This is a genomic window from Clostridium sp. CTA-1, assembly GCF_054768215.1.
Genome location: NZ_BAAAAP010000021.1, coordinates 1 through 57671 on the forward strand (window position 1 = coordinate 1; position 57671 = coordinate 57671).

Here is a 57671-nt window from a genome sequence, read left to right on the forward strand (position 1 = left end):
TATGTTTTTTAGTAATATATAAATAATATAGATGAGATTAAAATTATATTTAATAATATTTTTGGAGGAGAGCTTATGAAAAAGAATAATAATAGTAAACCTAATAAACCAATGGAAGGAAATAAAGATGCTAAATTAAGACAACAAAGTGGTCAAAAAAATGCAAATAAACCTAAAAATTAAAATTATGATTTTAACAAAATATAGGTATAGTAATATAAAATGTGTATAAAATAATATATAGACTCCTAAGTTTTAAATTTTATATTTTCCTAAGTTTTAAATTTAACTTCACCTAAATAAAGTATATTTAGGTGAAGAACATTTTTATTATAAATATAAGATAAAAAATTATATTAAAAAGCTAGTCTTAATAGACTAGCTTTAATAATTATTTTTCATTAGGAGCTTTCATAAAGAAAGCTATTTTATCTTTTTTTGCTGTAGAAACACTTAAATTTCTCTTGTGTAATGTATCATCGTAATCAGAAGTTTGTCCATCGCAGACATAAGCATAATCTGTTTTTCCTTCTTTTACCCAACCCATAAAAATATATGCATGGGATGGAGAACCAGCACTGTCTACAGTAGTAAAACAAATATCACCTTTTTGTAATTTGGTATAATCTGTTTCTTTTGTCCAATTCTTTTTCTTTAAATCTTCTAATAATCCTTTAGTACTTATAGTATTTTTCGGTATATCATAGTCATTATTTCTGTATAATTGGGATATAAATATTACAGAAACACCTTTTTCACTACCTTTATTTATAGAGACTGCTTCTTTAAAGGATTTTTGTCTATTATTTTTATCTTGTATATATTTAGCTATTTTTTCATTTAAAGCAATTTCTTTGTTTTCCTCTTTCTTGTCTGTTCCTTTATTATTATTTTTTACATCTTTAGTTATTTCGGTATTATTATTTTTAGCTCCGTTATCATCTTTAGCCAAGTTAAAGGAGAAAGAAACCATCTGTTTAACAACTAATATACAAACAATCACAATAGGTATAACTACTGCTCCAAAGATTAAATTATTTTTCTTAGCAGCTTTATCTGCCATTTCATGCATTTCTTCTATATACTTTTCTTGATTTTCTTCGTTTAAATTATTAAAGTGTTTATCAAATTTATGATTTTTACTCATATTTATCCTTCCTTATATGAAAATATTTATTTCAGTTAAAATATAACAATATAACAAAATATATTACTTTATAATTGTAGCAGATAAATTATATTAAGTAAAGAAACATAAAATAACATTTTTAAATTTTATTAGATAATTCAATATATTTTAAATGTGTAAGTATAATTGATTTAGATTATATATGTAAAAATTTTTAGAGTATCTTGAAGATTCAGTGTAGGGATAAAGTAATATATATGTAAAAAAATAAATATATATACTATATAAAGAAAAAAAATAGTTACTATAATAAAAATTAATAATTACTTTGATAATTTAAGTTGAATTTTATGGTAATAAAATGTATAATAAGATACGTATTTTATAAAAAATGTATAGGGATGGTAAAAATGATGGGTAAAGTTTTAGAACAAACAAGAGAAAGATTGAATAATCTGATAGAAATGGATTCAATTTTATATGAAGGGGAGATATTGAGATTGAGTCAAGAATTGGACAAGTTAATATATAAATATTACAAGCACGAATTAATTAACTAATTAATTCGTGCTTTTTTAGTAAAAGTTATATTAAAATTTCTCAAAGGAATTAACTTTTTGTATTTAAAAGTTAATTTATAATAAACAGATTATATGTATCATGTTATTCTTTTACAGAAAACCAATAGGTTACATTAATTTCTTCGCAAGGATTTTTATATCTATGAGGAGTAAATTTATTTAAATAAATACTATCTCCTTCATGAAGAGTATAAGTTTGAGAGTTCATTTGGATTTCTAAAGTACCTTTTACTACAATACCTAATTCATCATAATTGTGCCCCCAGGAAGTATCATTATAATCTGTATTTCCTTCTATAGTTATAGCTATGGCATTCAAGTCCTTATTTCCATTAGTTAACATTTCAAATTTTATTTTTTTATCATCTGTAGAAAAAATTTCGTTACGACTATCCTTACATACAATATATTCTTTATCCTCTGTAGATTTTAATATTTCCATCAAATTTATTCCCAGTACTTCGCAAATTTGCTGTAAATTACTTACAGAAGGGCTATTTAAATCTCTTTCCAAATTGCTTATAAAACCTATAGATAGGTTTGTTAATTCTGATAATTCTTTTATAGTAAGATCTTTTTTCTTTCTGTAATATTTAATCTTTTCACCTAACTGCATTTTAGCCTCCTAATGTAGTTTTATAATTTACATTAATTATAGCATAAAAAACATAACTTCTTAAATGTTTTGGAAAGTATTATTTAAATTTGTTATTTAAAAAAATCATTTTTTACGAAAAGATGACTTAAAAAATTCATTTATATGAAAATAATAGAAATAAACAAAATTATGAAATTGTTTTTTATGAAAAACATAGAATATATACCAATACACTAGATTATAGATGTATATTTTATTATTATATATTCGTAATTGTGAAAAAAATAATAAAAAATTGAAAAAATATATAGACAATTATAAAAGTTTTGATATAATAAATAATTGTTAGCTAAATTATATTGAGAATTCCTTAGGGAAAACGTTAGCATTTTTTAAAATTTTAAATTTAATTTCAATATTTTATAAGGGGAGGAAGAAAAATTGGTAATTTTTAAAGGGACTTTATTATTATTACTTTGTTTAAGCGCATTTTCTTTATTTAGTTTAAAAGCGCCAAAAGGAATGAAAGCTATGGGAGCTTTAGCAGATGCAGCAGTAGCTACTTTTCTTGTAGAGGCATTTCAAAGCTATGTAGGCGGAGATATGTTACATATTAAATTATTAAAAGATACCGGACTAGCAGCAGGTGGAATGGGCGGAGCAGCAGCAGCTACTTTAGTTCCATTAGCTTTAGGGGTTTCACCAGTATATGCTGTATTAATAGGAGCTTCATGTTATGGATTAGGTATATTACCAGGTTTTGTAGCTGGTTATGCACTTTCTTTTATAGTTCCTATAATAGAAAAGAAAGTACCTAAAGGATTAGATTTAATTGTCTGTGTGGCCTTGGTAGCACCTTTAGCTAGATTAATAGGAAACGGAGCTACTCCAGTTGTAAATGCTACACTATTAAATATAGGCGGTATAATAACAGTAGCAGCTAATGAAAGCCCAATTATAATGGGATTTATACTAGGTGGAGTTATAACAGTAGTTGCAACAGCACCATTAAGTTCTATGGCGTTAACAGCTATGTTAGGACTTAAGGGATTGCCAATGGCTATAGGAGCTCTTTCTGTAATGGGATCTTCTTTTATGAATTTTGTGTTATTTCACAGATTAAAATTTGGAGATAGAAGCACAACTATAGCAGTTGCAATAGAGCCTCTGACTCAGGCAGATGTAATTTCAGCAAATCCTATACCTGTGTATGTTACAAACTTTATAGGTGGGGGACTTGCAGGTATCATAGTAACTCACTTTGGATTAATAAATAATGCTACAGGAACAGCAACTCCAATAGCAGGACTTATGGTTATGTATGGATTTAATGATCCTAAAAGAGTTACAATAGCAGCTATATTCTGTGCTTTGGCAGGAGCTTTTGCTGGATTCTTAGGATCAATAGTATTTAAAAATTATAAAATAAGAACCGTTGCAGAACTAAAAGTTGCTTCTGAAGAACAGGAAATTGAGCAAGCTACAGCTTAAAAATACATAGATTTAATAAAAGGTAACAGTGATTACATGAAAGATTATATCAATAGCAAGTTACCAGAAGAAAACATAAAAAAATCAAATAAAATCAATGTTTCTAGGGTAGTACCAAAGGATATAAATTGAAAATTGAATATGAAAAAGGTTAAGGGATACTGTTTTTGCAAATAGTGTCCTTTTTTTAGCACTTAAAATATATTCAGATACTTTAGACGTTCATAAATGAGCGTCTATTTTGTATGGCAGGCAGTCGCACCAGTATCAGTTTATCTGAGAGTATTTTGTGTATTAGGAACAACAGTTACGATGTGTGGCAAAAATAAAATAAATGGATATATTTCGTCTTGACAAAACAGTAAGATATCATTATATTTATATTATGAATTAAAAAATAAATATATTCATGATATAAGGAGGGGGTAATAATGGCTAAAGGGCCAAAAGGTTTTTCAGATGCAGAAAAAGACGAATTGAGAGCTAAGCTATGCGTAGAATGTGAACGTAGCTGGGCAGTACATGGATACAAAAAAACAAGTGTGGGAGAATTGACAAGAAAGATTGGAATATCAACAGGAGCGTTCTACTTATTATATTCTTCTAAGGAAGATTTATTTTGTGAAACTTTGGAACGAGTACAAGATAGACTAAAAAGTGGGTTGCAGGACATTGTTGGTAATGATAGGAGCAAGGCAGGATTTATCAAATCTATAAAATGGCTTTTTCGGGAGTATAATAATTCTCCATTTTTATATGATTTTAACAATCCTGATTTCTTATCTTTTTTGAACAAGCTGCCAAAAGACAGTGTGGAAAAATTGAAATTTGATAATTTATCGTTTTTTGATAATGCAATTGAACATGCCAATCTTAATTTGAAAATTGACAAAGAAAAAGCATATGCTGTAATAGGTGCATTGCTGTATACAGTGAGCATGAAGGACGATTTATCATACAATCATCTTGAAATATTTGATTTTTTATTAGATAGCGTCATGAATAGACTTTTTGAGTAAAGAGGGGAATATTAATGGACATATTTGAATACAAGACCATAATCTTTGAAATAGGGCAACCTATATCTATTTTTTCATCTTCTATGAAAAACGAATTTAATAATCTAGGAAATGATGGGTGGGAACTGGTTTCTTTGATTTCTAGTCCACATTTAGGAAGTACAAAATATGCTTTAGTAGGAACTTTCAACAATATTTTAGCTGTATTAAAACGTGAACAGCGTGAAAGCGTGAACAGATGAAAAAGGAATATGCAATTGAGATACATGATTTAACGAAAGAGATTGATGGAAAAGCTATCCTGTCTGGCATTACAATGAATGTAAAAAAAGGTGAGATATATGGTTTTTTAGGTGCAAATGGTGCAGGAAAAACCACCTTGATGAAAACTATATACGGAATCTTAAAACCTACTTCGGGGTCAATTTGTATTTTGGGAAATGAACTGACAGAAAATAATTGTGCTGTTTTTAGTAAAATGGGTAGTTTAATTGAGATTCCAGTTTTTTATCATAACTTTTCAGCCTATAAAAATCTTGAATTACATTGTGGCTACATGGGAGCACAATACATTCAAAATATTGAAAAAACGTTGGATATAGCGGGTATAGGGGATCAAGGTGATAAGCCTGTCAAAGAATTTTCGCTGGGGATGAAGCAAAGGCTCGCATTAGCTAGAGCTATTCTGACAAATCCAGAGTTATTGATTTTAGATGAACCAATCAACGGATTAGATCCACAAGGTATAACAGAAATTAGAGAACTGCTTTTGCAAATTAATCGTGAGAATGGAACGACCATTCTTATTTCCAGTCATATTTTGAGTGAGATGGCTAAGATAGCAGATAGGATTGGTGTGATTGATAAAGGCATAATATTAAAAGAAATTTCTATGACAGAAATAGTGGATAAAGGAATAGAGTTGGAATCTTACTATTTAGAATTGCTAAAAGGAGGAAATGCTTTATGAAGCATTTAATAAAATTAGAGTTGGAACGATTTCCCCTAAAACCACATTTGTTGGGAGTCATATTAGCAAACATTATCATTTTAGCTTTGAGTGTTTCTGTATCCTCCACATTTGCCACTACATCGATGCAATCTATACCAAGTGGATTACCCCCTTTGCAGTTAAGCACAATAGCAATAGCTAAGCTGCTTATAAAGACTACTTTGATTGTTTGGCAATCTGTATTGATTGCAACAATTATTGTTGAGGAATATCAAAGCAAGACAATTATGCTGTTATATACTTATCCAATCAATCGTAAAAAAATGATAGCAGCAAAGATTACTTTGGTTTGTGGCATTATGTTGATATTCTATTTGAGTTCAGAAGTATTCCAGCATATGGCTATCTATATATTTAGCAGATACATAAGTTTTATAACTTATCAATTGGATAATATTTTAATTCAGTTAGTAATCATTATTTCTGCCATTTTATTAGGTCTTGTTCCTTTATATATTGGGATGATAAGAAAATCAACAATTGCTACAATTGTTTCTTCTCTGATAATTGTATGTATAACATCTAATTCACAGGGAAGCACTGCGGGGTTAATTTCTGTTCCAGCAGTGGCAATAACGTTTGGCGTCATTGGACTAATTTTTACTGTACTTGTCATAAAGAAAATAATAACATCTGATTTATATTGATAGCAGGAGGATATTTTTATGGATTTATTTGAAATTCCGCCATTTGTACCAGTTCCAAGTAGAGAAGTAATGTTCAATCTTTCCATAATTTCAGTAATAATCGGGATATGCTTGATTATAGTTGGATTGGTATTGAATAATAAAAACAAGAAAAAAAATACAGCCGCATGGATATGTATCACTATTGGGATAGTGATAATTGCTAATCACGGAATACAATTATTATTTACAATTTTTTAGGAGGAAAGATTATGATAGAAGAAATGAATGCAACTTGTAAAAAATTAAATGATTTAGTTGGAGTGAACGTTAAATTGCCTAACCCAAGTAAACGCACTTTACAAGCCAGTGCAGTTGTTAACTGCACAATGGGTGTAGGATTGATTTTATTTGGAGCTTTATCTTCACAAAAATGGACAGCTATTTTAGGAGGATTAAGCATTGTGGGTAGTGTTATATCTAGTGGAGAAGCTAAAAAGAAATAAAGGAGAAACGGTATATCACCTTTAAAACTGTCTTGCGATTATAAAAAGTTTTAATGATGGCAGATAGTTTTCCTGGATTAGAATTTCAAAGACAATAGCCAAATGACGGTTTTGAAACACAATTAAAGCCGTCATTTTCCTTTTTAAAAATGGAGTTGCGGTAGTGTGACTCTATATTCTCATAATATTATTCAATAGTATCTAACGAATGTGATAATATAAAAAAATTCTAAATCTAACTATATTAAAAATTTTCCACCACGGAAAGGCACCATACTTAATCTCCTTATGAAGACTAAAGATGGTGCCTTTAAGAAATTAGGTCAAATTTTAATTTCACCAGATTTAGAACTATTAAAGCTTATTCATATGTTTATTACATGTATTTTCTTATCTTTTCTGTCTCAAAATTAAATCTATTTTAAGACATCCTATTATTATGATCAATTTGATAAATAGTACTAATATTATGCTAATTTTTCTGACTCTTCACGAGTTGGCCAGCATTCTATATTATTTAAACCTTCAATACTATCTGCATAAAAAACAGGTTCTATACCTTGTTTCTTTTGTCTATCATAATCTTTTAGAGCTGCAAAAGCTATTTTAGATAACATAGTTATAGCGATTAAGTTTATTATAGCCATAAAGCCCATGAATAGATCAGCCATATCCCAAACTATTTGAATTTTAGCAATAGATCCAAAAATAACCATACCTATTACACATATTCTGTATAAAAAAAGACTAGTTTTACTTCCTTTTAAAAATTCGATGTTTGTTTCTCCATAGTAGTAGTTACCTATTACAGAACTAAAAGCAAAAAGGAATATACATATGGCTATAAAGGTATTTCCCCAAGAACCTACTTGCGAACTTAATGCAGTTTGTGTAAGTTGAATTCCTGTTAAGTCACTTTTTAAATAGCTACCAGAAATTAAAACTATGAAAGAAGTTGCACTACATATTAATATAGTATCTGTAAATACACCTAAAGTTTGAATAAGTCCTTGTTTAGCAGGATGAGTAACATTAGCTGTTGCAGCAGCATTTGGTGCACTTCCCATTCCAGCTTCGTTAGAAAATAATCCTCTTTTAATGCCCATAAGTACAGCAGCTCCTAATCCACCACCAACAACCTGTTTTATACCAAAAGCATTTTCTATAATAAGAGAAAATATACTAGGAATACTACCTATATTTTTTAAAATAACAAATAAAGCTACTATTACATAGGTTATTGCCATTATAGGAACAATAATTTCACTAGCTCTAGCAATTCTTTTAACACCACCAAATATAATAAGAGAGGTAAGGACTGCTAGGATTAATCCTATAATTAAAGTGTTTACACCAAAGGCTTGTTCAAAAGCTAAAGAAATAGTATTAGCTTGAACAGAGTTAAATACAAGACCATAACTTATAGTTATTAATATAGAGAATATTATGCCCATCCATTTCTTATTTAAAGCTTTTTCCATATAATAAGCAGGACCGCCTCTAAAACCATGTTCGTCTTCTACTTTATATATTTGTGCTAAAGTGCTTTCAACAAAACTTGAAGCACCACCGATTAAAGCTATAAGCCACATCCAAAACACAGCACCAGGACCTCCGGAAGCAATAGCAATAGCCACCCCAGCTAAGTTACCAGTACCAACTCTTGAAGCTGTACTTATACAGAAGGCTTGAAAAGAAGAAACACCTTTTTTACCTTTATGTTTCTCTCTACCAGATTTACTTGCACCTTCTCCTAATAATCGAAACATTTCTTTAAAATATCTAATTTGAACAAATTTAGATTTAAAAGAGAAGAATAAACCTAAAGTTATTAACAATGCTATCAGTATATAAGACCATAGATAATTATTTAATACCGATATAAAATTTTCTAAAAAATTCATATAATTTCCACCTTTCCAAATATACTTTATATTTATTAAATTATTTACTTTATATAAATACATTTAAAATTGTATCAGAAAATAAACTTAATATCAATTTAAAGTGTATTCTGAAAAATGAACTTAAAAAATCAAAAGTTGCTTTACTTAAAGGAAAGCTTTATTACAACTAAAATAGTGGAAAATTTTTTATAAAATTATAAAATATATATATAAATAGAATATATATTTATATAATTTATTTGCATTAAAAATTGCAGTGATATTCAAAATGTTACTTTAAGAATAACTTAATTTTTATAATATGGTTGCGTTTAATGGAAATAATTATAAATAAGTATGAAAAAATCCATATTTTTATAAAAGCATGGAAAATAAATACAGATGCCCGTGAAAGAAAAACTTCATAAATTTAAATTTATTATGAAAAAAATTATATAATATATAGATTGATTTTTTATAATAAAAATTTTGAAAGTTTTTATTTATAAAATTCATATTCAATATATTATGACAATTTTAAAATTTTAAAAATGATATTATTAATAAAACTTTTCAAATGAGGGTTTCTTTATAAGTTTTTTTTATTTGATTTATAAAAAAATATAATATATACTAGTTTTGTTGGTAAATAAAGATTTACCTAGAGGAACTTTATAATATTACCCCAAAAAACCCAAAAACTACAGTTATAAGCGACCCTCTTGTTTAAAGGCTTTAATATTACCTTTAAAACCAAAAGAGAACTTCATAACGTATTTAAAGTAAAAAGAAACACAATTATAATTGTGTTTCTTTTTACTTTTTTTATTTTTAAAAACTCCTACATTGAATTAAAGGAGTAAAGGAGAGTTAGGATAATAAGGTTAGTATAAATTAAATACAAGGGATTTTTGCAAGAGAAGGAAATCCTTCTAATTTATATATTATGAATATAAACATATTATTGATATATGTAATTTGAAAAACCTTGAAAAAGCATGGAAAAGCGTATAATTTTTAAAAATAAAGACTAGTATACCTTACAAATTTAATAATATAAAAATACAGTGGAAAAATAGAGTATATTAGACTTTACTATAATTCAATATTATTGTAAAATGATGCAAATAATAAAAATTCAACACATAAATTATATGGAAATTTGAAGGGAGCTAGATTATGTGTAAAATGATAACCCAAGGCAGCGAAAAAGTCTGTATTGGGGAAAATGCTATAGCTATAAATGGAGCTATAAATATACCACAGGGTGAAGATAGAGAAAAATTTTTTAAGGAATTTACAAAATGGTTAAAAAATAATAATTGTTCATTTTTTGGTATGACAAATTATGTTGAAACAGAAAAGGAAGCAAAGGAAAAAACAAAAGAAATATTATTTGATTATGCTAGTGAAGAATTAGAAAAAAATTTAGAAAACTTTGAGGATGAAGAAAAGGTAATACAATTATCTAAATTTAAGGTTTTATAACATTGGGTATTTTGGGTATCTATTAAAGTATTTAAATAATCCTTAGATTATAATTTTAGAATAGATTTAATTAATATAAAAAAATAGAATTGAGATATATTTTAATTATAAATATAATTTTTATTTACATAAATATAGTTAAACATTTCATAAAAATATTTTTATGAAATGTTTTTTATTTATATATAAATTATATAACAAAGTAATGTGGTTCAAAAAAAATCTATTTAGGATACTTAATTATTAATAGAATATATAATTAATTCTTAATAGTTCCTTAAATACAGTAAAAATCTATTAATATATTATGACTATAATGATAAAATTTGTTATATAGGAAATAAAAATAATGAATTTTAATGGGGGAGTAAAATGAATATTAAAAAGCTTTTTTCAATATTTACATTAGTAATTCTAGTTTTTGCTACAGCATGTACAAATAAAAGTGAAAAAGCCACTGTAAGTGATACAAATGAAAAACCAAAGGAAGAAATAAAAATTGTAGAACCTAATGGAGCAGAAAAAACAAAACTTAATTTAAATTTTGGAGTAGGAAAATTAAATATAAGTGGTAATGAAGAAAAGCTTATGAAGGGTAAATTTATATACAGTGAAAATGAGTGGAAACCGGAAATAAAGTATGAAGTTAAAGATAAAGACGGAGAACTTGAAATTTCTCAGCCTGGATTAAAAAGTGGAAATGTATCTTTAAATAATAAACGTAATGAATGGAATATAAACTTAAATGAGAAAATACCTACAGAGATAAAATTAAGTCTAGGGACAGGAGAATTTAAGGCAGATTTGAGTAAGATAAATTTAAAAGAATTAAATGTGGGGATGGGAGTAGGAAAAGTAGATTTGGATATATCAGGAAATTATAAAAACAATGTTAAAGTAAATATAGAAGGAGGCGTTGGAGAAGCCACTGTATATTTACCTAAATCCATAGGAGTTAAGATAAAAGCCGAAAAAGGAGTAGGAGCAGTTAACGCTAATGGATTTATAGTAGAAGGCGAAAATATCTATAAAAATTCTCAATATGGAAAAAGTAAAAATAGCATAGAGGTTAATATTGAAGCTGGAGTGGGAGCTATTAATATAAAACAAAAGTAAATAACTATATAAATTAATAATTAATCAAATATTGAAAGTCATAATAATAAGGTCACTTTATTCTATTAATAGGAGTAAGTGATCTTATTATTATAATTTATATAAAAGAATTAATTCATAATATAAGTTGAGTTGAATTTAATATATAAATAAATGTGAATAAAATTATATATATAACTAAACCTATGTACAGAAGAAAAATATTATGATAAAATATAGATATAAAGAAGAATAATTAAAATTATATAATAATTATTATTGAATAGGATGTGATTATATGATTAAAGTATATACAACAGAAAGTTGTCCATGGTGCACAAAAGCAAAGACATATTTAAAAACAAAAGGAATAGTATTTCAGGAACTAAATATTGAAAAAGATGAGAAAGCAAGAGATGAAATGGTTCAAAAATCAAACCAAAAGGGTGTACCTGTATTAGATATAGATGGATCAATTATAATAGGATTCAATAAACCAGCTATAGATGAAGCTATAAATTTATAAAATAAGGAAGTTGCGATGCAACTTCCTTATTTTATGAATTTATATTCAAAACTATAGCTTTAGGTCTAGACATAGCTTCTATGGAATATTTTATACCTTGAGTACCAAGACCGGAGGCTTTAATACCTGAGAATGGGAAATGATCTGGTCCTCTTTCTGGTTTATTATTAATTTGAACTGTACCTACTTCTAATTTTTCTGCTACATAAAAAGCTTTATTTATTTCTTTTGTGAATATAGATGCTTGAAGACCATATTCAGATTCATTAGCTATTTTTATAGCTTCATCTATATTCTTAACTCTTATTATTGGGAGTATTGGGGCAAAGGGTTCCTCCCAAGCCAATCTCATGTCCAATGTAACATTGTCAAACAAAGTAGGATAAATTAAATTACCTTCTCTTTTTCCACCTGCTAATAATGTAGCTCCTTTATCTCTAGCTTCTTTCATCAAAGCTTCAACATAATCTGCAGCTTTATCATCTATTAATGGAACAATATCCACCTGCTCTCTTAAAGGATTTCCTACTTTTAAAGATTCTACTTTTTCTTTCACTTTTTTTACTAGTGTATCTGCTATTTTGTCTAGAACTAATATTCTCTTAACAGCAGTACATCTTTGGCCAGAATAAGAGTAGGCGCCAGATACTATATTTTTAGCTGCTAAATCTAGATCCGCATCTTCTAAAACTATAGCAGCGTCTTTTCCTCCTAATTCCATTAGCATAGGTTTCATAACAGAAATATTAGATATTCTTTTTCCTACCTCTGTGCTTCCAGTAAAATTTATAAAATCAATCATAGGATGAGAAACTATATAATCACCTATTTCACTACCTTTACCTGTAATTGTATTTAAAACTCCAGAAGGCAGACCAGCCTCTTCAAAAACTTTTATCAAATGAAGAGCACTTATGCTACCCTGGGTAGCAGGTTTTAAAACTACACTATTTCCAGCCATTAAAGCTGGAGCTATTTTAGAGCCAGATAAGTTAACTGGATAGTTAAAGGGAGAAATAGCTAAAACTACACCTAAGGGTACTCTATTGACTATAGATATTTTCCCTTTGGAATTTCCAGGGAAGGAATCTCCAGGTAAGGTTTCTCCTACCATATTTTTTGCGGTATCTGCAGAAAATCTTATATAATCAGCAGTTCTGCGGACTTCTGAAATAGAACTTTTTTTATCCTTAGCAATTTCTTTAGTCATTATATTAGCGATTTCTTCAGCTTTTTCATCCAATATATTAGCAGCTTTTAATAGGATAGTTGCTTTTTCGTTTATAGGTATTTCGTTCCAATAGGATTGAGCTTCTTTAGCATTTTTTATAGCTAAGTCCACTTCCTCTTTACTCATGGAAGGAACTTTACCTACCAAAGAACCATCTATAGGAGAGTTTATTTCTATAAAGTTATTTGTTTTACTATTTACCCATTGTCCTCCTATAAAATTTTTATATAAATTGTTTTCTACGTATAGATTTTTAAACATATAGACACCTCTAATCTTTTCTTTTGTAATATATAAATATTATTTTTCTCTTGTTTTTTCCATAATATATTTTTCAGCAGCTAATGCAGCAATAGTTCCATCAGCTACAGCAGTAGTTATTTGGCGAAATTGTTTTTCTCTAACATCTCCAGCGGCATAAACACCTTTTATATTGGTTTCCATGTTTTCATTAGTTTTAATATATCCTTTAGGAGTTAAAGATATATATTCTTTAAATAATTCTGTTTTAGGTTCTGAACCTATAAATCCAAAAATCCCATCTAATTTTAATTCTTTTTCTTCCTTTGTTTTAACATTTTTAATTAAAGCTTTATCTACAAAATTTGAACCATAAACATCTACTAAATCCCAGTTGTATAATATTTCTATTTTAGAATTGTTTTCAACTTCTTCTAGTGTGGCTTTTTCACCTTTAAAATAATCATATCTTCTGATCATATATACTTTTGAAGCGAATTTAGTTAAAAACAAAGCTTCTTCTAAGGCGGCATTTCCACCACCAATTACTCCAACAGTTTTGCCTTCGTACATAGCACCATCGCAAATAGCACAGTAGTGTATACCTTTCCCAGAAAACTTACTCTCACTAGGGATAGGGAGTTTTCTAGCTGTAGCACCAGTAGATATAATTAAGACCGTTGGTTTGTATATATATTCTGAAGTTTCAACTATTTTTTCGTTATTATTTAATTGAATTTTTTCTACCATATCAAATTCATCTATAGTAGCACCAAGATCTGTAGCTTGTTCTTGCATTAAGTCTGCAAGACGGCCACCTTCAATTTTTTTAAATCCAGGATAGTTTTCAATAGTATAGCTACTTCTAACTTGACCACCAATTATTCCATTTTCAATTAAAATCATGTTAAGTTTAGCTCTAGCAGCGTATATAGCAGCAGATAATCCTGCAGGACCTGCACCTATAATCATTAAATCTAAATTTTTATTTTTTTTATTCATATAAAATCACCCCTTATTACCCTAATAGGGTATACCTCAATTATACTACTTTTTTCTTATTTAACAATATAATTAATAAAAATTATTAATAAAAAATTATTATTATAAAAATAAATATAGTGTTATTAATAGATTAACCATTTAAAACAAATAAAATTATTATAAAAGATAACTAATTATTAGAGTTTTTAATAAGAATAAAAAACAAAATAATAAAGATAGTAATAAAAAGCATAAATATCTATAAGATCTCATAGCTTTTATTATAGAAAAATTTATTATCAATAAATTTAATAAAATTTCATAAAAATGATGCAATAATAGAAAATTTTTATGTATTTATGAAAAACCTATAAGGAATATTTATAGGTACTATTTGGAAACAAAATTCATTATTTTCTGAAAACTATGTAAAATAATATTGAAATAAGGTATAATATAGTTAAATATTTAATAAAGTTTGGATGATATTTTCGGGAGATTAAGTTTTAGACTTAGCTATGTAGTTTTTAAAATAAATATTTATTCTGCATAGTATCCTTATAGGATAGCCGAAGGAACTAAGTGTTATTACCATAAATAACATGAATATCTCAGGCAAATGGACCGAAAATTGACAAAACTCTGGAAAGCATTACGCACCGAAGGAGCAAAACTCTCAGGTTAAAATACAGAGATAAAAGTTATGGACTTTTATCTCTGTTTTTTTGTGTAAATAAAAATTCTATAATTTATTATAGAATTTATAAAAAATAATGGACAGGGTGGTGGGTTGAATGAATAATAAGGTTATTATGGTAACTAATAACAAGTTGGTTGGTGAAAAATTTAACGAAAAATGTCAGGTACAATTTATACTAGGTGATGTAAATGAAGTTTTTAAAACAGTAAGAGATTATATACACAAAGGGCATGAACTTTTAACTCATCCATTAATGAGTAGTGTAAAGCCTAATGAAACACCCTATAGAACTGTAGCTATTTCAAAATATTATAAAAATCAGGTGAATATGGAATCTTTAAATTATATAGAAGAGTCCATACATTCTTTAGAAAAATTTCAAAAATCCTGTGGTATTCCTGCATGGAATGATAATATTTTAAAGGATTTTAGATTGATTGATTATGATCTTATATATAATGCACTACATTAATTTTATATAAGATTTATATAAAAATTGCTAGAATCATTTAGCAGTACAATAAAGATAAAGCATTAAAAATTTAATTTGGGGGTTGATATTATGCGTTTAGAGATTGGGAAAATATTTATAACTGATATGCAGTTTTCCAATGAAACAAAAGTTAAAGATGGAGTCTTGTATATTTCTAAAGAAGAAGTTCTAGAAGTAATTGGTACTGATGAGAGAATTAAAAATATTGATTTAGAAATAGCCAAGCCAGGGGATAAAACTAGAATTATTCCAGTAAAAGATGTAATAGAGCCAAGAGTTAAAGTAGAAGGAAATGGTGGTATTTTCCCAGGCTTTATAAGTAAAGTTGATACTGTTGGTTCAGGCAAAACTAATGTATTAAAAGGAGCAGCAGTAGTAACCACAGGTAAAATAGTGGGATTCCAAGAAGGTATCATTGACATGAGTGGAGAGGGAGCTAAATATACACCTTTTTCAAAAACTAATAATTTAGTAGTAGTATGTGAACCTAAAGAAGGTGTAAATCAATATGAGCATGAGGAAATTGTAAGAACTTTAGGATTTAAGGCTGCTACTTATTTAGGAAGTTTTGCAAAAGATATTACACCGGATGAAACTAAAGTTTATGAAACATTACCTTTATTAGAACAAGTGAATAAATACCCAGATCTTCCAAAGGTAGTATATGTATATATGCTTCAAAGTCAAGGGCTTTTACATGATACCTATGTATATGGAGTAGATGCTAAAAAAATAATACCGACATTTATATATCCAACAGAAGTATTTGATGGTGCCATAGTTAGTGGAAACTGTGTTTCAGCTTGTGATAAAAATCCAAGTTATGTACACATGAATCACCCAATTATTGAAGATTTATATGAAAAACATGGTGTGGAGTATAATTTTTTAGGTTGTGTTATAACTAATGAAAACGTTTATTTAGCAGACAAGGTTAGATCTTCAAGTTATACTGCAAAATTAGTAGAATTTTTGGGCGCAGATGCAGTAATAATTTCAGAAGAAGGTTTTGGAAATCCAGATGCAGACCTCGTTATGAATTGTAATAAGATAAGTGAAAAAGGTATAAAAACAGTATTAATAACAGATGAGTATGCAGGACAAAATGGAGCTTCACAATCCTTAGCAGATTCTACACCAAAGGGAGATGCAGTAGTTACAGGAGGAAATGCTAATGAGGTTGTAACACTACCACCAATGGAAAAGATTATTGGCCATGATGAGGTAGCAAATGTAATTGCAGGCGGACATGTCGGTTCTTTAAAAGAAGATGGTTCTATAGAGGCAGAGATTCAAGTTATTACAGGAGCTACCAGTGAAGTTGGTTTTAACTATTTAAGTGCTAAAGGCTATTAGAATGTAGTTATATAATCAAGGGGGGAAAATAAATGATTAAAGTAGTTCATTATATAAATCAGTTTTATGCAGGTATTGGAGGAGAAGACAAAGCAGATTATAAACCAGAAGTAAGAGAGGAACCTGTAGGTCCAGGAACACAACTTAATTCTTTATTTAAAGGTGAAGCTGAGATAGTTGCTACAGTTATTTGTGGAGATTCATATTTTAATGAAAATATAGATGAAGCTAAAAACACTATTTTAGAAATGGTTAAAAAATATGATGCAGATTTGTTTATAGCAGGCCCTGCTTTTAATGCTGGAAGGTATGGAGTGGCTTGTGGAACTATTGCAAAGGAAGTAGAGGAGAAATTAAATATAAAGGTTTTAACAGCTATGTATGAAGAAAATCCAGGAGTAGATTTATATAAAAAATCTTTATATATTCTTAAAACCAAAAAAAGTGCAGTAGGTATGAGAAAAGCATTACCTGTTATGGCAAAACTCGCATTAAAGATGGGAAAAGGGGAAGAGATAGGACTCCCTGAAGAAGAAGGATATATAGAGAGAGGTATAAGAAAAAATTACTTTAGTGATGAAAGAGGATCTAAAAGAGCAGTAAATCTTCTTGTGAAAAAATTGAAAAATGAAGAATTTGTTACAGAATTTAAAATGCCGGTTTTTGATAGGGTAGAACCTAATAAAGCTGTAGAGGATATATCAAAATGTAAAATTGCTATTGTAACTTCTGGTGGAATAGTACCAAAGGGAAATCCAGATCATATAGAATCCTCTAGTGCATCAAAATATGGTAAATATGATATAGAAGGACTTATGGATTTAAATTCAGAAACTCATGAAACTGCACATGGAGGATATGATCCTAACTATGCAAATGAAGATTCAGACAGAGTTATACCTGTAGATGTATTAAGAAAAATGGAGAAGGAAGGGAAAATAGGAGAACTTCATAGATATTTCTATAGTACTGTTGGAAATGGTACAGCAGTAGCATCTTCTATGAAATTTGGAAATGAAATAGTAAATCAATTAAAAGAAGATGGTGTTGATGCAGTTATACTAACTTCCACATGAGGAACTTGTACTCGTTGCGGTGCAACACTAGTAAAAGAAATAGAACGTGGAGGACTTCCAGTTGTTCATATGTGTACAGTAGTTCCAATTTCTCTTACGGTTGGTGCTAATAGAATAGTTCCAACTATAGCAATACCTCATCCACTTGGAAATCCAGCCTTAGATAAAGAAAGAGAATTTGAATTAAGATATGATCTTACAGAAAAAGCATTAAAAGCTTTAGAAACAGACATAGATGAACAAACAGTTTTTGAATAGAAATTTCTAGAAGGTTTACTTTAATTGAAGAAATAATTTAAACAATAAATAAATTTATATAGTTTTAGAAAATTGAAATACTAATTTTAGTTAAATGATTGTATTAATAAAAATAAATATAAGACTTTAGTATTAAATTGCGGGGGGATAAGATATGGACAATGTTTATGATCTTATAATTATAGGTTCAGGTCCAGCAGGATTATCAGCAGGTTTATATGCTGCAAGAGCTAGATTAAAAACTTTAATATTAGAGAGAAACAAAGCAGGTGGACAAATAGTAATAACAGATGAAGTAGCTAACTATCCAGGTTCTATAAGAAATGCTACAGGAAAAACTCTAGTAGAAAGAATGGAAGAACAGGTAGAAGAATTTGGGGCAGAAAGAAAAAAAGATACTGTTAAAGAAGTAGATTTTACTGGAAAAATAAAAATTATAAAGGGAGAAAAGGAAGAGTATAAGGCAAAATCTGTAATTGTAGCCACCGGTGCTGCTCCTAGGCATATAGGTTGCAAAGGTGAAAATGAACTAATAGGAAAGGGAGTATCTTATTGTGCTACTTGTGATGCTGACTTTTTTACCGATTTAGAAGTGTTTGTAATAGGAGGGGGAGATTCAGCTTTAGAAGAAGCCCTATACCTTACAAAGTTTGCAAGAAAAGTAACAGTAGTTCATAGAAGAGATGCCCTAAGAGGTGCTAAATCAATACAAGAAAAAGTGTTTAAAAATCCTAAAATAGAAATTATGTGGGATTCTGTAGTAGAAGAAATAAAAGGTGATGGAATAGTAGAATCTGCAGTATTTAAAAATAAAAAAACAGGAGAAATAACTGAATACTTTGCAGATGAGGATGATGGAACTTTTGGAATATTTGTTTTTGTAGGATATTTACCTATAAACAATTTATTTAAAGATATTATCACTATGAATGAAGTAGGATATATAAAAACTAACGATAAAATGGAAACCAATATAGAAGGAGTATTTGCTGCTGGCGATATAAGAGAAAAATCCTTAAGACAGGTAGTTACCGCAGCAGCAGATGGTGCTATAGCAGCAGTAGAATCTTATAAATATGTTGAAGATACTTTTTAAATATATATAAATTTATCTGAAAGGCGGTTATAAAATGTTAGTATTAGACAAAAAGACTTTTGAAGAAGAAGTGTTAAAAGCAGAAGGTTATGTATTAGTGGATTATTTTGGAGACGGTTGTGTGCCATGTGAGGCTTTAATGCCTGATGTAGAAGAATTATCCCACAAATATGAAGATAAGATTAAATTTTGTAAATTAAATACTAGTAAAGCTAGAAGACTTGCTATATCTCAAAAAGTTTTAGGACTTCCAACTATAATTTTATATAAAGATGGAGAAAAGCTAGAAGAGGTAGTTAAAGAGGATGCTACAAAAGCAAATATAGAAGCTATGATAACAAAACATGTAATATAAAAATTTAAATTTATTTAACCATTTAAAGTGTGTATATAAAGATCAAGGAATTTAAAATACAAATAAATTAAGGGAGGAATTTTAATGAGCTTATTTGAAGGGAAAAAAGTAATAATAATTGGAGATAGGGATGGAATACCAGGCCCAGCTATAGAAAAATGCATAGAAGGTACAGGAGCTGAAGTAGTTTTTTCATCAACAGAATGCTTTGTTTGAACTGCCGCTGGAGCGATGGATTTGGAAAATCAAAAAAGAGTAAAAACATTAACAGAAAAACATGGTGCTGAAAATATATTAGTAATTTTAGGCGCAGCAGAGGGAGAAGCAGCAGGTCTTGCTGCTGAGACAGTTACTAATGGAGATCCAACTTTTGCAGGTCCATTGTCCAATGTCCAGTTAGGACTAAGAGTTTATCATGCGGTAGAACCAGAATTCAAAGAAGAAGTAAAGGAAGAAGTTTATGATGAAGAAATAGGTATGATGGAAATGGTTTTAGAAGTAGATGAAATCATAGAGGAAATGACAGATATAAGAGAAGAATTTTGTAAATTTCTTGATTAAAACATGTAAAGTGGGTAAATAAAGAATTATAAAATTAAGGAGGCTGTATATGTTTATAATTCAGCCTCCTAAATATTAGGGGGGAACAACTATGAATTATCCAGTAATAAAAGGAGCATCATATATTTTGGTTCATACTCCAGATATGGTACTTCATAATGGAACTACTCAAACTACAGAAAAAGTAGTTAATCCAGATTCTGAATATCTTAAGGAACTTCCTAAGCATTTAAGAAATTTTGAAGATGTTTTAAATTACGCACCTAACCAAACTTATATAGGAAATATGACACCAGATCAGTTAGGTGAAATGGAAATGCCTTGGTGGGATAAAAAAATAGAAGAGAGTAGTAGATTTGGCAAACTAGGCGAAATGATGCCTCAAGATGAATTTATAGGACTTATGGAAATATGTGATGTATTCGATTTAGTTTTATTAGAAAAATCCTTTGTAGAGGATGTAAAAAATAAGTTAGAAAAACATCCACTTATAAATGAAGATATGATTTCTAAAATAAAAGAGGGAGTGGCTATAGAAGAAATCAAAAAAGCTGTAGATGAAGAAGGGGCAGAAGGCTTATATAATGAAGGTACATTAGTAGGTTGTGTGAAAAAAGCTCATGATGTAGATGTAAACTTAAGTGCTCATACTATGTTAGAAAATTTGGTAGTAAAAGCTTCTGGTGTTTTATCATTATTAAATCTTATAGCAAAAAATAACATAGATCCAGATTCTATAGATTATGTTATAGAATGTTCTGAAGAGGCTTGTGGAGATATGAATCAAAGAGGTGGAGGAAACTTTGCGAAATCTCTTGCAGAAGTAGCAGGCTTTACTAATTCTACAGGAGCGGATATGAGAGGATTTTGTGCAGGCCCGAGCCATTCTTTAATAGCTGCTTCAGCTTTAGTTCAATCAGGAGTATATGATAATGTAGTTATAGCCGGTGGAGGAGCAAGTGCCAAATTAGGTATGAACGGAAAAGACCATGTAAAAAAAGGAATGCCTATATTAGAAGACTGTTTAGGTGGATTTGCTGTTTTAGTAAGTAAAAATGATGGAATAAACCCAATACTTAGAACAGACTTAGTAGGAAAACATACTGTAGGAACAGGATCTTCTCCACAGGCGGTAATTAGTTCTTTGGTTACAGATGCATTAGATAAGGCAGGATTGAAAATAACTGATGTAGATAAATATTCTGTAGAAATGCAAAATCCAGATATAACAAAACCAGCAGGGGCAGGGGATGTACCACAGGCAAACTATAAAATGATAGGAGCTTTAGGTGTTAAGAAAAAACATATAGAAAAGAAAGAATTAAAAGATTTTATACAAAATCATGGTATGTCAGGTTGGGCACCAACACAAGGACATATTCCATCTGGTGTTCCTTATATAGGTTTTGCTAGAAATGATCTAACAGAGGGTAAATTAAATAGGGTTATGGTAGTAGGAAAAGGTAGTTTATTCCTAGGACGTATGACAAATTTATTTGATGGAGTATCTATAATTATAGAAAGAAATACAGGATATCAAGAAGAGGAAAAAGGAATTTCAGAAGATCAAGTAAGAAAGATAATTGCAGAATCCATAAAAAAATTAGCATCACAGCTAATAGAAGAATAAGAGGTGATGTATAGTATGGAGAATAAAGAAGTTAATAAAATAATAGGCAAAACTCTTTTAGATATTGCAGACTCCATAGAAAAAGGGGATTTTAATAAGAAGGTAGTAGTAGGAATTACTACTTTAGGCAGTGAACATGGAGTTGAAAATTTAGTTAAAGGTGCTGAAGTTGCTGCCCAAAAACATAAGGATATGAAAGTAGTTTTAATAGGACCTAGGGTAGATACAAAATTAGAAATAGTAGAAGTCAATGAAGAAGAAGAAATGTATAATAAAATGGAAGAATTATTAGATACAAAGTATATAGATGCAGCAGTTACTATGCATTATAACTTCCCTATAGGAGTGTCAACTGTAGGTAAGGTTGTCACTCCAGCTGATGGTAAGGAAATGTTTTTGGCTACGACTACAGGGACAGCTTCTATGAATAGAACAGAAGCTATGGTTAAAAATGCAATATATGGAATAATAGTAGCTAAAGCTGTGGGTATAAAAGAACCTACAGTGGGTATGTTAAATTTAGATGGAGCAAGACAAGTAGAGAAAGCATTAAAGGAATTAGATAAAAATGGTTATAAAATAAATTTTGCCAACTCTTTAAGAGCAGACGGTGGATCTGTAATGAGAGGAAATGACCTTTTAACAGGGACACCAGATATTATGGTAACAGATACCCTTACAGGAAATCTTTTAATGAAAGTATTTTCTTCTTATACTACTGGAGGAAGCTATGAGGGATTTGGATATGGTTATGGACCAGGTATAGGAGAGGATTATGAAAGAAATATATTAATTTTATCTAGGGCTTCAGGTGTACCAGTAGTAGCTAATGCTATAGAATATGCAAAAGATTTGATTAAAGGTAATATAAATAAATTAATAAAAGAAGAGTTTGAAAAGGCTAATAAAGCTAAATTAAAGGATATATTAAATTCTATAGAAAATAAAGAAAATAAAAAATCAGAAGATGAAGAAGAAGTTCCAATGCCTACAAAGGAAATAGCTACAGCTTCTATTAGCGGTATAGATGTAATGGATATAGAAGATGCTCAAAAAACCCTTTGGAAAGAAGAGATATATGCAGAAGGCGGCATGGGATGCACAGGTCCTGTTATAAAAGTAAATGATAAAAATTACGATAAATCTGTAGAAATATTAAAAGAAAAAGGTTTTGTATCTTAAAAATAAACTGTAAATTATATTTGTAAAAAATAAAGTAAATAATGTTACTTATAAAATTTTTAACTGTAAATATATACATTAAAACAAAAAGTCCATTTACAATAGTTTAAGTAAAATATACTTTTCAAAAAAATTTTACTTAAACTAGTAATGGGCTTTTTATTATATCATTAAAAATATTAGTATATAGATTAAGTTAATTTTAGTTTGAATAGGTGTAGAACTACTGAAGCTCATTCATATGTTTATTAGCTGCATTTTGTATATTTGTTATATTAAAATTAGATCTATTTTCACACAAAGAATTTTTAAAAAGTTAGTATAAATTTAATAACCATGATAATATAAAAATATATGATTAAAATATAAATATACTGAGAAACATATGATTAAAATGTTGAGTCCTAGGAGGAATAAAATTGAGATTAACAAGGGATTTTTATGCTAAGGATGCTAGAGTATTAGCAAAAGAATTATTAGGAAAAGTATTAGTTAGAGAAATAGACGGTATTAGATTAAGGGGAAAAATAGTAGAGACAGAAGCTTATATTGGGGCTATAGATAAAGCTTCTCATGCCTATGGCGGAAAAAGAACTAAAAGAACAGAACCTCTTTATGGAAAACCAGGGATAGCTTATGTATATTTTATATATGGTAAGTATTTTTGTTTTAATATAATATGTAAAATAGAAGGGGAAGCAGAAGGGGTTCTCATAAGAGCAATAGAGCCATTAGAAAATATGGATCTTATATCAAAATTAAGATTTAACAAAGAATTTCAAGAACTAAATAATTACCAGAAAAAGAATTTAACTTCAGGTCCTTCAAAGCTTTGTATGGCTTTTAATATTGATAAAGAAAATAACTGGGAGGATCTATGTGAAAGTTCTAGATTATACGTAGAGGATAGTTATTATAATGATTTTGAAATTATTGAAGCTAAAAGAGTAGGAATAGATTATGCTGAGGAGGCTAGAGATTTTTTATGGAGATATTATATAAAAGATAATGCTTTTATTTCAGTAAAGTAGCAAGTACTTTTAAAATATAAATATTTAAATAAAATAGCTTTGTATAAGTGATATGGGGGATGAAATATGGGGGTAGGGTATAATTCATATAAAACAAAAGACATATCTTGCATAAACAAATATTGTAATTATTTGCAATTGGTATTTGAGGACTTATACGATTTAGAAAGGTTATATTTAAATAATGAAGATAAAACTTTATTTTGCAATAAAGCTCTATATGTGCTTATTAATAAAATAATAATTTCAAAAATATTTATGGAAAAAAATAATATAAAAGGTGAACTAGCTAAAAAGAATATAAAATATTATGCATTAACTTTAGATACTATAAATCTTGTAAACTTGGTATTTAATAATGTTGATAAAAAATTTTTAGAATTTATATTTAAAGATAATATAAAATATGAGCATATAAATCCTAGTTATTATAGTTTAGATAATGTAGATTTTCTGCATTATGAAGATAATTTATTTTATAGATATAATATATTTTTAAATAAAATTATAGATGAAATAAATAAATTTGATTTTATACATAGTAGTGGTAAAATAGGAGAAATATATGAAAAAATAATAGCCAAGGAATATAAAAAATCTATGGGGATATTTTATACACCAGAACATATTATTGATTATATATTGGAGAATGTTTTTTATGAATTTTCACCACTGGAAAACCCCTTTGTTAAAGTAATAGATATATCTGCAGGAGCAGGATATTTTATTATTAAAGCCTATGACAAGTTGGAAAAGATTTTTCTGGAAAATATAAAAGGTTTACAGGAAAAATATAAGGAAAATATTTATACTATTAAAAAAAGGGATGTAACTATTAATGTAACTGGTGAATATTATTGGCAAAAGGAAAATTTACATTACCATATAATTAATAATTGCATATATGCTGCAGATATAGATATATATGCCACTCAAATAATAAGTATAAATTTACTTTTAAAAGATGTACAGGCTTATGTAGGTAAAGTAAATATTGTTAATTGTGATAGTCTTATAAGGTGGGAAAAAGATTTCAAGCCTACTATTAAGTATTTAAATAATAAATATAAATTTAAAATATATAAAATAAAAAATAAAGATATTGAAGAATCTATTAATTATAAAAAGAGAGAGGTCTATAATTTTAAAGCATATTTTAAACTATATAAATTTTGGAGAAGGAAATTTGATTATATTATAGGTAATCCTCCATGGGTTTCTTTGTCTAGAAAGAATAAAAAAGCTTGCTGGGAAAATTCTTTAGAGTATTATATTAAAAATTATGGACAGTGTGTACATTCTCCTAATTTATTTGAATATTTTATTAAAAGAGCTTTAGAAAAAACAAAGGAAGAGGGATATTTAGCCTTTGTTGTTCCAATAAATTTTAGTAGAAATTCTCAATACATACAATTAAGAAATGAAATATTAAATGAATATGAGATTAAAAATTTATTCTTTAATATATCTTTCTCTGGAGTTATAACAGATGGAATGGTATTTATTTTGAAAAAAAATAAAAAATGTTTTAATAAAATAAAAATTAAAGTACAGGGAAAAGATGAATATAGAATAGATAAATATGAACTTTTTTCTTGTAACGAGTATGGATTCGCATATGATAATAATAGTTGTAATGAAAAAATAAAAAATAAAATTTTAGAAAACTCTAGTTTTTTATCAGAAATAAGCGATACCTTTACAGGATTTATAGGAGATTGTAAATATATTTATAAAGACAATGTAGACAAGTCTTGTATTAAAATATATAAAGGTAAAAATATAAAAAAATTTATATGTCATTCTTATTTTTATTATGATTTTAGAGATGAGAATATTAAAGGGGGAACAAAAGATTTAAAAAAATTAAAATATAGAGGCAAAATATTAGTTAGAAAAACAGGAAATGAAATTATAGCAGCTTATGATGCAGAAGGTATTATAATAGAGCAGTCCTTATATGGAATAATTAATTTAAAAGAATCTTTTAGTTATAAATATATATTAGGTATCTTAAATTCCCAGTTAATAAATTGGTATTATAAAAATTATTTAGTAACAAATAAAGAATCTACTCCACAACTAAAAAAATATAGATTAAATAAAATACCAATAAAAAATTGTAATAGAAATGTTCAAGGGGAAATAGAAATATTAGTAGATAAAGTTGTTCGAACTTTAAAAAATAAAAATGTGAAGGAAACGGAGTATTATTACAAAATGTTAAACCAAAAAGTGTTCAGTATTTATGGTATTAATGATATGAAAATAATAAAATATATAATTAATGATAAGTAAAAAATATAGGTGATATAAAGATAGGTAGAAATAAGGTTTTCATAATTACTATAAAATATATATAAATAAAAAAATGTTAATTTTGAACCAAGTAATATATTATTTTGTTCAAAATTATTTTTTTAAACAATAGCTTTAAGTAGATTTAATTCACATAATGCTGTAATAATAGTGTTTAAAAATGAAATAAAATAACAAAACATAACAAATTACATGAAAAATATTGACAGGTAAATGTTTGCAATGTTATTATTTCCATATACCTTATAAAATAAAGTTACAAAATACAAACAAAAATATCCAAAGGTTACTTAAAATAAGATGTCCTCCTTTATAAAATACAATACAAAGATCAGTAATCTTTGGATGGTTTTTTTATTTCACTAAAATATGAATTATTATGAGTTTAATTTAAATTAATATAAATTATTTATGGAGGTGTGTCTATATGGCAGAATATAAGCCAATGGATTGTGAATCAATAATAAAATATATTAAAGAGTTAAATCTAGAAATCTTTGATGAAAATGCGGATTTAACTGCAAAAGAAATTGGAGATGGGAATTTAAACTTAGTTTTTAGAGTTAAGGATAGTAATACAGGAAAATCTGTAATTATTAAACAAGCTCTTCCTTACTTAAGAGTAGCTGGAGAGGGATGGAAATTAACTGTAGAGAGAAATAGAATTGAAGCTGAAGCTATGATAGAACAGGATGAAGCTTGCCCAAACAGTGTGCCTAAGGTCTACTATCATGATGAGGATTATAACCTTTATGTAGCAGAAGATTTAGGAAATATGGACATGCTTAGAACTGGGTTAATGAATATGAAAAAATATCCTAAGTTCCCAAATCAAATAGGAAAATTCCTATCAAGAAATTTATTTTACACTTCAGACTTAGGATTAGGTGCAGTAGCTAAAAAATCTTTAGTTTCTAAATTTATAAATCCAGAACTATGCGATATTACAGAAAAATTAGTGCTAACTGATCCATATATGGATGCAGAATCAAATGATATAAATCCGGAAATTATGGATGAAGTTAAAAATATGTGGGGAAAAAAAGATTTTATATTAGAGGTTACAAAATTAAAAAATATATTTATGACTAAAGCAGAAGGTCTCCTACATGGTGATTTACATACAGGATCTATATTTATAACAGAAGATGATATGAGAGTTTTTGATACAGAATTTGCTTTTTATGGTCCCTATGGATATGATATAGGACTTTTATTTGCAAACTTTATTTTAAACTATATTTCTTGGGAAGGCAGAGAAGATAGATCAAAGGAAGAGATAAGGGAATTTAGAAAATATTTATTAGATGCTATAGAAGAAATTTGGCATGAATTTGAAAAAGATTTAAAAGAAATTTGGGAAAAAGATAGTAAAGAAATATCTTCAACTGTTGAAGGATATAAAGAATACTATATAAATAACTTGCTTCAAGAAACTGTAGGCTTTAGTGCCTGTGAAGTTATGAGAAGAATAGTTGGAATGGCTCATGTACCAGATTTAGATATCCTAAAAGATTTAAAGCAAAAGGCAAAAGCTCAAAGCTTAGGACTGAAAATAGGACAAGAAATGGTAATGAGAAGAAATAAAATAAGCAACATAGAAGATTTATCAGCACTTATTTTGGAACTAACAAAATAATATTTTAAAATATTTGTTTTTATCAGGTGCATTTATTTCTTTTAAAAAGAATACTAAAAAAACAATAGAATTAAAAAATAGTTGTTTTATATAATAAAATTTAAAAATCAAGAGGGATTAGAAAATGAAAAACACAGCATATAAAAGGGAGGATTAAAAATGGCAGAGTTATTAGCTATAAAATGGGATGACAAGAGAGATAAGTTAATACTTTTAGACCAAACAATATTACCAAATAAAATTGAATATATAGAATATGATACTGTAGAAGGTGTATACGATTCCATAAAGGATATGATAGTTAGAGGAGCTCCAGCTATAGGAGTTACAGCAGCTTATGGTTTATACTTTGCAGCAAAAATAGCACCAGAAGATAATTTTGAAAATTTCTTTAAATATTTAAAAGAGAAATCCGCTTATTTAGATTCAAGTAGACCAACAGCTGTAAATTTATCTTGGGCTTTAAAGGTTATGGAAAGTAAAGCTTTAGAAAATAAAGATAAAGATGTTAAAGAAATAAAGGACATATTAAGAGAAGAAGCAAAAAGAATTCATGAAGAAGATATAGAAATATGCAAATCTATAGGCGAAAATCTTATAACTTTATTAAAGGATGGAGTTGGAATATTAACTCATTGTAATGCTGGACAACTTGCTACATCTAAATATGGAACAGCTACATCTCCCATGTATCTTGCAAAAGAAAAGGGTTGGAATTTCAAGGTCTATTCAGACGAAACTAGACCAAGACTTCAAGGGTCCACTTTAACAGCGCTAGAGTTGTATGAAGCAGGAATAGATGTAACTACTATAACAGATAATATGGCAGCTATGGTTATGTCTCAAGGTAAAATTGATGCGGTAATAGTAGGATGTGATAGGATAGCCGCTAACGGAGATACTGCTAATAAAATAGGAACTATGGGAGTTTCAATTTTGGCTAAATATTTTGGAATACCAATGTATATTGCTGCGCCAACTCCAAGTATAGATATGAATACAAAAACAGGTAAAGATATACCAATAGAAGAAAGAAATTCAGAAGAAGTTATTTGTAGATTTGGTGTTTATACAGCCCCAAAGGGTGTGAAAGTTTACAACCCAGGATTTGATGTTACACCACATGAAAATATAACTGCAATTGTTACAGAAAAGGGTATAGTATATCCTCCTTTTGAAGAAAATTTAAAGAAACTTTTTGAAAAATAAGAAGTTAGAAAGGGGCTAAAATAATGGCAGAACTTCTTAATATGAAAAATATAAAAAAGTCCTTTTCAGGTGTTCAGGTATTACATGGAATAAATTTGGTCATTGAAGAATGATGTAAGTTTTTCTGTAAGACGGGGAGAAGTATTTGGTATAGCTGGTCTTATGGGAGCAGGTATAAGTGAGGTGATATAAGTATTTCTCAAGATACTATAGGTATGGGAGTACAAGCAGTTGAAGTTGGTCTTAAAGCTATAAAGGGAGAACAGGTTGAAAAACATATATATATACTAAATTCTTCCCAATAACTAAAGACAATGCAGCTGATGAAAATAACTGGGGAAATAAAGTAAAATAATAAATTGGGGGATCTTATCACTCAATTTATTAATCACTTAGTAAAGAGGGTGACAATTTGAATAATGAAACATATTTAAGATTACAAATTGTAGAAGCAGGAAAAAGACTTCAACAGAGATTTTTTGTAGCTTCAAATGATGGAAATATAAGTGCTAAACTTGATGATAATACTATATTGATTACGCCTACAGGAGTTAACAAAGGAGAAGTAACTCCAGATCAAATAATAAAAGTAGATAGAGAAGGAAATGTTATAGAAGGTCATATGAAGGTTACATCTGAAATAAAAATGCATTTAGCTGTTTATAATATGAGAGCAGATGTAAAAGCTATAGTTCATGCTCATCCACCAGCATCTACAGCTTTTTCAGTATCAAAAGAAAAACTAGATGATCCTGTTATTCTTCCGGAAGCAGTTTTTTCATTAGGGAAAATAGGATATTGTGAATATGGAACTCCTTCTACTGATGAGGTTCCAAAAGCCGTAGAAAAAGAAATACCATATAGTAATGTGCTTTTATTATCTAACCATGGAGCCCTTACAGTAGGGACAGATGTAATGCAGGCTTATTATAGAATGGAAAATTTAGAAATGGTTTCGAAAGTAACTATTTATTCAAAAATACTAGGAAATATAAAGACTTTAAATGAACTACAAGTGGAGAAATTAAATAAAGTAAAGGAAGAAAAAGGTTGGGGTAAATTATAATTATTACCTATAAAGTCTTTCGGTAATCAGGTGAACATACTTGTAATAAAACCATTATGTTTAAATACTTATTTTGTAAAAAGTGGTGGTCATGGACAAGTTATACTATAAGTTAGTGATATTTTGTTTTATAATTAATTATAAAATAAAAATATTAGGAATAGGTGAGAAATATGAAACTTAAACCTGAAATTAGAAGAGAAAAAATATTAACAGAAATAGAAGAAAATAAAACTGTAGATATAATGGAATTAAGTGGAAAATTACAGGTATCAGAAATGACTATAAGAAGAGACTTAAAAAAGTTAGAAAGCAGTGGAAAATTAGTTAGAACCTATGGAGGAGCTACCCGTATATCTGAAGGAGAATGTAAAAAGGTTGTAGATGATCCTTTAAAGGGTAGAATATTAAAAAATAAGGATGAAAAAGCTATTATAGGTAAATATGCAGGAGAATTAGTAGAAAATGATGATGTTATCATGATAGATGCTAGTACTACAGCTTTAGCAATATGTAAATATATAAGAGATAAAAAGGTAACAGTAGTTACAAATTCTATAAGTGTAGTAACAGCACTAGCTTCTTTTGACAATATAACAGTAGTAGTAGCCTGTGGAATCTTACGACATAGTTCTTTATCCTTAGTAGGTTCCTATGTAGAAGAATCTTTTAAGAAATTTAATATAAAAAAATCTTTTATATCAGCTAAGGCTTTATCTTTTGAAGCAGGACTTACAGATATAAATGCTTTTGAAGTAGAAACTAAAAAGGCCGCTATGTCTGTAAGTAAAGAGGTTATAGTTCTTTTAGATCACTCTAAGCTTAATAATGTGTCTCTTTTAAAGGTTTGTGAAACAAAGGAAATAAGTAAAATAATAATAGATGGTCTTAAGGAATTTACAGCGGAAGAAGAAGAATTATTAAATAAATTCAAAGCTAATGGTATAGAAGTAATAATAGCTAAATAATGTAGGTATACTTTTTAGCATTTATGTTTGAAAAGGATATACGTATTTTCGCTAAATATAAAGCTAAGATAGAAATGTATATTAAGATATATAAATGCCTATAGATGAAATAAATTTCAAAAATAAGTATTAAAAGATTAATTATCTAAAAGTAAGAAAGAATAATATTAAGTTTAAAGTTTTTAGACTTAGTATTATTCTTTCTTATAATTTAAACTATTTTAATTTTATGAATTTGTTTAAGATAAGTAAGTTGATAGTAGTACAAAAATTGTTGTATTATATAGTTATTACATAAAATAAAGGGAGGATGTTTTATGAGAAATGGATTTGTATTTTCTCTTATAATGGCACTTATTGTAGCTATATTTGCCATACAAAATGCAGCAGCTATACCAATAAAAATTTTGTTTTGGGAAATAAATTTTTCTTTAGCAATTATAATCTTATTATCAGCTGTTATAGGAGCAGTTATTACAGGTATTATGGGAATAAAAAAAGAGAGAGGTATAAAAAAACAAAATAAAGATATTTCAAATAAAATAGAAGAACTAGAAAAAACTAATGCAGATTTATTAGATAAATTAGAAAAATTAAGTTCAGATTCTAAAGATGAACATTACATAAAAGGGGTAGATGATAAAGAAATAGTTTTAGACAACGAAAATAAGAAATAATTCTACAATGTTTATTTAGAATAAAAAGAGTGTGTTTTAGAATAAGATAGATTAAATTTTATATTATTAGGATAAAAAAGGGACTTCATAAACCAATTCATTTCCCTAAAAAGTTTTAAGTAAGATTCTATTAAGAATTTTTTGCCAAGTTAAGGTACCTTTTGTGGTTTCATGACCAGTTACGTCTTGTGATATGACTGGTCATGTTTTAAATTTTGTTATTCTCCATAAGGATTTACATGAACCATGCAATGAATAATGTTATTGTTGCCCGCCTCTATTTTGTCATGGACTTTTTCTGCTATTCTGTGGGATTCTTTTAAAGATAAACTATAATCAAGAGCAATTTCCACATCTACATAAAGCTTGCTTCCATGGAGCCTAGTTTTTAATTCATCTATTTTTTCCACTTCTTTAATAGATTCGATTTGTTCTGTTATCATATTAATAGTTTTTTCATCGGCACAGTGATCTACCAGTTGATTTATAGAGTTTTTATAAATATCTATAGAAACTTTAATTATAAATATACATATTACCAAAGATGCTATAGGATCTAATATTGGGTATTTGAGTCTAGCACCTACTATACCTATAAGAGTTCCTATAGATGAAAAAGAATCTGATCTATGATGCCAAGCATCTGCTTCAAGGGCTGTGCTGTTTATTTTTTTAGCTGCCTTTAAGGTATATCTATACATCCATTCCTTTGTTATTATAGATAAAATAGCAACGTAAATAGTTATTTTTGAAGGAACAGAAAAGTTTTTGTTTATTATAACCTTTAGGCCACTATAACCTATGAACAAAGCGGTAAAAAATAACATAGTAGCCAATAATTTAGAAGTTACCGCTTCAAGCTTTTCATGACCATAGGGATGATCTTTATCTGCAGGTTTAGAAGATATTTTAAGACCTATGATTACTGCAATAGTGCTTAAAACATCAGAGAGAGAATGTATACCATCTGCAATAGTAGCAGCACTATGTCCTATGATGCCAAATAGTACTTTTACAAAGGACAAAATTATATTTACTACAATAGTTAAATTAGAAACTTTATTGCCTATTTTTAACCTTTCTTCATTTTTCATTTTTTCACCTCATTATTAATTGAAAATAAACACTTATACTATTATATGCACAATGCAGCATAAATGCAACAAAATAAACATAGAAATTATTTATCAATTGATATTAATAATTGAATATTATATATAATGAGTATCAATATTTCTATTATATGTTTTTAAGATAACAAGATTAATTTAAATGTATAAAAAAATAAAAGAGTAAGATACTAATTGTAGAAAAAATTTCTATAATTAGGGAGTGTTTTAATTGAATGAAGCTTTAGTTGCGTTTGTTAGAGCTATAATAGGATTTTTTACTCTTTTAATATTTGCAAGAATATTGGGAAAGCAGCAAATAAGTCAGCTTACTTTTTTCGATTATGTTCTTGGTATAACTATAGGGTCTACAGCCTCTACATTAAGTACAGATCTAGAAAGTACAGCTTGGTCCCATTGGATTGGGCTTTTAACTTGGTGCGGTATAGGATTTTTACTGCAATGGATAACATTAAAGTGGAGATATGCAGCTAAATATATAGAGGGGGAGCCGACTGTTGTAATAATGGATGGTAAAATAATGGAGGATACCTTAAGAAAAATGAAATATACAGTGGCAGATGTTTTAGAACAACTTAGAGGAAAAGACATTTTTGATTTAGCAGAAGTAGAGTTTGCAATATTAGAATCTGATGGGCAATTATCTGTATTAAAGAAACCAGAGGAAGAGCCATTAACAGCTAAAGATTTAAATATATTTAAGAGTAAAACAGGTATAAGCAGAGAACTTATATATGATGGAAAAATAGTAGAGGATAATTTAAGAGAAATAAATAGGGATAAAGAATGGCTAAAAGCTGAACTAAAAAAAAGAAATATTAAAGATTCATCAGAGGTTTTTTTAGCTACTATAAATCAAAATAATCAAATTTATATAGATACATATAAAGATCATCTAAAAAGAATAATAGATATAGGAGACTATAAAGGACCTTACTAATTGCTTTATCATATCTTATTATTTTTTGTATTTAAATTTATTCCATTTAAGCATTGTATTTATCTAAATATTAATTTTAATTAAGTAATAAAAGTATTAAAAAATAGAAATTAAGATGTTATTAAAGTTATATTTATGAAATAAATTTTAGAAGGTGATTATATGAGAAGATTTTTAGTAAGAATAATTCCAATAGTAACCTTAGGTTTTTTTGTTGCTGTTATGTTAAGTGCAGGTTATATGAAAAAGCCTAGAACCCAAGAAGAAAATGTAGATAAATTTATAAGTACTACAATAGAATATGTAAAAAATGAAGATTGGAGTAATGCAGAAAAGGAAGTAGAAAAATTAAATTTAGCATGGAATAAGGTTTTAAAAAGAGTTCAATTTAGTTCAGAATTAGACCAAATAAATTATTTAGGTGAAAGTATAGATAAAGCTAAAGGTGGAATAATTGCAGAAGACAAAGGTATAAGTTTATCTAATTTAACAAGTTTTTATGAAGAATGGCAAAATATAGGTAAATAAGTATAGAATAAATTTAAAACTATAAATTCTTGTTGAGCAAAATTAAAAAACAAATTATCTATATAATAGTATAGAAGAGAATAAAAAATAATACCAAATCATAAATCTATAAAGATATATAATATTTTTTAGGTGAATTGTATGAAAAGCTTTTTGGCAAATTTAGTATATAGCTTTATGGTATCTTTTGGAGTAATAATAGGAGCAAGCGCTTTTTCAGGTATTGCTGCAATTTTGTTAAACCACCCTCCTTTAAAGATTATGTCCGATATATCTAATTCCGTAAAAATATGGGCAGTAGCTACAGCATTAGGTGGAACATTTTCCTCTTTTTCTATTTTGGAAGAGGGAATATTTAAAGGGGAGCTAAGGGGAATGCTAAAACAAATATTTTATATTCTTGCCTCCTTAATAGGTGCTAACTTAGCGGTAAATAGCATAGAACTTTTACAAAAATGGGGAGAATATTTTAATAGATGAATAAAGAAAATAAATATTTTTTTTCTTTTTGTGTAGGGTTAGTTATAGGAGGGACAATAGGTATAATTTTTTTTAGTTTATTTATAAGTTATAGAATAGAAAACTATCATAGAAAAATAACTTATTTAAATAATATAATAGAAGATCAACAGGTTAGGTTAGAGGGATTAGAAAATAAATTAAGCAAGAAAAAACTTATAGTAAAAAAGATAGAAGTAGACATTAAATTTAAAAATAAGGAAATAGAAGATGAATTAGTAAGTATTGAACTAGAAAAACATATAAAAGAAAAATTTAATAATTTAATTGGAAAAGAATTAGACAAAATAGATGGTGACATATTGGTACAAGTAGTAGATAGCAGAATAATGAAGATAAAGAATAAACAATATAAATTAAAAGTAGAAAAAATGATTATAGCTCAAAATATAAAATTTTATATAAAAGTAGAAGAATTTCAAAGTGATTAGAGGTTTGGCTATTTTATGTTTTAATTTTATATTATAGATATAATGACTACTTTGGAAAATATTATTCATATTAGAGAACTTCATTTAAAGCTTAGAATAAATAAATATATATATATTAAATAAGGACATACAACTATAAATAATTAGGTGCTTTTAGTTGAAATAAAATACATGTAGTAATAATTGACAATAGATGCTGTAGAAAGTAAAATATATTGATATATAATGAATTTAAGTTCATAAATGAGGTGTTTAATATGCCAAAAATAATAAAAGATATAGAAGATAAAATAAGCAGTGCATCAATAAGGCTTTTTGGAGAATATGGATATGAGGCTGTGGATATGAAACTTATTGCTAAAGAATCTGGAGTAGCAGTAGGTACTTTATATAACTATTATTCTAGAAAAAGTGAATTGTTTCTAGAAGTTTTCGTAAAAAGTTGGGAAAAAACTTTATCAAAATTAAAAGAAGAGAGAAATAAAGATATAAGTAAAGAAAAAAAAATAAATAAATATTTAGAAATATTATATGATGATATAGAAATGAGAAAAGGAATTGGTAACCAAATTATAAAGATAGATTTTAATATTAAAAATTCTAGAGAAAGAGAACAATTTGTTTATTTTAAAGAAAAAATTATAGGTGAAATACAGGAAATTTTTAATGAACAAATTTCTGCAGATGTAATAGAAAAGAAATATGATATATCTCTTAGACTTATAGAGACGATATTTTCTGTAATAAGAGTAATGATTGAAAATCATAAAGAGGACAGAAGAGATAATTTAGATTTTTTAAATACTATATTCTTATCTTTTATGAAATAATTTTTATATTTAACATTAAATAAAAAACACCATAAATATTGGGTTTGTATATGCTATGTAATAATTAAAGTATATAGAATTTTATTAATATTAGTATGCATTGTAAAAAACATATTATAATAAACATTTATTAATAAAAGCTTTGTCTATAGCATTTTTTTATAAATATATAAAAATATTTTAGAATACCTTATAATAGATAAAGAAGGAGAAATTATAAAATATTTTAGTATATTTTATAGAACAACACATAAAATATGTTAAGCGGGTTAACTTATTAAATTGTAAAAATATCAAATAAAGCAATATATTATTAGGAAAAATGTTAGCCTGAAATTTAAAATGCCTTCCTTGATTTATTATATACACACACAGGAAAAGGCTGCCTTAAAATATAAACAGGCAGTCTTTTTATATATTCTAAAAAATATAATATTTAAGTAGAATCTGTTCTGTTAATAGTTTTTATATTACTTTATATTGTACTTTTAAAAGGGTATGTATAAACTGAGTATATTCATACAAAAAACAAAATATTAAATTAATGGTATAATAGTAATTATATAACTATAGCAGGAGTTGATTTATATGAAATTTCAAATAGGAGAATATGAAAATGGTGATAGCTTCGACCCCTGTGATAAGAGCAAATGGCATCAATTAAAAGAACCAGGAATCATATTAGCTCAAATATTAGGTATACCTATAGCTATATCAGTAGTAGGGTTAATCTATATTTATATGATAAATTATACTTATGTAAAAGGGATTTATTTAAATTTAAAGGACATAGTTATAGCTTTTATAATTATTATACCAATCCACGAAATACTACACAGCTTGGCTTTCCCCAATTTTAAACAAACTATTTTCGGATTTATACCTAAGGGGTTAGTATCTTACTCCTTTTTTGAGGGGGAAATATCAAGGAATAGGCTAGTAATATCTCTAATTTTTCCTTTTATAATATTAACTATATTGCCAACCATAGGATTAAGTTTTATAAGAATTAAAAATAATTTTCTATATGTAATAATAATAATAAATGCAGTTGCTTCCTATGTGGATATTTTGGCTATATTTGTATTATTGTTACAGGTTCCTAAAAGTACTTATATAAAGAATATAGGCAATAGAACTTATTGGAAGTGGAATAAAAAATATTAATTATTATTGTAAATTTATATTAAAATAGGGAGAGGTATAAGAGTATCATGGAAGTTAAATATATGGAGATATTTGAAGATGAGCTCAATAAGCTAACTTATTGTACAGAGGTGACAACAGCTAGATCATTAAATAAATTTACAGACAAAATAAAAGTATATTATCATAAATATATAACAGGAGAAAGCTATTTTGATTTTTATTTTGGAAGAACATATAAAGGCAAATTAATAGAAAATAAGTTTTATATGTTTAAGGAAGATCTAAGATTGTATATTCATTTTCTCAAAAATTTTTATAATGTTTTAAAGAGAACTGTTAATAAACAATCGGATATTATACATTATTTTTTAATTAAAGATCAGGGAGAAATATGCATATCTTTAATAGGAGAGGATTATGTGAAGCTGGCTTCTGAAGATAATAGTAAAACTAGAGTATTTTTTATATTAAATAAAGAGGAATTATCTTATTATATAAGGGTTATGGAAAACATATATTATGAAAGAAATGTAATTAATAGATTAGATTATTTAACAAATCCTTTAGATAAAGTTACTAGTAAAAGCTATAGTAAAGAAAGTAATAAAAATCTTAAAAAAGAAGTGAATAAAGAATATGCGTTAAGTCAAAGAGAAAAAAACAATGTATATCTACAGGCATTATATGCCTTTCTTGATGAGGCTTTAGATAGAAGAGATAAAAAAGCTTTTTATTCCATATGTAATCAAATAAAAAAATATAATAAAAAATAAAGTATAAAACCCCCTGATAGTAAAATAAGTACAAGGGGGTTTATTTTAAATTTTGCTAAGCATTACATTGATCATATTCATCATCCATAGAGCTTTCCTTATATTCATTCTTTGAATCATTATCATTGCAAGAATTTTCTTTAGAGTTAGAAGCTAAAAAAATGGAACCAATAGCTAATGTAGATAATAGTATTCTAAATAAAGTCTTTTTTTTATGTTTCTTTGCCATAAGATCAATCCTTTCTTATGAATATATTATATTAATTATACATTAAATCCTATAGGATAATATAGGCATTTTTAATATTAACATAAAGTTTAGAATTCATGCAACAGGAGATTATATATTAGTAGTAATGTCTTTTGTTATGAAAAATTATGATAAAATAAAAAATTACTATAATAGTTATAATAACTTTAAAAGTTGTTATAATAATTTCTAAATTTAAAAGAGTAGTGAAATTTTAATATATTAAAAAATAATTATTAATATACTAAAATAAAGCTCTATTAAATTTACTAAGATATAAATTTAATTTTTAAACTAAAAAGCTATGAATTTGGAATATTATATTTCTAAATTCATAGCCTTTACTTATTTAATTGTAAATTTAAATATAATAATTTAAATTTTAATCTGATGCCAACTTTAAAAGTTAGTTCTTTTTAGTGTTTTGACCACTATAAGCTGTTGATGCCTTTGTTGATGTTGACTGAGAAGAAGCTGTTGATGTTGCCTGAGGAGCATTTGTTGATGTTGCTTGAGAGGCAGCTGTATTTTGAGATCCAGCTTGTTGATTATTTTGTCCCATATTTTGTTTTAAATTAGTAACCATTTCAGGTATTTTATTTATAATTTTATCCATATTGTTTTTCTGAGAAACTGGTAACATAGATACAGAATCATTATCCATAACCATTATAGCATCAGTACATACTCTAGCACCTAATCCTAAAGCAGGAGAAGAATCTGTTGTATTTTGATTCATTTTTGGGGAATGATTTCCACTACCATAACCTAAAGTTACAGAAACTATAGGTACTAATGTTTTATTTTCAACAGAAACAGGAGCACCTAAAAGGTTTTCATGTTTTATATAGTCCTCCACCTTAGTAAAAACAGCATTCATATTTTCATCAAAACATTTATTATTGTTCATTATTAAATCCTCCTTATTTTTTACCTATATTTATAGGAAAGTTTTTTATTATAATTTTTAATATAAGATTTTAAAATTTTTATGATAGCGTAAAATATATTTATTTTTACAAATGCCTTTGCAGTAAAGTAAGAATCATCCACCATAAAATTAGGATTGTTATATATTTCATTTTTATCCAAATGATTAGGTATTAAATTTATAAATCCACACAATATTCCAGTAATTAAAGGATCATTAAATCCATAATAAGTATCTAAATAAAGATAATCTAAATCTAAACTTTTAAGAATATTCACTCTATCTTTAATAGTATATTTAGACTTAATATTACTAAATTGTATTTGTTTAATTTTTAAGCTTTTTTTAAAAATATAGATTTTTATAAAAATATCATCGTCATTAACAATTAATTTAATATTTAAAAAAGGATATAACCAAGAAAAATCTATATAAGAATTATCAATTTGCTCAGAATTTATATATAAATTTATGTTTAGAGGAATAAGTAATAATAATAACAAAAGAATTATTATTAAAATTAAAATAAAATATAATAAATACATAAATTTCAGTTCCTTTCACTTTATAAAATAATTATGTTGCATTACTAGTTTACTCTGTATAAGCTAAATTATTTAACAGAATATTTTCATTAAAATATAAAAATATGAAATAGAATAATAAAAAGCTATAAACTCCAAAAAATAATTTTATATATTCCAAAAAAAGATTAAATAATGTGGGGATTGATTCTGAAGAAAAATTAAAAGAACTAGGTAGCAAAGAGACTTTAATGATTTTGAAAGGTTTAGATAATGATATATGTATAAATACGCTTTATGCATTGGAAGGTGCAATAAGGAGAATAAGATGGCATAATTTAGGTGAAATTATAAAAATTGAATTAAAAGAATTTTATAAAATAATAAAAGCATATTAATAAAAACTTAAAATAATTATCTAAAGTAAAATAAAATCTTATAAATGGTTATATTACCTAAAATGAGAAAAAGAGAAACTAAAAAAGTAATTATATTAGAGGTTAAGAGATTTATAATAAGTCTTTTAACTTTTTTATTTATAATTCCATTAAACTACCCTTTAAAACATAGTAAATATATTTTAAAGTGGTAGAGTTAATTGAAATGTTATCATATTGATAAATTTTAATACTTAAATATATATATTAACAATCAAGTTTTGAAGTACTATTTTGAATTACTATAGTGAAAGGAAAATAAAAATATTTCATAAAACTTAATTGAATATTATAAAATTATTATAAAAATGGTTATATACTAGCATTTTGCTCTAATTATATATAGTTATTTTAATTTATCAAAATGATAAATTAAAAGGAAAAATATTAAATTAAAAGGGATTTTATTATTTATCAAAATGATATGTGATTTATCATTATAATAAAAACATTCCTTTATATAGAGTGAATTAGCAATGTTTTACAGTAGAAATATTTCTTGAAATATAGACGTTTAATAATATTCTTCAGGAAAAATATACAAATTTGTTGGAAAAAATATATATAAATCACTATTTTTTTATTGTATTTTGGTATAGTTTTTGCATCTATGTATAAGTAATTAAAAATATTTATATTAAAGAAAAGGAGGAATAAATATTAATTTAATAATAAAATCTCTAGAAACTTAATAGATATTAAAGAAAAAATAGGAATCAATAAAATAAGGGAGGGACTTATTTTTAAAATATTAAAACTAAAAATTTTTTAGTTTTTAATTTTAAAGATAAGGGTGCTATGAGTGGTTTAATAAAATTTGGAACAATCATAAATATTATAGGTGGAGTTTTAGTATTATATTCTTTCCTACCACAAATCTATACTATATTAAAAACTAAGAGTACAGGAAATAATAGTATACAGTACTGGATAATAATGACTTTTGGTATAGCTTGTATATGCATAAATCAATTTATATGTGAAGTCCCAAAGGTGCAATTAATTATTCAATCTATAAATGTTATATTTGCTATTTTAACTACTGCATTAATAGTTTATTTTAGTGAAAAAGAAGAAAAGCATAAATAAATTTAATAGATTTGAGTATAGGAGATGTTAATTATGACTGATTTACATTTTTGGGGGAATATTGCTCAAGCTCTGGGAAGTTTTACTTTGATATATTCATTTTTTCCACAAATATATAAATTATTAAAATTAAAAAATGCAGAGGGGATAAGTCTTCAATACTGGGCTATATTAACAGTAGGAGTTGCATGTATAGCAATAAATTTAACTATAAATAAAGTGAACATATTTATACAGATAACTCAATGGTTAAATGTAGTTTTAGCATTAATAGTTTTGCTTATATCTAGTAAGTATAAAAGAGAAGTAAAAGAAAAAAAGAAATCATAAAATAAATAATATATGTAGCTATTATAGGAAATAAAGTGTTAAAGGGGGGAACTATATATGGAAGATTCTTATGATTTAATTGGAAAAAGCGTAAATAGGGTAGATGCAGTAGCTAAAGTTACAGGTAAAGCTAAGTATTGTTCAGATTATTTTGAACCTGACTCACTTATAGGAATGGTTTTAAGAAGTCCTTATGCTCATGCAAAAGTAAAAAATATAGACACTAAAGAAGCTGAAGATTTAGAAGGTGTTGAAGCTGTATTAACATATAAAAATGTACCAAATACAAAGTTTCCTACGGCAGGGCATCCATATTCATTAGATCCAAGTCATAGAGATATAGAAGATTATTCATTACTTACAGATAAAGCACGTTTTGTTGGAGATGCAGTTGCAGCAGTTGTTGCAAATGATGAGCTTATAGCTAAAGAAGCCTTAAAATTAATAAAAGTAGAATATGAAGTTTTACCTTTTGTAATCGATCAAGAAGAAGCAATAAAAGAGGGAGCTCCTGTCATTCATGATGAAAGACCTAATAATATAGTTAGTGATTTTGGTATAACAGTTGGAGATCCAGAGGAAGTATTTAAAAATGCAGATAAAATTTATAAAGGCCAATATGAAACTCAAATAGTACAACATTGTCAAATGGAAACTCATAATGCTATGGCAAAGATTGATGAGAAAGGTAGAATGCTTATTATAACATCAACACAAATACCACATATTGTACGAAGGATAGTTTCAAAAGCTTGTAATTTACCTATTGGAAAAATAAGAGTAATAAAGCCTTATGTTGGTGGAGGTTTTGGAGGAAAACAGGATGTTATAATAGAGCCACTTACAGCTATAATGTCTCTTGCAGTTAATGGAAGATGTGTAAGGTTACAATTAAGTAGAGAAGAGGCAATTGTTGCAACTAGAACAAGACATGCAATGCGAGTAAATATTAAAATGGCTTTATCAAAAGATAATAAAATAGAAGCCTATGATATAGAGAACTTTGTAAATAATGGAGCTTATGCATCCCATGGACATTCAATTGCTATGAGTGCAGGAAGTAAAATTAGACCCCTTTATGATATAAAGGCAGAAAAGTATCGCCCAAAAACTATATATACTAATCTTCCAGTGGCAGGTGCAATGAGAGCATATGGTATACCACAAATGTGTTTTGTTATAGAATCTATGATTGATGATATATGTAAGGATTTAAATATAGATCCTGTAGATTTCAGACTTAATAGTTTTATAAAAAAAGGTCATATAGACAAGGCATCAGGACTTGTAGTTAGAACCTTTGGATTACCAGAATGTTTAAAAAGAGGTAGAGCATTAATAGATTGGGATAGAAAAAGACAATTATATAAAAATCAAAATGGTTCTATAAGAAGAGGAGTTGGAATGGCTTGTTTCAGTTATTTTTCAGGAACTTGGCCAGTATCACTTGAAGCAGCAGGAACAAGAATAGTAATGAATCAAGATGGCTCAGTTCAAGTTCAAGTAGGGGCTACAGAAATAGGTCAGGGTAGTGATACAGTATTTAGTCAAATGGCAGCAGAAACTATTGGAATACCATTTGATATGGTAACAATAGTATCCCAGCAAGATACAGATATTACTCCCTTTGATACAGGTTCTTATGCATCAAGACAATCTTTTATAGCAGGTCAAGCTATAAAAAAAGCAGCAACAGAAGTAAAAAGAAAGGTTCTAGAAATTGCTAGTGATAAGTGTGGGTTAGATGAAGAGCTTTTAGATATTGTAGATGCAAAGGTAATAGAAAAAGGATTAAAGAGAGAACTTTATACTTTAGAAGAAATTGCAATGGAAGCATATTACAATAGAGAAAAATATGCACCTATAACAAGTGATTTAACTGTAAAGGTTAAAAATAATGCTATAGCTTATGGGGCAACCTTTGTAGAAGTTGAAGTTGATATAAAAACAGGAAAAATAAAAGTTTTAGATATTTATAACATACATGATTCAGGAAAAATTTTAAACAAAAAGTTAGCAGAAGGACAAGTACACGGTGGTGTTAGTATGGCCTTAGGATTTGCCTTATCAGAAAAATTTATAATAGATGAAAAAACAGGATCTATAATAAATAATAATCTTTTACATTATAAGCTTCAAACTATTATGGATACTCCAAATATGAAATGTGAATTTGTAAATACTTATGATCCAACATCTAGTTATGGACAAAAATCTTTAGGTGAAAATACAACAATTTCTCCAGCACCAGCTATACGTAATGCTGTATTAAATGCAACAGGAGTAGCATTTAACAAATTGCCAATGGATGCTCAAACTGTTTTTGAAAAATTTAGAAAGGTTGGACTTATATAGGAGGCGGAATAATATGTATGACATAAATGAAATTCTAGAACCTAAAACATTAGAGGAGGCATTAGAATTATTATCAGAACATGATAATTTAACAGTAATAGCTGGAGGTACCGATATACTTGTAAAACTTCATGAAGAAAGATTTAATTCTTTAAATTTAATAAGTATTAGAAAAATAGAAGGGTTAAATGAAATAAAAGTAATTGAGGATGATTCAATAGAAATAGGTGCTATGGCAACTTTTTCAGAAATATTTAGAAATGATATAGTAAATAAAAATATTTCTATACTAGCAGAAGCAGCAGTTTCTATGGGAGGACCTCAAATTAGAAATATGGCAACCATTGGAGGAAATATTTGTAATGGAGCTGTATCAGGAGATAGTGCACCATCATTATTTGCATTAAATAGTAAATTAAAGCTTAAGTCTAGAAATGGCGAGAGAATAGTTAAAATAAAAGATTTTTATACAGGGCCTGGAAAGGTTAGCATCAAAAAAGATGAGATATTAATTAGTATAATTATTCAAAAAAAAGATTATGAAAATAAGTATGGAAATTATATTAAATTTGCTAGTAGAAATGCAATGGATATAGCTTTAATGGGAGTTGCTGTACTTGTAGAAGTTAAGGATAAAAAGTTTGAAGATTTAAGAATAGCGTTAGGGGTATCAGGCCCAATGCCTATAAGGTGTGAAATAGCTGAAGCAGAGGGGAAATATATGAAAATTACTGATGAAAATATAAGATTAATAGGAAAATTAGCTTTAAAATCTTCAAGAGCAATAGATTTTTGGAATGCATCAAAGGAGTTTAAAGAACATTTAATAGAAGAATTAACTTATAGGGGAATTAAAGAATCTATTAAAAGATTAGAGAGTTTTGAGAAAATGATGAAGATATAAAGTAGTATTATACAGTGAGAAGGATGGGGAATATATATGAGTTTAAAAAGTAAAATAAAATTTATAGTAAATGATAAAAAGTATGAAGTAGAAATAGATATTAGAGAATCTTTATCAGAAGTGTTAAGAAGTAGATTGCATTTAACAGGAGTTAAACAAGGATGTTGTGTAGGAGAATGTGGAGCATGTACTGTTTTAATAGATGGTGTCCCAACAGACTCATGTATTTACTTAGCGGCTTGGGCTGATGGGAAAACAATAAAAACTATTGAGGGTGTAGAAAAAAATGGTGAGCTTTCAGATGTTCAAAAAGCTTTTATAGATGAAGGAGCTGTACAATGTGGGTTCTGTACACCAGGTTTAGTCTTAACAACAACAGCTTTAGTAGAAAGCGGAAAAGACTATACTGATGAGCAAATAAAAAGAGAAATATCAGGTCATTTATGTAGGTGTACTGGATATAAGAAAATATTTAATGCCACTAAAAAGGCTATTTTAAAAAGAAAATAATTTTTAAGTTTATAATATAATAATTACTCTAAGGAATTTTTTGACAAGAAGATTTTAAAAGTATAATATTAAGTTGTATAGTTTAATTATTAAATAATTTTAAGAGGTTATTGATATGGATAAAAATGAAATAATGGATTTATGTGTAAAAAGTTGTATGGAAGGTATGAAAAATCATGAAGGAGGTCCTTTTGGGTCTGCAATAGTTAAGGCTGGACAAGTAATAGCAGTAGCTCATAATACTGTAATAGGAGATAATGATCCCACTGCCCATGGTGAAGTAAATGCGATAAGAGAAGCCTGTAAAAAACTTAATACATTTGATTTAAGTGGATGTGAATTATATACAACATCGGAGCCTTGTCCTATGTGTATGTCTGCAATTATTTGGGCAAATATATCAAAAGTATATTATGGATGTACAGTAGAAGATGCTAGAGATATTGGTTTTAGAGATGAGCACATATTAAAATTTTTAAAAGAAGGTTGCAAAGATAAAAATATACTTGATCTAGGAGCAGTTGATAAAAAATCTTCTTTAAAAGCTTTTGAATATTGGAGTAAGGATAGAGATAAAACTGAATATTAAAAATAATAAGCTATAAAATTATTTAAATTCAGTAGCAAGTATTAAGAAGCTTTCTACTGGATTTTCCTTTAGCCCTTTTTACAATGTATATTCTTTTAGATGTATAATTTTCATGTGAAATTTTTTATATATTGTTAAATATTTTGTATTAATTAAATATTTAGTTTATAATGGAGTAATAACAATTAAATAGTTAATCAACAAAGAAAATATAGTTAAGTAAGTTTTATTATGGATGTATAAAAATATTAAGATATATTATGTAATATATAACTTTACTTTGAATTTAATATATAATTATATATATGTAATGTAAGGGTAGTAAGTATATCTATCCTTATTTTTTATTAAAAAAGGAATTATTTATGGAAGGACGATAATTATTTATGGGAAAAGTATTAGTTTTAGCAGAAAAACCTAGTGTAGGAAGAGATTTAGCTAAGGTTTTAAAATGCAATAAAAAGGGTAATGGTTATTTAGAAGGAAATAAATATATTGTAACTTGGGCTTTAGGGCATTTAATAACTTTATCTGATCCTGAAAGTTACGATGAAAAATATAAAAAATGGAGCATGGATACTCTTCCAATGCTACCTAAAAAAATGAAAACTACAGTTATAAAGAAGACTTCAAAGCATTTTAGTGAAGTTAGAAAGGTAATGATAAGAAAAGATGTAGAAGAACTTGTTATAGCTACAGATGCAGGAAGAGAAGGAGAGCTTGTAGCCAGATGGATAATTGATAAAGTAGGTTTTAAAAAGCCTATAAAACGTCTTTGGATTTCTTCACAAACAGATAAAGCTATTTTAGATGGGTTTAGAAATTTAAAACCAGGAAAAAATTATGAAAATTTATATCGTTCAGCAGTGTGTAGATCAGAAGCAGATTGGATTGTAGGACTTAACGTTACAAGAGCTTTGACTTGTAGATACAATGCTCAACTTTCAGCAGGAAGAGTTCAAACTCCTACACTAGCTATGATAGTTCAAAGAGAAGAAGAAATAAAGAATTTTAAACCTAGGGATTATTATACTATAGAAGGTAAGACTAAAGGATTTACAATGCATTGGGAAAATGTCAAAGGTGGATTTAATACCTTTAATGAAGATTTAGTTAAAAAAGTAGTTTCAAAGATTACAGGTAAAGATGGTAAAATAATAGAGGTAACAGAAAGCAATAAAAAGAAATATGCTCCAGCTCTTTATGATTTAACAGAGCTTCAAAGGGATGCTAATAGAATATTTGGATATTCAGCAAAACAAACCCTATCTATAATGCAAAGATTATATGAGAATCACAAAATTTTAACTTATCCAAGAACAGATTCTAGATATATTTCAAAGGATATTGTAGCTACAATACCAGATAGATTAAAGGCTATATCCATTGGTAATTACAGTAGGTTTGCAAATGAAATATTAAAGGGAAATATTAAAGCTCATAAAGGCTTTGTAGATGATAGTAAGGTTTCAGATCACCATGCTATAATTCCTACAGAAGAAAAACCTAGATTAGGTAACTTAAGTAGTGAAGAAAGAAATATTTATGATTTAGTTATTAAAAGATTTTTATCGGTTATGTTACCACCTTTTGAATATATTCAAACTACCATTAAAGCAGAGGTTATGGGTGAAAAATTTATAGCAAAGGGAAAAGTTATAAAATCAAAGGGATGGAAAGCAGTTTATGATAGAGCGGAATTTGATGATAAAGATAATAACTCAGACAGTGATGATATAAAAGATCAAACTCTTCCTAAGGTTAATAAGGGAGATAGTATAGGATTTTCAAACTTTAAAATAAACAAAGGTCAAACAAAGCCACCAGCTAGATTTAATGAGGGCACTTTATTATCTGCTATGGAAAACCCCCAAAGATATATTAATTTAGATAAAGAAAGTTCTAAAACCTTAGGAGAGACTGGTGGACTTGGAACTGTTGCTACTAGAGCAGATATAATTGAAAAATTATATAACACTTTTTATATAGAAAAAAAAGGAAAAGAAATAGTTCCAACTTCAAAGGGAAAACAAGTTATAGATTTAGTACCGGAGGACTTAAAGTCACCACTTTTAACAGCAAAATGGGAAAGAGAATTAGATTCCATTAGTAAAGGTAAATTAAGAGGACAGATATTTATAAATAAAATGAGAGACTATTCTACAAAACTTGTAGAGGACGTAAAAAATAGCAAGGATAAATTTGTTCATGATAATTTAACCGGTAAAAAATGTCCACAATGTGGGAAATATATGTTAGAAGTTAAGGGCAAAAATGGAATTATGAATGTGTGCCAGGATAGAGAATGTGGTTATAGAGAAAATGTAAGCAGATTTACCAATGTAAGATGTCCTCAGTGTCATGTGAAATTAGAACTTAGAGGAGAGGGACAGGGTCAAATCTATGTATGCACAAGATGTAGTTTTAGAGAAAAACTTTCTTCTTTTAATAAAAAATATAGAAACAATCAAGGGAAATTAAATAAAAGAGATGTGGATAAATATATGAAAAAAATGCAAAAAGAAAATGATGAACCAATAAATTCGGCTTTAGCAGAGGCTTTATCTAAATTAAAATTATAAAAATATTATATATATAATTTTAATGAAAAGAGGTGTTAATTGTGGAAATATACGTATTTCCTATAAAGGTTGCAGTTTTAACAGTACCTATTTTAATTTATATGGCTTTTATTCCATATTGTATTTTTCAATATAGAAAACATGGATTTATAAGTAAGTATAGATCATTTATGCATGTAGCTTTTATTTTCTATATAATTTCAGCTTTTTATTTAGTAATATTGCCTTTACCACCTCAAGATTATGTTCCTGAATTTATAGTTAGGCCCCAATTACAACCATTCAATTTTATAGGAGATTTTATAAGAGAATATAAATCTCTCATAAATAGTGGATATAAACCTATTTTTGCAGCACTAAAAAATAGAGGATTTTGGCAAGTTTCCTTTAATATAATATTATTAACACCTTTAGGTTTTTTCTTAAAATATGCATATAAGAAAAGTTTTAAGAAAACACTGATGATCGTATTTTGTACTTCTTTATTTTTTGAAGTAACACAATTAACAGGAATATTTGGTATATATAAATATGCATATAGATTATTTGATGTAGATGACCTTATATTAAACACTTCTGGTGGTATAATGGGATATTACTTAGTGCCTATAGTAGGTAATATACTTCCTGATGTTAATAAAATAGATAATAAATATGATTATAAATTAAAAATATCTTATACTAGAAGGGCTATAGCTTTCTTTATAGATTCATTTATAATAAATATACTATTTTCGGTACTAAAAAATGATAAAATAACTTCCTTTATTTTTATATTGTATATAGTTTTAATTATATATATAACTAATGGTTATACAATAGGTAAAAAGCTGGTGAAGATAAGAGTTATAAATGAAAATAAGAATAGATTAACATTAATGCAAGTTTTAAAAAGATATTTATGGTTAATAATTTTGACAGTATTTAACTATGTAGCTAAATTAAATTTTGAAGGATATGTTTTAGTTGCTGTAGTTCTAATTTATTTCATTATTCTTGCTATAATAGGGATAATGATTATAAAAGGTTTATTTAATAAAGAGAAAAGAATGTTTTATGAAAAATTCTCTGAAACTTATGTAGTTAATAGTTTTAAACAATAGTGGATGCATTTTTAGAATTTAAAATTTCTTGACCTTATACTTTAATATATCATATAATTAGAGTTAACAAATATAAATTTTAAGTAACTATTATGAGGGAGTAATTGGCACAATATTAAAATATTGTGTGGCAAAGTCAACATATTGACTTGTAAAAGTCTGGCTTGTCTTGAATAATGAGACTCATGTATAGCTTTTAGCTATGCATGGAGTCTTTTTTATTGCATAGAATTTATATTTTATAAATTATGTTAAGGAGGAAACATAATGGACTTAGTTAGTATAATATTAATTAGCATAGGTTTGTCCATGGATGCTTTTGCAGTGTCTATAACAAATGGAGCTATGATAAGTAAGGTTACAGTCTCGGAGGGAATAAGGATAGGATTATTTTTTGGAGGATTCCAAGCACTGATGCCTTTAATAGGATGGTCTGTAGGAATAAAATTTGAAAGTTATATAGCAGCATTAGATCATTGGATAGCTCTTATACTACTTTCTATTATTGGAGGAAAAATGATATATGATAGTGTTAAGAAGAGTAAAGATCATAAGGATGAAATTGCCTGTGACTATTCGGAAGGAGAAAAAAAATGTTTAAATAATAAAACTCTTACCTTTCTTGCTATAGCTACTAGTATAGATGCATTAGCTGTAGGAGTAAGTTTTGCATTTTTAAAGGTTTCAATAATAAGTACCATAAGTATTATAGGTATTATAACCTTTGTTATATGTTTTATTGGAGTTATGATAGGTAAAAAGTGTGGAGAGCTATTAAAAAAGAGAGCAGAAATTTTAGGTGGTATTGTGCTAATATTTATAGGTATTAAGATATTTATAGAACATACTAATATTTTATCTAACATATTTTAGACTAATAAAAAATAAGATGGTACAATGTTTTTGAAGATATTAATTGGAGGTGTATTTTTGAAGAAAAAAAATGTTATTGTAATAGATAAACAAAAGAAGAAAGTGATGATAGATTCCATAAAAGAATATTTTTATAATGAAAGAGAGGAAGAGTTAGGAGACTTAGCTGCGGGTATGATTTTAGATTTTTTTTTGGAAGAACTAGCGCCAGAGATTTATAATAAAGGAGTTTATGATGCATATGAATATTCTCTAGAAAGAATTGAAGATGTACTTTCTATACAAAAATATTAATAAAAGATAATAGTGATTAAAATATTTTTACTGTAAATTTATAAAAAATATCTTTATACATAGATAAAAATTAAACCCCTTACTTATTTAATTGAAAATTAAATAAGTAAGGGGTTTAATTTTTAATAATAAATGAGTGATAAATAATATTAACTGATAATTTCAATATATAATTAAATAGATTCTTTAGTAATTAGTATAAATTAACATTAAATTTAACTTATATATAATAGATAATTTGTAAAATAACTTGATTTCATTAGAAAAAAGTTCATAAATAATATGAAAATCGCATTATTTAGTTGAAAATGAAAATCAATAACCGTTGAAAAAATATAAATGCAGTGTTATAATGAATAAGGTTCATTAAATGGAATGAGGTGGTTATAATTCTAAAATATATATAAATTGTTAATAATATCATAATTTTAAAGTTTTTATATTTTTAATTAAAATTTCTAAAATTAAATAAATTAATTTTAGTTTAATTTAAAGATTAATAAGGAGGAAGTAAGTATGAAAAATAAATTTATAAAATTAACATTAGCTGGTGCCATATCAACAGGCATATTAATATCTTCAAGTTCAGTTTTAGCTACAGATATAAATAATAATCATGGACAAGTACACAGCAATAAAAATATAGTATTATTAGCTCAAAAAGATGGACTTGAAGATGGGAAATACAGTGTAAGTTTTCAAACATTAAAAGAAAAAGGTGCGGAATTATCTATGGCAGGACAATACGTTGATAGCAATGGAGTCTTAGAGGTACAAGGTGGAAATATGTATTTTACTTTTAAAGTTTTAAGAAATGATTGGATGAAAAATATCAAAGTTTTAGTAGATGATGCATCAGTTCAATATGAACATGCGAGTCAAGATAATGAAGGTAAAGTAGCTGCAATAAAATTTCAAATACCAAATAAAAAACCTAATATTAAAATTAGAATGAATGTAGTTCCAATGGATAATGCAGATGTAGCTTTTAGAATCGTCCTTAATGATGATATTAAAAAAATATCTGGAGAAAGTCCTAAGGAAAGTTCAAAGAAGGATGATGATAATAATAAAAGCAGTAAAAGTAGTAATGCTGAAAAAGAATTACCCCAAACAGGTTTCCCAATTTCCAATGGCAGTTTATTATTAATGGGTGGATTAAGTACTTTGTTGGGAGCAGGGTTATTGAAAAAGAGAAAATAAATTTTAAGAGTTTAAACTGAATATAAAAAATCTGTTTTCTTAAAATCAAGTCCTATAATAAATAGGAGGAATAGTTTATGAAAAAATTTTTATCTTTAATTACGTGCACTATACTGTGTCTTTCTCTTATTGCTTGTGGAAATTCAAAGGTAGATAAGACAAGTTCTAATAATATATCAGCTAAAGAAGGAAAAAATATAAGAATTGTAGCTGGTAGTGTGGCTGTGGCAGAAATGTTATCAAAATTAGATATTAAAATGGTAGGAAGAGCAAGTACTCAATATGAAATATCAGATAAAATAAAAGTGTTGCCAGAAGTCGGGTTACCAATGAACCCTGATTTAGAAAAAGTTAAGAGTTTAAAGTCAGATGTATATATTACATCAGGTGCTTTAGAGGAGATGATAGGAGATAAGCTTAAAGCTAGTGGTATAAATACAGAATATTGCAATCTGGATTCCTATGATTCAGTGAAAAAAACTATACTAGAAAAATCTAAGAAATATGGGAAAGAACAAAATGGTAAAAATTTAGTTGAAGAAATAGAAAGAAAAGAAAAAGAAGTAATGAAAGATGTGGATAAAAATAAAAAGGTAAAGGTTATGATTCTGTTTGGAGCACCAGGACACTTTATGCTAGCCAGTGAAAATTCATTTACGGGAAGTCTTATTAATAAACTAGGTGGAGAAAATATAGCAAATAAAGCAAATCTTAAGGGTCAATATGTACCATTTTCTTTAGAGGCTGCATTAAAGGAAAATCCAGATGTTATTTTTAGGATGTATCATGGATATATAGATGAAGCTAAAAAGCAAACAGAAAAAGAATTTGAGACTAACCCTCAATGGAAGAAGTTTAAAGCTGTTAAAGAAAATAAAGTATATGATTTGGATCCTAAATTTTTTGGAGTTACAGGAGATATAAAAATAGCAGATTCTTTAGAAAAAATGAAGGATTATTTATATAAATAACTATAGAAATGGTGAAATATATGAAAAATATGAAGAATAAAACTAAGATAATGATGATAATTTTATCTTTTATACTACTAATAGTTTTAGCTGCTTTAACTATTGGGGTAGGAAGCACAGACATACATGTTAAAGATATAGTAAATATATTTTTAGGTAAAGGCAATGAAATAAATTCTAGCATAGTTATGGATATGAGATTACCTAGAATAATTATAGCAATATTTGTGGGAGCATCTTTATCTATATCTGGAGCCCTTTTGCAATCTGTTATGAGAAATCCATTAGCAGATCCAGGAATCACAGGAGTGTCTTCAGGAGCAAGTTTAGTGGCTATTATAGTAATGATTTATTTTCCACAGTTTTATAAAATATTACCTTTAATGGCTTTTTTAGGAGCGATGTTAGCTTGTATTATGGTTTTTGCCCTTTCCTGGGATAATGGATTAAATTCTTTAAGAATAATTTTGGCAGGAGTAGCTGTAAATGCTATATTTTTAGGAGCTACTTCACTATTATCTATTTTAAATAGTGATAAAATTCAGGGCATGCTTTTATGGATAAATGGAAGTTTAGCCTATAGAGGATGGAATGAAGTTAAGTATCTTGTACCTTATAGTATATTAGGTATAATATTATCGCTATTTTGTATAAAAGGTGCCAATCTTTTAGCATTAGGAGATGATGTGGCTACTAATTTAGGGGCAGATGTTAATAAAACTAGAATGTTTATATCTTTAGTTGCAGTATTTTTGGCAGGTATAAGCACTTCAATAGTGGGTATCATTGGTTTTTTAGGACTTATTATTCCTCATATATGCAGATTAGTAATAGGGTATGATTATAAATATTTAATACCAATGAGTGCTATATTGGGAGCTATTTTATTACTTTTAGCAGACACTATGGCAAGATATATAGCAAGGCCCATAGAGTTACCAGTCGGAGTAATAATGGCTATGATAGGTGGACCATTTTTCTTATTCCTATTAAGGAGGCGTAAGAGTGATGATTAATATACAGGATTTTACCATAGGTTATAGTAATAAAGTTATAGTTAAAAATTTCAATTTACAGGTAGACAAAGGAGACATGCTTACTATAATAGGACCTAATGGTTCAGGAAAATCTACAGTGCTAAAGGCTATAGGAAGGTTATTAAAGCCTATGGAAGGCATCATCCATCTAGATGGAAAGTTGCTTTGGGATATGAGTAATAAAGATATAGCTAAAGAAATGGCTTGTCTTTCTCAACATAATAGTGCTCCAAAGGATATGACTATAAGAAGGATAGTAGGCTTTGGTAGAAACCCTCATAAAGCATGGTTTGAAAGTTTAAATAAAGATGATGAAGAAATAATTGATTGGGCATTAGAAAATACAAATCTTAAACATATGGAAAATAAAAAAATTACTAGTGTATCAGGAGGAGAAAGACAAAGGACTTGGCTAGCTATGGCCCTTGCACAAAAACCAAAAGTTCTATTGTTAGATGAGCCAACAACTTATTTAGATATAAATAATCAAATAGAAATTTTAGAATTAGTAAGGCAGCTAAATGAAAATTTAAAATTAACAGTTGTAATGGTACTTCACGATTTAAATCAAGCAGCAAAATATAGTAACAGAGTTTTAGTTTTAAAAAATGGAGAAATACAAGCTTTAGGGAAACCAGAAGAAATTTTAAATAAAAAATTAATAAGAGATGTTTATAGCGTAGATATGAATATATTGAAAAATCAATTTGGAGAAAAACTTATTTTTATTCCTAAGAAAATTCATTAATAAATTACAAATAAATAAGGAGTAAATAAGTATGAAGAGAAATATTATATCAAGCCTATTTATAATAATTGGATTAGTACTAATGGTCAGTTCTTTAGGTATAAGAATGTATTCTAAAAACAAGGAAGCCCAACTTATAAAGGAGTTTAATAATGATATAGCTTTGGAAAACAGCAAAAATGATGACAAAAATCATGACAAGAATTATGGGAAACAAAAAAGAAAGACAATAAAATATACAAATGGTGATGGAGATAAAATAGCTATAATGGAGATACCTTCTATAAGTTTGCAATCTATAATTGTTGAAGGAACTAATATGGATGATTTAAGATATTATTTAGGACATTTTAAAGATACAGCTATGCCGGGAATTAATGGTAACTTTTCTATAGCAGGGCATAGTAGTACTATTTACAATGAAATTTTAAATGAGCTTTATAAGGTAAATATAAAAGATGAAATTAAGATAAAAACATTAACGGGAGAATATGACTATATTATAACTAAAAAATTTGTTGTGGAACCATCAGAAATAGGTGTATTAGATCAGGATGAAAATAAAAAAAGTATGACTATAGTAACTTGTACAGATAAGGGTAAAAAAAGATTAATAGTTAAAGCGGAAATGAAGAAGTAGTACATTATGATGTGTAAATATTAGTTTTATATTGATATATAGATATTATTGAGCATAAAAATATTTTTTTAAAATGGTATTGATAAAGAAAATCAATATCAATAATTAGGTTTTAATAAGTCTATTTTAAATGATTAAAGCACAATAATATTTATCAATATATGAAAATTTATAAATGTAAAAGTTTAATAATATAAATAAAATTTAATTAATAGGGGGTAAAACAATGAATAAAAGTTTATCTAAAAGAGTTGCAACATTAGTATTCTTAACTAATATTGGAGTTTTAGGTAGTCCAATTGTTTCAATGCCAGTATATGCTCAAGGGAATGATGTAGTAAAAGCCGCAGTACAAAATGTTAATAAAAACAAAGAGAAAAGTGGATTATATGAAGTAACAGTAAAAACATTAAAAGAAAATAATGATGAAACATCTATGGCAGGTGGTTATTTAGAAAGAGTAAACTATGAAATAAGAGATGGAAAAAAATATTTTATATTAACATTAAATAGAACTGATTGGATGAAAAATATAACAGCTACCGTGGATGGAAATGAAATTAATCTACCAGTTGAAACTATTGAAAAAAATGATAAAGGCGAACAAAAAGGAAAAATAAGATTTGAAATTGGAAGTTTAGATTCAAAAATAATGTTAAATATGAATGTAGTACCAATGGGGAATGCTAAAGTAGGTTTTAGGATAGTACCAGAAAAAGATGCAGTTAAATTAATAGAGGAATACAAAGAAGAAATTCCTGAAACAAAGCCTGATACCAAGCCAGAAACAAATCCAGAAGAAAAAGTTCATACTAAACTAGAAACAAGTCCGGAAGAAGAACCTAACACTAAGCCAGAAACAAATCCGGAAGAAAAACCTGACACTAAGCCAGAAATAAATCCAGAGGAAAAACTTGATACTAAGCCAGAAACAAAACCTGAAGTGAAGCCAGAAGAAATAGGGAAAAGCGGATTATATGAATTAACAGTAAAAACATTACAGGAAAAAAATGATGAAGAATCTATGGCAGGCAGTTATTTAGAAAAAATAAATTACGAAATAAAAGAAGGTAAAAAATATTTTGTATTAACACTAAAAAGAACTGATTGGATGAAAAATATAACAGCTACAGTAGATGGAAAAGAAATTAATCCAACAGTCGAAACTATTGAAAGAAATGGTGAGGAAGAAAAAGGGAAAATAGCATTTGAAATTGGAAGTTTAGATTCAAAAGTAATGATAAACATGGATGTAGTACCAATGGGAAATGTTAGAGTAGGGTTTAGAATAGTTCCAGAAAAAGATACAGTTAAATTAATACAGGAATATAAAGAAGAAACTCCAGAAACAAAACCGGAGACAAAACCAGAAACTAAACCAGAAACTAAACCGGAGACAAAACCAGAGACTAAACCAGAGACTAAGCCGGAGACAAAACCAGAGATAAAACCAGAGACTAAACCGGAGACAAAACCTGAAACAAAGCCAGAAACTAAACCGGAGACAAAACCTGAAACAAAGCCAGAAACAAAAAAACAAATAAATGTAGTAGTTTTAAAAGAAGACTCAAATGAGCCATCTATGGCAGGACAATATTTAAATAAAAATGTTACTTATACGGAAAAGGATGGTAAAAGGTTTTTTACAATAACATTAAACAAAGTAGATTGGATGAAAAATATACAAGTATCAGTAGATGGACAAAGTGTAAGTTATGATAAAAAACAATCCGGTGAAAATGCTGATTTAACATTTGAGGTAAATAGTGAAAATTCACAGGTTATGCTACATATGAATGTAGTACCAATGGGTAATGCAACAGTAGGGTTTAGAATAGTAAATTCAAATTCAGTAACACCAGAAACAAAACCAGAAGAAAAGCCAGAAGTGAAACCAGACAATAAAAAAGATTTAGAAAATGGAGTATATAAAGTTGAAAATTCAATAGTAGCTCCTGATGCAAAGGAATCTG

The 57671-nt window shown here is 27.4% G+C and carries 58 protein-coding genes and 1 riboswitch (1 of these 59 running past the window's edge); of the genes, 50 read left to right on the plus strand and 8 right to left on the minus strand.

Annotated features, from left to right (window positions below; genetic code table 11):
* Positions 1-391: 391 nt before the first annotated feature.
* Complete coding sequence (locus ACYUEW_RS14660; protein WP_460277057.1) at positions 392-1147, minus strand: hypothetical protein; 756 nt, start codon at positions 1145-1147, stop codon at positions 392-394.
* Between the two features lie 395 nt (positions 1148-1542).
* On the opposite strand from ACYUEW_RS14660, the gene ACYUEW_RS14665 reads away from it, so the two are divergent.
* Positions 1543-1689, plus strand: a complete 147-nt coding sequence (locus ACYUEW_RS14665; RefSeq protein WP_042385580.1) for an aspartyl-phosphate phosphatase Spo0E family protein — start codon at positions 1543-1545, stop codon at positions 1687-1689.
* Positions 1690-1792: 103 nt separating this feature from the next.
* Here the strand turns inward: ACYUEW_RS14665 and ACYUEW_RS14670 are convergent, their stop codons facing one another.
* The gene (locus ACYUEW_RS14670) at positions 1793-2326 is read right to left on the minus strand and encodes a helix-turn-helix domain-containing protein (protein ID WP_003487024.1); all 534 of its coding nucleotides are present in this window, start codon (positions 2324-2326) and stop codon (positions 1793-1795) included.
* Positions 2327-2749: 423 nt separating this feature from the next.
* On the opposite strand from ACYUEW_RS14670, the gene ACYUEW_RS14675 reads away from it, so the two are divergent.
* The 7 genes from ACYUEW_RS14675 to ACYUEW_RS14705 all read left to right on the plus strand — a co-directional run bounded on the left by ACYUEW_RS14675 (position 2750) and on the right by ACYUEW_RS14705 (position 6962).
* A complete protein-coding gene (locus tag ACYUEW_RS14675) occupies positions 2750-3799 on the plus strand; it encodes a PTS sugar transporter subunit IIC (protein WP_003487022.1) in 1050 nt (349 codons plus the stop codon).
* A 431-nt stretch (positions 3800-4230) separates the two neighbouring features.
* The gene (locus ACYUEW_RS14680) at positions 4231-4818 is read left to right on the plus strand and encodes a TetR/AcrR family transcriptional regulator (protein WP_265204217.1); all 588 of its coding nucleotides are present in this window, start codon (positions 4231-4233) and stop codon (positions 4816-4818) included.
* A 14-nt stretch (positions 4819-4832) separates the two neighbouring features.
* Positions 4833-5060 (plus strand): DUF4177 domain-containing protein, encoded by a 228-nt coding sequence (locus ACYUEW_RS14685; protein WP_003487018.1) that lies wholly within the window; start codon positions 4833-4835, stop codon positions 5058-5060.
* The gene (locus tag ACYUEW_RS14690; protein ID WP_003487016.1) at positions 5057-5788 is read left to right on the plus strand and encodes an ABC transporter ATP-binding protein; all 732 of its coding nucleotides are present in this window, start codon (positions 5057-5059) and stop codon (positions 5786-5788) included. Before ACYUEW_RS14685 ends, ACYUEW_RS14690 begins: the two co-directional genes overlap by 4 nt.
* The gene (locus ACYUEW_RS14695) at positions 5785-6477 is read left to right on the plus strand and encodes an ABC transporter permease (protein WP_003487014.1); all 693 of its coding nucleotides are present in this window, start codon (positions 5785-5787) and stop codon (positions 6475-6477) included. The genes ACYUEW_RS14690 and ACYUEW_RS14695 overlap by 4 nt, the downstream gene beginning before the upstream one ends.
* An 18-nt stretch (positions 6478-6495) precedes the next feature.
* Positions 6496-6717: a hypothetical protein gene (locus tag ACYUEW_RS14700; RefSeq protein ID WP_003487012.1), complete on the plus strand. Its 222-nt coding sequence runs from the start codon at positions 6496-6498 to the stop codon at positions 6715-6717.
* An 11-nt stretch (positions 6718-6728) separates the two neighbouring features.
* Positions 6729-6962: a hypothetical protein gene (locus ACYUEW_RS14705; protein ID WP_003487010.1), complete on the plus strand. Its 234-nt coding sequence runs from the start codon at positions 6729-6731 to the stop codon at positions 6960-6962.
* A gap of 467 nt (positions 6963-7429) precedes the next feature.
* On the opposite strand, the gene ACYUEW_RS14710 is transcribed toward ACYUEW_RS14705, so the two are convergent.
* Positions 7430-8866 carry an alanine/glycine:cation symporter family protein gene (locus ACYUEW_RS14710; RefSeq protein WP_042385293.1) on the minus strand — a complete coding sequence of 479 codons (1437 nt, stop codon included), beginning with the start codon at positions 8864-8866 and terminating at the stop codon, positions 7430-7432.
* 1161 nt (positions 8867-10027) lie between these two features.
* Here ACYUEW_RS14710 and ACYUEW_RS14715 point away from each other — a divergent pair.
* The 3 genes from ACYUEW_RS14715 to ACYUEW_RS14725 all read left to right on the plus strand — a co-directional run bounded on the left by ACYUEW_RS14715 (position 10028) and on the right by ACYUEW_RS14725 (position 11957).
* Positions 10028-10336: a hypothetical protein gene (locus tag ACYUEW_RS14715; protein WP_003487006.1), complete on the plus strand. Its 309-nt coding sequence runs from the start codon at positions 10028-10030 to the stop codon at positions 10334-10336.
* 372 nt (positions 10337-10708) lie between these two features.
* Positions 10709-11452 (plus strand): toast rack family protein, encoded by a 744-nt coding sequence (locus tag ACYUEW_RS14720; RefSeq protein WP_003487004.1) that lies wholly within the window; start codon positions 10709-10711, stop codon positions 11450-11452.
* A 277-nt stretch (positions 11453-11729) separates the two neighbouring features.
* The gene (locus ACYUEW_RS14725; RefSeq protein ID WP_003487003.1) at positions 11730-11957 is read left to right on the plus strand and encodes a glutaredoxin domain-containing protein; all 228 of its coding nucleotides are present in this window, start codon (positions 11730-11732) and stop codon (positions 11955-11957) included.
* Positions 11958-11988: 31 nt separating this feature from the next.
* On the opposite strand, the gene ACYUEW_RS14730 is transcribed toward ACYUEW_RS14725, so the two are convergent.
* Positions 11989-13449 (minus strand): NADP-dependent glyceraldehyde-3-phosphate dehydrogenase, encoded by a 1461-nt coding sequence (locus tag ACYUEW_RS14730; RefSeq protein WP_460277063.1) that lies wholly within the window; start codon positions 13447-13449, stop codon positions 11989-11991.
* A gap of 39 nt (positions 13450-13488) precedes the next feature.
* On the minus strand, positions 13489-14430 hold the full coding sequence (gene trxB, locus ACYUEW_RS14735; RefSeq protein WP_460277065.1) for a thioredoxin-disulfide reductase: 942 nt from the start codon (positions 14428-14430) through the stop codon (positions 13489-13491).
* 614 nt (positions 14431-15044) lie between these two features.
* Positions 15045-15114: riboswitch (glycine riboswitch) on the plus strand.
* 92 nt (positions 15115-15206) lie between these two features.
* On the opposite strand from trxB (ACYUEW_RS14735), the gene ACYUEW_RS14740 reads away from it, so the two are divergent.
* The 15 genes from ACYUEW_RS14740 to ACYUEW_RS14810 all read left to right on the plus strand — a co-directional run bounded on the left by ACYUEW_RS14740 (position 15207) and on the right by ACYUEW_RS14810 (position 32028).
* The gene (locus ACYUEW_RS14740; protein WP_003486998.1) at positions 15207-15584 is read left to right on the plus strand and encodes a GrdX family protein; all 378 of its coding nucleotides are present in this window, start codon (positions 15207-15209) and stop codon (positions 15582-15584) included.
* 90 nt (positions 15585-15674) lie between these two features.
* Entirely contained in the window at positions 15675-16961 is a 1287-nt protein-coding gene (locus ACYUEW_RS14745) for a glycine/sarcosine/betaine reductase component B subunit (RefSeq protein WP_003486996.1), read from the plus strand.
* A gap of 32 nt (positions 16962-16993) precedes the next feature.
* Positions 16994-18295 carry a glycine reductase complex selenoprotein B gene (gene grdB / locus ACYUEW_RS14750; protein WP_080544105.1) on the plus strand — a complete coding sequence of 434 codons (1302 nt, stop codon included), beginning with the start codon at positions 16994-16996 and terminating at the stop codon, positions 18293-18295.
* Positions 18296-18449: 154 nt separating this feature from the next.
* On the plus strand, positions 18450-19391 hold the full coding sequence (gene trxB, locus ACYUEW_RS14755) for a thioredoxin-disulfide reductase (RefSeq protein ID WP_003486991.1): 942 nt from the start codon (positions 18450-18452) through the stop codon (positions 19389-19391).
* Positions 19392-19425: 34 nt separating this feature from the next.
* On the plus strand, positions 19426-19746 hold the full coding sequence (trxA, locus tag ACYUEW_RS14760) for a thioredoxin TrxA (RefSeq protein ID WP_003486989.1): 321 nt from the start codon (positions 19426-19428) through the stop codon (positions 19744-19746).
* Positions 19747-19830: 84 nt separating this feature from the next.
* Positions 19831-20307: a glycine/sarcosine/betaine reductase complex selenoprotein A gene (grdA, locus tag ACYUEW_RS14765; RefSeq protein WP_080333508.1), complete on the plus strand. Its 477-nt coding sequence runs from the start codon at positions 19831-19833 to the stop codon at positions 20305-20307.
* Positions 20308-20398: 91 nt separating this feature from the next.
* On the plus strand, positions 20399-21937 hold the full coding sequence (grdC, locus tag ACYUEW_RS14770) for a glycine/sarcosine/betaine reductase complex component C subunit beta (protein WP_043031766.1): 1539 nt from the start codon (positions 20399-20401) through the stop codon (positions 21935-21937).
* A 15-nt stretch (positions 21938-21952) separates the two neighbouring features.
* A complete protein-coding gene (grdD, locus tag ACYUEW_RS14775) occupies positions 21953-23119 on the plus strand; it encodes a glycine/sarcosine/betaine reductase complex component C subunit alpha (RefSeq protein WP_042385288.1) in 1167 nt (388 codons plus the stop codon).
* A 419-nt stretch (positions 23120-23538) separates the two neighbouring features.
* Positions 23539-24150: a DNA-3-methyladenine glycosylase gene (locus ACYUEW_RS14780; RefSeq protein WP_003486981.1), complete on the plus strand. Its 612-nt coding sequence runs from the start codon at positions 23539-23541 to the stop codon at positions 24148-24150.
* A 66-nt stretch (positions 24151-24216) separates the two neighbouring features.
* A complete protein-coding gene (locus tag ACYUEW_RS14785; protein WP_460277069.1) occupies positions 24217-26448 on the plus strand; it encodes a TaqI-like C-terminal specificity domain-containing protein in 2232 nt (743 codons plus the stop codon).
* Positions 26449-26896: 448 nt separating this feature from the next.
* Positions 26897-28108, plus strand: a complete 1212-nt coding sequence (gene mtnK / locus ACYUEW_RS14790) for an S-methyl-5-thioribose kinase (RefSeq protein WP_460277071.1) — start codon at positions 26897-26899, stop codon at positions 28106-28108.
* Between the two features lie 159 nt (positions 28109-28267).
* The gene (gene mtnA, locus ACYUEW_RS14795) at positions 28268-29317 is read left to right on the plus strand and encodes an S-methyl-5-thioribose-1-phosphate isomerase (RefSeq protein WP_460277073.1); all 1050 of its coding nucleotides are present in this window, start codon (positions 28268-28270) and stop codon (positions 29315-29317) included.
* Between the two features lie 412 nt (positions 29318-29729).
* Positions 29730-30383: a class II aldolase/adducin family protein gene (locus tag ACYUEW_RS14800; RefSeq protein WP_191598069.1), complete on the plus strand. Its 654-nt coding sequence runs from the start codon at positions 29730-29732 to the stop codon at positions 30381-30383.
* A gap of 173 nt (positions 30384-30556) precedes the next feature.
* Positions 30557-31351 (plus strand): DeoR/GlpR family DNA-binding transcription regulator, encoded by a 795-nt coding sequence (locus tag ACYUEW_RS14805; protein WP_460277075.1) that lies wholly within the window; start codon positions 30557-30559, stop codon positions 31349-31351.
* A 317-nt stretch (positions 31352-31668) separates the two neighbouring features.
* Entirely contained in the window at positions 31669-32028 is a 360-nt protein-coding gene (locus ACYUEW_RS14810; RefSeq protein WP_460277077.1) for a LapA family protein, read from the plus strand.
* A 218-nt stretch (positions 32029-32246) separates the two neighbouring features.
* Here ACYUEW_RS14810 and ACYUEW_RS14815 read toward each other — a convergent pair whose 3' ends face one another.
* Positions 32247-33122, minus strand: a complete 876-nt coding sequence (locus ACYUEW_RS14815; protein ID WP_460277079.1) for a cation diffusion facilitator family transporter — start codon at positions 33120-33122, stop codon at positions 32247-32249.
* A 247-nt stretch (positions 33123-33369) separates the two neighbouring features.
* On the opposite strand from ACYUEW_RS14815, the gene ACYUEW_RS14820 reads away from it, so the two are divergent.
* The 7 genes from ACYUEW_RS14820 (at position 33370) to ACYUEW_RS14850 (ending at position 38328) form a co-directional block, all read left to right on the plus strand.
* A complete protein-coding gene (locus ACYUEW_RS14820) occupies positions 33370-34098 on the plus strand; it encodes a DUF421 domain-containing protein (protein WP_003486964.1) in 729 nt (242 codons plus the stop codon).
* A gap of 162 nt (positions 34099-34260) precedes the next feature.
* Positions 34261-34626, plus strand: coding sequence for a DUF4363 family protein (locus ACYUEW_RS14825; RefSeq protein ID WP_003486962.1), 366 nt, complete (start codon positions 34261-34263; stop codon positions 34624-34626).
* A 141-nt stretch (positions 34627-34767) separates the two neighbouring features.
* Positions 34768-35106 (plus strand): YtrH family sporulation protein, encoded by a 339-nt coding sequence (locus ACYUEW_RS14830; RefSeq protein ID WP_460277082.1) that lies wholly within the window; start codon positions 34768-34770, stop codon positions 35104-35106.
* Positions 35103-35576, plus strand: coding sequence for a hypothetical protein (locus ACYUEW_RS14835; RefSeq protein ID WP_460277084.1), 474 nt, complete (start codon positions 35103-35105; stop codon positions 35574-35576). The genes ACYUEW_RS14830 and ACYUEW_RS14835 overlap by 4 nt, the downstream gene beginning before the upstream one ends.
* A gap of 257 nt (positions 35577-35833) precedes the next feature.
* Entirely contained in the window at positions 35834-36406 is a 573-nt protein-coding gene (locus tag ACYUEW_RS14840; RefSeq protein ID WP_460277086.1) for a TetR/AcrR family transcriptional regulator, read from the plus strand.
* A gap of 741 nt (positions 36407-37147) precedes the next feature.
* Positions 37148-37573 (plus strand): DUF3267 domain-containing protein, encoded by a 426-nt coding sequence (locus ACYUEW_RS14845; protein ID WP_042385574.1) that lies wholly within the window; start codon positions 37148-37150, stop codon positions 37571-37573.
* Between the two features lie 47 nt (positions 37574-37620).
* Positions 37621-38328: a hypothetical protein gene (locus ACYUEW_RS14850; protein WP_043031769.1), complete on the plus strand. Its 708-nt coding sequence runs from the start codon at positions 37621-37623 to the stop codon at positions 38326-38328.
* A gap of 55 nt (positions 38329-38383) precedes the next feature.
* Here ACYUEW_RS14850 and ACYUEW_RS14855 read toward each other — a convergent pair whose 3' ends face one another.
* Both ACYUEW_RS14855 and ACYUEW_RS14860 read right to left on the minus strand, forming a co-directional pair.
* Positions 38384-38557: a hypothetical protein gene (locus ACYUEW_RS14855; RefSeq protein WP_003490466.1), complete on the minus strand. Its 174-nt coding sequence runs from the start codon at positions 38555-38557 to the stop codon at positions 38384-38386.
* A gap of 427 nt (positions 38558-38984) precedes the next feature.
* Positions 38985-39488 carry a GerW family sporulation protein gene (locus tag ACYUEW_RS14860; protein ID WP_045898251.1) on the minus strand — a complete coding sequence of 168 codons (504 nt, stop codon included), beginning with the start codon at positions 39486-39488 and terminating at the stop codon, positions 38985-38987.
* Between the two features lie 715 nt (positions 39489-40203).
* Between ACYUEW_RS14860 and ACYUEW_RS14865 the strand changes: the two genes are divergently transcribed.
* From ACYUEW_RS14865 to ACYUEW_RS14945, 17 genes are all read left to right on the plus strand, one after another.
* On the plus strand, positions 40204-40431 hold the full coding sequence (locus tag ACYUEW_RS14865; protein ID WP_257411732.1) for a TfoX/Sxy family protein: 228 nt from the start codon (positions 40204-40206) through the stop codon (positions 40429-40431).
* Between the two features lie 837 nt (positions 40432-41268).
* Entirely contained in the window at positions 41269-41559 is a 291-nt protein-coding gene (locus ACYUEW_RS14870) for a PQ-loop domain-containing transporter (protein ID WP_045519596.1), read from the plus strand.
* Positions 41560-41592: 33 nt separating this feature from the next.
* Positions 41593-41889, plus strand: coding sequence for a PQ-loop repeat-containing protein (locus tag ACYUEW_RS14875; protein WP_045519599.1), 297 nt, complete (start codon positions 41593-41595; stop codon positions 41887-41889).
* A gap of 57 nt (positions 41890-41946) precedes the next feature.
* Positions 41947-44244 carry a xanthine dehydrogenase molybdenum-binding subunit XdhA gene (gene xdhA / locus ACYUEW_RS14880; RefSeq protein ID WP_257411707.1) on the plus strand — a complete coding sequence of 766 codons (2298 nt, stop codon included), beginning with the start codon at positions 41947-41949 and terminating at the stop codon, positions 44242-44244.
* Between the two features lie 13 nt (positions 44245-44257).
* Entirely contained in the window at positions 44258-45148 is an 891-nt protein-coding gene (gene xdhB, locus ACYUEW_RS14885) for a xanthine dehydrogenase FAD-binding subunit XdhB (RefSeq protein ID WP_460277090.1), read from the plus strand.
* 36 nt (positions 45149-45184) lie between these two features.
* Entirely contained in the window at positions 45185-45658 is a 474-nt protein-coding gene (gene xdhC, locus ACYUEW_RS14890; protein ID WP_460277092.1) for a xanthine dehydrogenase subunit XdhC, read from the plus strand.
* Between the two features lie 115 nt (positions 45659-45773).
* On the plus strand, positions 45774-46247 hold the full coding sequence (locus ACYUEW_RS14895; protein ID WP_106574385.1) for a nucleoside deaminase: 474 nt from the start codon (positions 45774-45776) through the stop codon (positions 46245-46247).
* A gap of 386 nt (positions 46248-46633) precedes the next feature.
* A complete protein-coding gene (locus ACYUEW_RS14900; RefSeq protein WP_460277095.1) occupies positions 46634-48829 on the plus strand; it encodes a DNA topoisomerase III in 2196 nt (731 codons plus the stop codon).
* Positions 48830-48870: 41 nt separating this feature from the next.
* A complete protein-coding gene (locus ACYUEW_RS14905) occupies positions 48871-49932 on the plus strand; it encodes a VanZ family protein (protein ID WP_460277097.1) in 1062 nt (353 codons plus the stop codon).
* Positions 49933-50199: 267 nt separating this feature from the next.
* Complete coding sequence (locus ACYUEW_RS14910) at positions 50200-50805, plus strand: manganese efflux pump MntP (protein ID WP_042385272.1); 606 nt, start codon at positions 50200-50202, stop codon at positions 50803-50805.
* Positions 50806-50862: 57 nt separating this feature from the next.
* Positions 50863-51099, plus strand: a complete 237-nt coding sequence (locus tag ACYUEW_RS14915; protein ID WP_003362989.1) for a DUF2164 domain-containing protein — start codon at positions 50863-50865, stop codon at positions 51097-51099.
* A gap of 516 nt (positions 51100-51615) precedes the next feature.
* The gene (locus ACYUEW_RS14920; protein WP_003486931.1) at positions 51616-52302 is read left to right on the plus strand and encodes an NEAT domain-containing protein; all 687 of its coding nucleotides are present in this window, start codon (positions 51616-51618) and stop codon (positions 52300-52302) included.
* A gap of 77 nt (positions 52303-52379) precedes the next feature.
* Positions 52380-53273, plus strand: coding sequence for a heme ABC transporter substrate-binding protein IsdE (isdE, locus tag ACYUEW_RS14925; protein ID WP_003486929.1), 894 nt, complete (start codon positions 52380-52382; stop codon positions 53271-53273).
* A gap of 8 nt (positions 53274-53281) precedes the next feature.
* Complete coding sequence (locus ACYUEW_RS14930; protein WP_043031776.1) at positions 53282-54289, plus strand: FecCD family ABC transporter permease; 1008 nt, start codon at positions 53282-53284, stop codon at positions 54287-54289.
* Positions 54282-55058 (plus strand): ABC transporter ATP-binding protein, encoded by a 777-nt coding sequence (locus tag ACYUEW_RS14935; protein ID WP_003486924.1) that lies wholly within the window; start codon positions 54282-54284, stop codon positions 55056-55058. The genes ACYUEW_RS14930 and ACYUEW_RS14935 overlap by 8 nt, the downstream gene beginning before the upstream one ends.
* A 31-nt stretch (positions 55059-55089) precedes the next feature.
* On the plus strand, positions 55090-55698 hold the full coding sequence (locus ACYUEW_RS14940; protein WP_061327945.1) for a class D sortase: 609 nt from the start codon (positions 55090-55092) through the stop codon (positions 55696-55698).
* A 226-nt stretch (positions 55699-55924) separates the two neighbouring features.
* Positions 55925-57671, plus strand: partial view of an NEAT domain-containing protein gene (locus ACYUEW_RS14945; RefSeq protein ID WP_460277102.1) — the 5' portion only. 1073 nt of this gene lie beyond the right edge of the window; the window shows 1747 of its 2820 coding nt (coding positions 1-1747); it begins with the start codon at positions 55925-55927; its stop codon lies beyond the right edge, outside the window.

What these genes read in the sequence shown, in the direction of transcription:
- ACYUEW_RS14660 (WP_460277057.1), bottom strand. Translation starts at nt 1,147, where the DNA reads ATGAGTAAAAATCATAAATTTGATAAACACTTTAATAATTTAAACGAA.
- ACYUEW_RS14665 (WP_042385580.1), top strand. Translation starts at nt 1,543, where the DNA reads ATGGGTAAAGTTTTAGAACAAACAAGAGAAAGATTGAATAATCTGATA.
- ACYUEW_RS14670 (WP_003487024.1), bottom strand. Translation starts at nt 2,326, where the DNA reads ATGCAGTTAGGTGAAAAGATTAAATATTACAGAAAGAAAAAAGATCTT.
- ACYUEW_RS14680 (WP_265204217.1), top strand. Translation starts at nt 4,231, where the DNA reads ATGGCTAAAGGGCCAAAAGGTTTTTCAGATGCAGAAAAAGACGAATTG.
- ACYUEW_RS14685 (WP_003487018.1), top strand. Translation starts at nt 4,833, where the DNA reads ATGGACATATTTGAATACAAGACCATAATCTTTGAAATAGGGCAACCT.
- ACYUEW_RS14690 (WP_003487016.1), top strand. Translation starts at nt 5,057, where the DNA reads ATGAAAAAGGAATATGCAATTGAGATACATGATTTAACGAAAGAGATT.
- ACYUEW_RS14695 (WP_003487014.1), top strand. Translation starts at nt 5,785, where the DNA reads ATGAAGCATTTAATAAAATTAGAGTTGGAACGATTTCCCCTAAAACCA.
- ACYUEW_RS14700 (WP_003487012.1), top strand. Translation starts at nt 6,496, where the DNA reads ATGGATTTATTTGAAATTCCGCCATTTGTACCAGTTCCAAGTAGAGAA.
- ACYUEW_RS14705 (WP_003487010.1), top strand. Translation starts at nt 6,729, where the DNA reads ATGATAGAAGAAATGAATGCAACTTGTAAAAAATTAAATGATTTAGTT.
- ACYUEW_RS14710 (WP_042385293.1), bottom strand. Translation starts at nt 8,866, where the DNA reads ATGAATTTTTTAGAAAATTTTATATCGGTATTAAATAATTATCTATGG.
- ACYUEW_RS14715 (WP_003487006.1), top strand. Translation starts at nt 10,028, where the DNA reads ATGTGTAAAATGATAACCCAAGGCAGCGAAAAAGTCTGTATTGGGGAA.
- ACYUEW_RS14720 (WP_003487004.1), top strand. Translation starts at nt 10,709, where the DNA reads ATGAATATTAAAAAGCTTTTTTCAATATTTACATTAGTAATTCTAGTT.
- ACYUEW_RS14725 (WP_003487003.1), top strand. Translation starts at nt 11,730, where the DNA reads ATGATTAAAGTATATACAACAGAAAGTTGTCCATGGTGCACAAAAGCA.
- ACYUEW_RS14730 (WP_460277063.1), bottom strand. Translation starts at nt 13,449, where the DNA reads ATGTTTAAAAATCTATACGTAGAAAACAATTTATATAAAAATTTTATA.
- trxB (WP_460277065.1), bottom strand. Translation starts at nt 14,430, where the DNA reads ATGAATAAAAAAAATAAAAATTTAGATTTAATGATTATAGGTGCAGGT.
- ACYUEW_RS14740 (WP_003486998.1), top strand. Translation starts at nt 15,207, where the DNA reads ATGAATAATAAGGTTATTATGGTAACTAATAACAAGTTGGTTGGTGAA.
- ACYUEW_RS14745 (WP_003486996.1), top strand. Translation starts at nt 15,675, where the DNA reads ATGCGTTTAGAGATTGGGAAAATATTTATAACTGATATGCAGTTTTCC.
- trxB (WP_003486991.1), top strand. Translation starts at nt 18,450, where the DNA reads ATGGACAATGTTTATGATCTTATAATTATAGGTTCAGGTCCAGCAGGA.
- trxA (WP_003486989.1), top strand. Translation starts at nt 19,426, where the DNA reads ATGTTAGTATTAGACAAAAAGACTTTTGAAGAAGAAGTGTTAAAAGCA.
- grdC (WP_043031766.1), top strand. Translation starts at nt 20,399, where the DNA reads ATGAATTATCCAGTAATAAAAGGAGCATCATATATTTTGGTTCATACT.
- grdD (WP_042385288.1), top strand. Translation starts at nt 21,953, where the DNA reads ATGGAGAATAAAGAAGTTAATAAAATAATAGGCAAAACTCTTTTAGAT.
- ACYUEW_RS14785 (WP_460277069.1), top strand. Translation starts at nt 24,217, where the DNA reads ATGGGGGTAGGGTATAATTCATATAAAACAAAAGACATATCTTGCATA.
- mtnK (WP_460277071.1), top strand. Translation starts at nt 26,897, where the DNA reads ATGGCAGAATATAAGCCAATGGATTGTGAATCAATAATAAAATATATT.
- mtnA (WP_460277073.1), top strand. Translation starts at nt 28,268, where the DNA reads ATGGCAGAGTTATTAGCTATAAAATGGGATGACAAGAGAGATAAGTTA.
- ACYUEW_RS14805 (WP_460277075.1), top strand. Translation starts at nt 30,557, where the DNA reads ATGAAACTTAAACCTGAAATTAGAAGAGAAAAAATATTAACAGAAATA.
- ACYUEW_RS14810 (WP_460277077.1), top strand. Translation starts at nt 31,669, where the DNA reads ATGAGAAATGGATTTGTATTTTCTCTTATAATGGCACTTATTGTAGCT.
- ACYUEW_RS14815 (WP_460277079.1), bottom strand. Translation starts at nt 33,122, where the DNA reads ATGAAAAATGAAGAAAGGTTAAAAATAGGCAATAAAGTTTCTAATTTA.
- ACYUEW_RS14825 (WP_003486962.1), top strand. Translation starts at nt 34,261, where the DNA reads ATGAGAAGATTTTTAGTAAGAATAATTCCAATAGTAACCTTAGGTTTT.
- ACYUEW_RS14830 (WP_460277082.1), top strand. Translation starts at nt 34,768, where the DNA reads ATGAAAAGCTTTTTGGCAAATTTAGTATATAGCTTTATGGTATCTTTT.
- ACYUEW_RS14835 (WP_460277084.1), top strand. Translation starts at nt 35,103, where the DNA reads ATGAATAAAGAAAATAAATATTTTTTTTCTTTTTGTGTAGGGTTAGTT.
- ACYUEW_RS14840 (WP_460277086.1), top strand. Translation starts at nt 35,834, where the DNA reads ATGCCAAAAATAATAAAAGATATAGAAGATAAAATAAGCAGTGCATCA.
- ACYUEW_RS14845 (WP_042385574.1), top strand. Translation starts at nt 37,148, where the DNA reads ATGATAAATTATACTTATGTAAAAGGGATTTATTTAAATTTAAAGGAC.
- ACYUEW_RS14850 (WP_043031769.1), top strand. Translation starts at nt 37,621, where the DNA reads ATGGAAGTTAAATATATGGAGATATTTGAAGATGAGCTCAATAAGCTA.
- ACYUEW_RS14855 (WP_003490466.1), bottom strand. Translation starts at nt 38,557, where the DNA reads ATGGCAAAGAAACATAAAAAAAAGACTTTATTTAGAATACTATTATCT.
- ACYUEW_RS14860 (WP_045898251.1), bottom strand. Translation starts at nt 39,488, where the DNA reads ATGAACAATAATAAATGTTTTGATGAAAATATGAATGCTGTTTTTACT.
- ACYUEW_RS14870 (WP_045519596.1), top strand. Translation starts at nt 41,269, where the DNA reads ATGAGTGGTTTAATAAAATTTGGAACAATCATAAATATTATAGGTGGA.
- ACYUEW_RS14875 (WP_045519599.1), top strand. Translation starts at nt 41,593, where the DNA reads ATGACTGATTTACATTTTTGGGGGAATATTGCTCAAGCTCTGGGAAGT.
- xdhA (WP_257411707.1), top strand. Translation starts at nt 41,947, where the DNA reads ATGGAAGATTCTTATGATTTAATTGGAAAAAGCGTAAATAGGGTAGAT.
- xdhB (WP_460277090.1), top strand. Translation starts at nt 44,258, where the DNA reads ATGTATGACATAAATGAAATTCTAGAACCTAAAACATTAGAGGAGGCA.
- xdhC (WP_460277092.1), top strand. Translation starts at nt 45,185, where the DNA reads ATGAGTTTAAAAAGTAAAATAAAATTTATAGTAAATGATAAAAAGTAT.
- ACYUEW_RS14895 (WP_106574385.1), top strand. Translation starts at nt 45,774, where the DNA reads ATGGATAAAAATGAAATAATGGATTTATGTGTAAAAAGTTGTATGGAA.
- ACYUEW_RS14900 (WP_460277095.1), top strand. Translation starts at nt 46,634, where the DNA reads ATGGGAAAAGTATTAGTTTTAGCAGAAAAACCTAGTGTAGGAAGAGAT.
- ACYUEW_RS14910 (WP_042385272.1), top strand. Translation starts at nt 50,200, where the DNA reads ATGGACTTAGTTAGTATAATATTAATTAGCATAGGTTTGTCCATGGAT.
- ACYUEW_RS14920 (WP_003486931.1), top strand. Translation starts at nt 51,616, where the DNA reads ATGAAAAATAAATTTATAAAATTAACATTAGCTGGTGCCATATCAACA.
- isdE (WP_003486929.1), top strand. Translation starts at nt 52,380, where the DNA reads ATGAAAAAATTTTTATCTTTAATTACGTGCACTATACTGTGTCTTTCT.
- ACYUEW_RS14930 (WP_043031776.1), top strand. Translation starts at nt 53,282, where the DNA reads ATGGTGAAATATATGAAAAATATGAAGAATAAAACTAAGATAATGATG.
- ACYUEW_RS14935 (WP_003486924.1), top strand. Translation starts at nt 54,282, where the DNA reads ATGATTAATATACAGGATTTTACCATAGGTTATAGTAATAAAGTTATA.
- ACYUEW_RS14940 (WP_061327945.1), top strand. Translation starts at nt 55,090, where the DNA reads ATGAAGAGAAATATTATATCAAGCCTATTTATAATAATTGGATTAGTA.